The organism is Blautia sp. AM23-13AC, assembly GCF_003435675.1.
Taxonomy (GTDB): Bacteria; Bacillota; Clostridia; order Lachnospirales; family Lachnospiraceae; genus Fusicatenibacter; species Fusicatenibacter saccharivorans.
Genome location: NZ_QTUL01000002.1, coordinates 403,701 through 461,371, shown reverse-complemented (window position 1 = coordinate 461,371; position 57,671 = coordinate 403,701). Strand labels below are relative to the sequence as shown.

The window sequence follows — 57,671 nt, the reverse complement described above, 5'->3', positions numbered from 1 at the left end:
ATTGTATTAGGCCAGAAAGGTTCTATGTAAAAAAAAATGAAAAATGGAGATATATTGTAGTTTTGGGAGTAGTGTGGTAAAATAAAGGTAAATTTTAAGAAAAATTTATGAATGGAAGCGCAAAGAAGTCCTGATGACGGCGAAAAGGAAAAAGGCTTCCTTTGACAGGTGGTCCAAATAATGTTAATTATTTGGACCTTTTTATGTGAACTTCCTGAAATATTAACTCTCGTTTCGACATGTTCTTGCTTTAAGCCAGTTGTAGCATACTTTAAAAGGAATTTTATGAGAGTTAATTTTATAGGAAGTTCACATATATACTACCACAAAAGTAATTATCTTTCACTGACAACTATCCTAACACACAGGGGATTGAAAAAGTCATAAAGTTATGGTATAATCGAAAACAAAAGTTCATGAAAAATGAAAGAAGGAAGTATATGAACAACTCAAAACAAGATATATTGAACAACCTGATAAAAGAACCCTTCATCAATCAGCGTATCCTTGCCGCACAGACCGGCCATTCGCTTGGAATCGTCAATCGTTCGATCAAGGAACTGATTTCAGAAGGTTACCTGGATGAAGAGATCCGTCCGACGGAAAAGACACTGCGTGAGGCAAAAGAGAAAGCGCCGAAAAACGCCATTATCCTTGCCGCCGGATTTGGTATGCGGATGGTTCCGATTAATACAGAGACACCGAAAGGACTTCTGGAAATCAAGGGAGAGCGGCTGATAGAGTGCACAATCCGTCAGCTTCATGAAGTCGGCATTACAGAGATTTACGTCGTTGTCGGATTTATGAAAGAGCAGTATGAATATCTGATCGATGAATACGGCGTAGAATTGATCGTCGCTCCGGACTATGTGTCGAAAAACAATCTGCATTCCCTGAAAACGGCGGCAGCCCATTTATCAAACAGCTACATCATTCCCTGTGATATCTGGTGTGAAAAGAATCCATACAGCAGAAACGAATTATATTCCTGGTACATGGTCAGCGATCTGGTGGATGATGACAGTACCGTCCGCGTAAACCGGAAGCAGGAGCTGGTCGTACAGAAAGAACAGGCAGGCGGAAACGCGATGATCGGCATCTGTTATCTGCTGGAAACAGAAGCGGAGATCGTGCGGGAGCGTCTGGAAGAACTGGGAAGAGATTCCCGATACGACGGAGCGTTCTGGGAGGAAACCTTATACCGGAAAGACAGAATGATTGTGACGGCCCGTGTTGTACATGCTGCCGATGCCGTAGAAATCAATACCTATGAGCAGCTGCGTGAGATTGACAGCGATTCCAGCCAGCTGCAGACGGATGCGATTCAGGTAATCTGTGAAGCACTTGGAGCACAGCAGAACGAAGTGACAAACATTACAGTTCTGAAAAAAGGAATGACAAACCGATCCTTTTTATTCTCCTGTAAAGATAAAAAATACATTATGCGAATTCCGGGAGAGGGAACCGATCAGTTGATCAACCGCAGGCAGGAAGCCGCTGTATATCAGACGATCGCCGGCCGCAGGATCTGTGATGAGATTGCCTATATTAACCCGGAGAACGGCTACAAAATCACAGAATATCTCGAAGGTGCGCGGGTCTGCGATGCAGAAAATGAGGAAGATCTTCAGAAATGCATGAAGAAACTGCGGGAGTTTCACGGGCAGAAATTAAGAGTAGACCATTCCTTCGACCTGTTCGGACAGATGGAATACTATGAAAGCCTCTGGGAAGGAACTCCGTCAGCATATAAAGATTACGAAAAGACGAAAGCGCATGTGCTTCAGTTAAAGGATTACATCGAAGCAAATGCCGGAGAGTGGGTGCTCACTCACATTGATGCTGTGCCGGACAATTTTCTGTTTGTGGAAGAAAACGGAAAAGAGGAGATCCGCCTGATCGACTGGGAATACGCCGGAATGCAGGATCCGCATGTGGATATTGCGATGTTCTGTATCTATTCTCTTTACAAAAAAGAGCAGGTGGACCATCTGATTGATCTTTATTTTGAAGGAAACTGTGACGACAGAACACGCATAAAAATCTACTGCTACATCGCAGTCTGCGGTCTGCTCTGGAGCAACTGGTGCGAATATAAACGGAAATTAGGCGTGGAATTCGGAGAATATTCCCTGCGGCAGTACCGTTACGCAAAAGATTATTACAAAATTGTCCAGCAGGAACTGGGAGAGGAAGGAAAAGAAATATGTACAAAGTAGAGCGCGCCATTATTATGGCGGCAGGCCTCGGAAACCGGATGAAGCCGGTAACGTTAAAAACGCCGAAGCCGCTGGTGCGGGTAAACGGTGTGCGGATGATCGATACCGTCATCGATGGACTGCACAAAAACGGAATCACAGAAATTTACGTGGTAGTCGGTTACCTCAAGGAACAGTTCCAGACACTGGAAGAGGAGTACCCGGGCCTGAAACTGATTGATAATCCATGGTACGATACTTGCAATAACATTGCATCGCTGTATGTGGCGCGGGAACATCTGGAAAATGCCATTATTCTCGACGGCGACCAGATCATCTATCACCCGGAAATTCTGGCACCGGAGTTTGAGCGATCCGGTTACAACAGCGTGTGGACCGATGATGAGACCGACGAGTGGCTGCAGACTGTGGAAAACGGCATTGTAACAGGCTGCAGCAGAACCGGCGGAAAGGGCGGCTGGCAGCTCTACAGCATTTCCCGATGGACAGCAGAAGATGGAAAGCGGTTAAAAGGCCATCTGGAGCAGGAGTTTGAAGTAAAGAAAAACCGTCAGATTTACTGGGACGATGTGGCAATGTTCTGTTACCCGAAAGAGTATCAGCTTGGCATCCGGCCAATGAAGGCAGAGGATATCATAGAAGTAGACAATTTCAGCGAGCTTGTTGCACTCGATGCATCGTATGCGGATTACGCAGAAAGGGAAGAAAATGAACAGTAAGAACCAACAGAAGAAAAAAGAAATCGACTGGATGATTACGCTGGTGCCTCTGGCGCTGATCGTTGCTCTATGTATCGTATTTTTCTTTGCACCGGAGCAGTCGAATCAGGTACTTGGCCAGATTCGATTTCTGTTTGGAGACACCTTTGGAACGTATTACCTGGTCATCGGACTTGGCATTTTCTTTCTGTCTCTGTTTCTGGCAGGCTCCAAATACGGAAATATTGTGCTTGGAAAGCCGGATGAGAAGCCAAAATATTCCTTTTTTGCATGGGGATGCATGATGTTTACCTGTGGTCTGGCAGCAGATATTCTGTTTTATTCGTTCTCTGAGTGGATTTTGTACGCAACAGATCCTCACATCGCAGAACTTGGCAGCATTCAGGACTGGGCAGGCGTATTTCCACTGTTTCACTGGAGCTTTATCCCGTGGGGATTCTATCTGGTACTGGCTGTTGCGTTTGGCTTTATGCTTCATGTAAGAAAACGAAACCGTCAGAAATACAGCGAGGCGTGCCGTCCGATTCTGGGAAAACAGACAGATGGAATTGGCGGCCGTCTGATTGACCTTCTGGCTGTCTTTGCATTGCTGGCCGGAACTGCTACCACTTTTAGTGTGGCAACTCCTCTGATGGCGGAAATCATCGGCGAGCTGTTCCATATGGAAGTCAGCAGAACTGTGATTAATATTATCATTCTTCTGATCACCTGCTGTGTTTATACCTATTCTCTTCTGCATGGATTCAAAGGAATCAGCATTCTGGCCAAGGTGTGCATTTATCTGTTTTTCGGACTCCTTGCCTTCGTCCTGCTGTTTGGGGGAGAGACGCGGTATATTATTGAAACTGGATTTTCTTCTCTTGGAAAAATGATTCAGAACTTTATCGGCTTATCAACGTATACGGACCCGATGCGTACGACAAACTTCCCACAGAACTGGACCATTTATTACTGGGCATACTGGATGGTATGGTGTGTGGCAGCACCGTTCTTCATTGGCAGCATTTCCCGCGGAAGAACAGTGCGCCAGACGATTCTCGGCGGATACGGTTTTGGTGTGGGTTCCACGCTTGTCAGCTTTATTATTCTTGGAAATTATTCGATGGGAAAGCAGATTTCAGGTGCAATTGATTTCATTTCGCAGTATAATGAAAGTGGAGATTTATATCATCTGATCGTGTCGATGATCAAAACCATGCCGTGTGCACCGCTGATTATGGTTGTTGTATTAGTTACGATGGTTGCATTTTATGCGACATCGTTCGACTCGATCGCATTGACGGCATCGTGCTACAGCTACCGGAAACTGGAAGACGGCGAAGAGCCGGCAAAAGGAATTCAGCTGATGTGGTGTATCCTGCTGATCCTGCTTCCGATTGCACTTCTTTTTGCAGAGAGTTCCATGAACAGTCTGCAGTCTGTCAGTATCGTAGCGGCATTTCCGATCGGCATTGTGATCGTGATGATTGCGGTCAGCTTCTTAAAAGATGCAAAACTGTATTTAGAAGAATTGCAGGGAGGAAAAGCGCATGGAGAGGAGAAAAAAGAGAATCGTTAAACTGACAGCATTTTTGTTTCTGCTTGCGGCATCCATTTTTGTGATGCCGCAAAAGGCGTTTGCGGACGAAAATGAGGATGTTACATTGCCGACGGGCGATATTAAACCCATGGAACCACAGCAGGATGAGTCCGGGATTGATACATACGGGGCCGATGAAGGCGATGAGTTCAGCGGAACGGAGTATGAATTGTATACGGTTCTGGAGAATCGTGTGAAAGAAGCGATGCTGGCTGGAAATGAATGGGTATCCATTAAAGATTTAAAAATAAGAAGGGATACCTATGACTTAAGCTTTTATTATGGCTATTCGCCGTATTTTCCGAGTGATACGTATAATAGAATCATTGCCTGGTATGGTGATGCATACTATACAGGTTTGAGAATTACCAATACATTCGGAACACCGGAAGAAACCAAACAGATTTTTAATGCAGTGGATGAGAAACTGGCATCCATCTATAAACTGATGAACAATTCCATGACAGATGAGTAGAAGGCGTTTGTAATTCACGATTATCTGGTATTGCATGCAGAGTATGATCTGAATTATAAGAATTATACCAGTTATGGTGTGCTGATGGACGGAAGAGGTGTGTGTCAGTCGTATGCATTGGCCTATATGTATATTCTGAATCATTTGGGAATCGAAACACATAAAGCAGTGAGAATCCCCCATGGTTGAATGGAAGCGTTCAACCATGGGGGATTTTAATGGATGTTCCTCTTGCAGTCCCCCCCATTTTGTGTTAACATAAAACACGCAAATAACCAACAGCAAGGAGTTCTATTTTACATGAACATTACCTCAAAATACCGTTCTCTCTCCGTCCAGGCGAAGGCGGCGCTTTGGTTTACGATCTGCAGTTTTTTACAGAAAGGCATTTCGTTCATCACAGTTCCGATTTTCACGCGTCTGATGAGCACCGAGGAGTACGGAACCTATACGGTTTATCTGTCCTGGCTGCAGATTTTGACGATTATGACATCGCTGTATTTATTTAATGGTGTTTATGACAATGCGATGGCAAAGTACGAGAAGCAGCGGGATGAATATACATCTGCAATGCAGGGACTGACGCTTGTGATTACGGGTGCGGTTTTTGCATTGTATTGTTTTACATCGGGTTTCTGGGAGAAGATTTTAAATCTGCCGAAATCCATGATTCTGCTGATGTTTCTGGAAGCGCTGCTGAGTCCGGCGCTTTCTTACTGGTCGGGGCGGCAGCGGTTTGAGTATCGGTACCGGATTCTGGTCTGCGTGACGATTCTGCAGGCGCTGATGAACCCGATCGCGAGCCTGGTGCTGATCCGTATCAACGGCGGTACGGCCATGATGCGGATCTTAGGTATCGTCGGGGTGCAGGTCTGCATCTGTGTGCCGATTATTGTGTTCCAGTTTTGCAAAGGAAAAGAGTTCTTTTCGAAGGAATACTGGGGCTACGCACTGCGGATCGGAATTCCGATTGTGCCGCATTATCTGTCCGGTATTATCCTGAATCAGGGCGACCGCATCATGATCGACAAGATGGTCGGAAAGACGGAAGTTGCGCTGTACGGGCTGGCGTACAGCATTGGTATGCTGGTGCAGCTTTTCATCAGCGGTATGAACAGTGCATTGACACCGTGGATGTACAGCAAGATCAAAAAGGGCGACATCCGCTCGATGCGGAAGGTGCTGCAGCTTCTTAGTATTGTAGTGGTCGGCATAGCCGTGGCGCTGATGCTGATCAGTCCGGAGATGGTGCTGATTTTCGGATCGCCGAAGTACCGCGAGGCGGTGTACGTCATTCCGCCGGTGGCAGCGAGTGTGTTCTTTATCTTTATTTATAATATTCTCTCGATGCCGCAGTTCTATTATGAAAAAACACAGTTTCTGATGGCTGCATCCATGGCGGCGGCTGGAGCGAATGTGGTGCTGAACTTTATTTTTATCCGCCTGTTCGGCTATATTGCGGCCGGTTACACGACGCTGGCATGCTATATGCTGTATTCGGTCGGCCATTATATTGTGAGCAAACAGATTCTGGTGAACGAAGGAATCCAGGAAAATCTGATGAATCCAGGATTTCTTCTGGCGTGCTCCGTTTTTCTGATTGGAGCAAGCATCATCTGCAATCTGATTTTCCCGTACAGGATCCTGCGTTACGCGATTCTGCTCGCAAGTGCAGGGCTGGTCTTCTGGAAGAAAGAACTTCTGTTGAAGACGATGGCGGATATCCGGAAAAAATAAAAAAGTGGGGGAGGATTTGAAACGAATGTTCAGAGACTCCCCGTTTTTTCTTGACAGTCACAGAAAAAACGATACAATGAAAGAATGAAGAAAAGTAAGGCATTTTAATTAGAAAAGGAAAAATTACATGAGTACCAGTATTTCAATAAAAGAACTAAAAGAGCTCGATCCGTCAAGCTATCAGATCGTCGATATCCGCGATGCGGTAGAGATCTCCCACGGCGCGATTCCGGGAGCGCTTGTGATGAAGACAGAAGAAATCGAGACAAGTGATGCGATTGACCGGAGCAAAAAGACGATTATCTGCTGCAGCCGCGGCCGGTTCAGTGTCGCAGCGGCGGAAGAATTACAGGAAAAGGGCTGGGACGCTGTGAGCCTGGAGGGCGGTTACATCGCCTGGCTGATGGATATGATGAGCGCGCCGGAGGAGCAGGACAAGGCGGCAGACGTGGAGAAGAGTCTCCGCAAAAAATTCAAAAAGTCGATCTGGTCCAAATTTACGAAAGCGATCAACACATACGAGCTGGTAAAACCGGGCGATAAAATCGCTGTCTGTATTTCCGGCGGAAAAGATTCGATGTTGATGGCGAAATGCTTTCAGGAGTTAAAGCTTCACAATAAATTTGATTTCGAAGTAAAATTCGTTGTCATGGACCCGGGATACAGCCCGGAGAACCGCAAGGTGATCGAGGATAACGCAAAGAGCCTCCATATTCCGATCACGATTTTCGAGACCGATATTTTCGATTCGGTTTACCATGTCGAAAATTCGCCGTGTTACCTCTGCGCGAGAATGCGCCGCGGCCATCTGTACCATTTTGCACAGCAGCTTGGCTGCAACAAGATCGCACTTGGCCATCATTACGATGATGTCATTGAGACAATCCTCATGGGAATGCTCTACGGTGCGCAGGTGCAGACGATGATGCCGAAGCTTCACAGCATCCACTTCGAGGGCATGGAGCTGATCCGCCCGCTGTATCTGGTGCGCGAGGATGATATCAAGGCGTGGAGAGATTATAACGGTCTGCATTTTATCCAGTGTGCCTGCAAGTTTACCGATACCTGCACGACCTGCAATAACGAGGAGAATCGTTCGAAACGCGTGGAGATCAAGGAACTGATCAAAAACCTGAAAAAGGTGAATCCGTTCGTGGAGAGCAATATTTTCCGCAGTGTCGAAAATGTCAACATTGACACCGTGGTCGGCTACAAGCAGCACGGCATCCGCCACAATTTCCTGGAAGGATACGACGACAATCCGGGGTATGTGCCGGAGGCAGAAAAAGCAGCGGCGGAAACGGAGCAGGAAAAAGAAGGAAAGTAATGCACAGAAAAATAGAAGAAACGCCGGGGCGGGAGAAAATGCTGATCCGGCTGAAAGAGCTCCGTCTGGAACGCGGTTACTCGATGACACAGGCGGCGCGGAAGATTTTCAGTCACCCGGACACCTACAACCGGTATGAAAAAGGCATCCGTGAGATTCCGTTGGACTGTCTGATTACGCTGGCAAAGCTGTATGACTGCAGTCTCGATTATCTCGCGGGTGTTTCCGATCAGCCGCGAAAATACGGAAGGTGATGTAAATGGCAATTCCTCTTTATCTGACAACGATTGAACAGGATATTTTTGATACATTCCGGTATCTGCCGCATGCGGTTGCAGTCGGTGTCGGCTTTGTGACGGTTGCGGCGGCGTGGAAAAATCAGCAGATCCAGAAGAAACGGAAACGGCTGGAGCAGTACCGTGCGCTGCACGGCGGGCAGCTTCTGGCGTGGTTTCTGGTAGCCGTCTATTTTGCCATGCTGATTTCGATTACACTGCTTTCGAGAGAACCGGGTTCGAGAACAGGTGTGGATTTGAAGCTATTTGAAACCTGGGGAAACCAGTGTCTGCCGGACCGGTATTTTGTGGAAAATATTCTGCTGTTTCTGCCGTTCGGTGTATTACTGCCGGCGGCGGTGCCGTTTCTTCGGAGATGGTGGTACTGTGTGTATGCCGCATTTGCCACGAGCATGATGTTGGAAACTGTGCAGCTTTTAACAGAGCGCGGCTTCTGCCAGTTAGATGATGTTGTGACGAATACGCTTGGAGCAGCTATCGGGTATCTGGTGTTTGCACTGGTGCGGAAATGTTGGAGAGGGAAGATAGAAGAATAGAAGGAAAACAAGAAGGCTCTGCCCAAATGGACAGAGCCTTTTTTCTTTCCTGTTTTTAGATGGAAGTGCAGGAGAGTTAATCCACCCGTTCTTTCCCCCAGAAAAACAATGCCACGGTTCCCGGTCCTGTGTGGCTGCCGATGGTGGTTCCGATGTTGTTGATCTCGACTTTTCCGTTCAGATTGGGAAAGCGTTCCTCGATAAGATCCGCAACGGCCCGCGCATCTTCGTAGCAGGCGGACTGGGAAATGTAGCATTTGCCGGAGTAGGAGAGGCCGCCCTCGGCGTTTTCTTCCATCTGGTCGACGATTTTTTTGATGACTTTTTTCTTGGTACGGATTTTGAACCGCGGAATCAGCCGGCCTTCGTTGTCCATGTTGAGCAGTGGGCAGATACCGAGGAGGCCGCCGATTGCGCCGGAGGCTTTGGAGATGCGGCCGCCGCGCACGTAGAAGGTGAGGTCCGTGGAGAAGAACCAGTGATGGACTTTGAGGCGGTTTTTCATCGCGAAATCGTAAACCTCTTCCAGCGGTTTTCCTTCATCGCGCAGGTCGGCAAGGCGGTCCATCAGAAGACCGTAGCCGGAGGAAGCGCCGAGGGAATCCACGATGAGGATTTTCCGTTCCGGGTAGCGCTCTTCAAGGTCGGCTTTGGCGATCATCGCGGAATTCAGTACACCGGAAATGCCGGAGGAGAGGCAGACGTGGAGAATATCTTTGCCGTCCTGCAGGAATGTTTCAAAATAGGCTTCAAATTCATCGGCATTCACCTGGGATGTTTTCGTGGAAGCGCCGGCGGCCATGGCGGCATAGAACTGATCGAACGGCATGGACTTGCCGAGATCGTCCGCGTACTCGGTGTCATTTAATTTGTAATGGAAACAGATGTATGAGATTTCCCGTTTGGAGAAATGTTCTTCGGTAAGGTCTGCCGTAGAGCAGCAGCTGATGACATAGGAACTCATAAAATAATCCCTCCTCGTAAAAATGAAAGTAAGAACTCTGGTTTCTGTGCCTATTGTAGCATCCCGAATGGAAAAAGGCAACTGCGGAACGTGATTATATCCGTAATGAAAGGGGAAGCGAAATGGTGTCAAGCCTTGTATTTGCGGTGCGGCCTGTGGTAAAATAGAACTATGAGAATACGAAAATACAAGGAGGTTTTTGCATATGCAGAATTATTCAGGAGAAGAAGGGCTGCAGTATCATCTGCAGATCCGAAAAGGCGATGTGGGACGGTATATGATTCTGCCGGGAGATCCCAAACGGTGTAAAAAAATTGCAGCTTACTTTGAGAACCCGGTGCTCGTCGCAGACAGCCGGGAATTTGTGACTTATACGGGTACTTTGGACGGTGTAAAGGTTTCCGTTACATCTACCGGCATCGGCGGTCCGTCGGCTTCCATCGCGATGGAAGAGCTGATCCAGTGCGGCGCCGATACGTTTATCCGCGTCGGAACATGCGGCGGTATGGCACTCGATGTAGAGGGCGGCGATATCGTGGTGGCAACGGGAGCGATCCGTGCGGAGGGAACGTCAAAGGAATACGCACCGATCGAGTTCCCGGCAGTCGCAGACCTTACCGTGACGAATGCGCTGGTGCAGGCGGCAAAGAATCTTGGGAAAAAATGGCATGCGGGCGTGGTACAGTGCAAGGATTCCTTTTACGGCCAGCACGACCCGGAGCAGATGCCGGTCGGCGATGAGCTGCTGAAAAAATGGGATGCATGGATGAAGCTTGGATGCAAAGCGTCAGAGATGGAATCGGCGGCACTCTTTATCGTGGCAAGCGCCCGCGGCATCCGTGCCGGATCGGATTTTCTTGTGATGGGAAATCAGGAGAGAGTGAAACGCGGCATGGAGAACCACATTACGCACGATACGGAAGGTGCGATTCAGGTAGCCATCGAGGCACTGCGGATTCTGATCCGGGAAGATCAGAAATAAGAAAGAAAAAATAAGGGGATACTGGAAAGGGGATGCTGGATATGAAACAGGAAATCGGTACAGAAATAAAACAGGAGCTGGTAAAACAGGCTCTGGCAGCGCGGAAATTTGCGTATGTGCCGTATTCGAAATTCCGCGTAGGCGCGGCGGTTCTGGCAAAGAATGGAGCGATTTATACAGGATGCAACATTGAAAATGCGGCGTATACACCGACAAACTGCGCGGAGCGCACCGCGGTCTTCAAAGCCGTATCCGAGGGCATAACGGAATTTGACGCGATCGCCGTCTGCGGCGGCCCGGGAGAGGCAGAGCCGGAGGATTTCTGCACACCGTGCGGTGTCTGCCGCCAGGTCCTGCGGGAATTCGTTGATCCGAACGAATTTCTCGTCCTTCTCTGCAAGGGCGACGGTTCCTGGAAAGAAATGACACTCGAGGAGCTGCTGCCAATGGGATTCGGAAAAGAAAATTTATAAACAGAAGCCGGAAAAGAAAAAATCCAGGGCAGGTACGGAAAGTACCGTATGCCCTGGATTTTTTATGTCCAAGATATAAAAATTATTTACTGAAATTTCGGCTCACAGGTCAGATCGCATCCCAGACGCTGGAACATTTTGCGGTCCACATCGGAGAGCATAACGCTGGAGTGCACCTGGCAGCCCTTTAACTGCGGCAGGCAGGAGAGTGCTTTCTGTGCATCCTCGCTCTGTGCAGCGGTAGCGGACAGGGCGATCAGAACTTCGTCAGTATGGAGACGCGGATTTTTGCTTCCGAGATACTTTGTTTTCAGTGTCTGGATCGGAGCGATGGATTCCGGTGAGAGAACGTGTACGTCGTGTTCAATACCGGAAAGGTCTTTTAAAGCATTCAGCAGAAGTGCTGCGCTTGAGCCGAGCAGATCGCTTGTCTTTCCGGTGATGATGCGTCCGTCCAAAAGCTCCATGGCAGCAGCCGGTGCGCCGGTCGCTTCAGCGCGGACAAGAGCCGGGGAAACGGTGGTGCGGTCTGCGGCAACGATGTTCTCCTGTTTCATCAGAAGCTCGATTTTGTAAGCCTCTGTCTCGGAACGGGAACCGTCTGCGATGCCGTCCACAGCGTTATAGTAGCGGCGGATGATCTCCTGGCGGGAAGCCTCGCAGCATGCGGCATCATCGACAATGCAGTTTCCGGCCATGTTGACACCCATGTCGGTCGGGGATTTGTATGGGCTCTCGCCGAAAATCTGCTGGAAAATGGCGCGCAGAACCGGGAAAATCTCAACATCACGGTTATAGTTGACGGTTGTTACATCGTATGCCTCAAGATGGAACGGGTCGATCATGTTGACATCGTTCAGATCGGCGGTAGCAGCCTCATAGGCCAGGTTGACCGGGTGCTTCAGCGGCAGATTCCAGATCGGGAAGGTTTCATATTTGGCATAGCCGGCGTTTACACCGCGTTTGTGCTCGTGGTAAAGCTGGGAAAGACAGGTTGCCATCTTTCCGCTTCCCGGTCCCGGTGCGGTAACGACAACGAGCGGGCGTGTCGTTTCGATGTATTCGTTCTTTCCATATCCCTCATCGCTTACGATCAGCGGTACATTGTGCGGGTAGCCCGGAATTGTGTAGTGAATGTAAACCGGGATGCCGAGCTTTTGCAGTCTCTTTTTAAAGGCATCTGCGCTGTGCTGGCCGGAATACTGGGTAATTACTACGCTTCCGACGTAGAGGCCGCGTCCGCGGAACTCGTCGATCAGACGGAGTACATCACTGTCGTAGGTGATGCCGAGGTCACCGCGGATTTTGTTTTTCTCAATATCGGATGCGGAAATTGCCATAACAATCTCGGCCTGATCGGAAAGCTGCATCAGCATGCGCAGTTTTGCGTCCGGTGCAAAGCCCGGAAGAACGCGGGATGCGTGGAAATCGTCGAACAGCTTTCCACCGAATTCCAAATACAGCTTGTTGTCAAACTGGTTGATGCGGTCGCGGATGTGCTCGGACTGCATTTTCAGGTATTTTTCATTGTCAAATCCAATTTTCATGGTATTTTTCTCCCTTTTTTCCATGGTATTTGTTTGAAAGAAACGGATCATTCCTGCAGGGATGATGCAAAGTTTTCCCCATTGGGTTCTGAAGAGTTACAAACAACTGATTTTATTTTACTATAGAGAAAAGTCACGTGCAAGAAAAAAATGCGGCAGGAATAGAAGCGATTCAGAAAAAGCACTCCTTCGCGCAAGCATGATTCGCGATTTTTCCGGAATTTCGCATGGATCTGAATCGTTACAAAAAAAATCTCCCCAAAAGGAGAGAGGCCGGGACTTGGTTGAAGCCCCGGCGGTATGAAAAAGAAATCTATCTATTAGAAAGGTTGGCGTTGGAGACGTGCTTCCAGAAATGCTTTGCCGTCTCCGGTTTATTTATAGAGAAACAATGGAGGTTGTTTTTTACTTCCTTTGTTGTTGATAAGATTAGTATACGGGAAAATTGTGACCAGAATGTGTACACGGGATAAAGCTTTTCTGAAGAGAACATGAAAACAAAAGGAAGAAAATCTGACGGAATTGTAAAGAAGTAGTCAAAAAGGATTCATGCACCGTGGAAAAGGCGCATAAAATGCAGGAGAAGAAAAAGAGCATTTCCGGCAGGAAAACCGATAAGACCGGAAAACCGGCTATCTGGCAGCTGCGGGGAAGAGGTTTCTATGCCGGAAATGAAAAGGAAGAGAAAAATTTGCAGAGCGTGATTCTGGATATGGTCAACCGTTTTGGCTATCTTGGTATTCTGATTCTGATTGCGGTGGAAAATGTATTTCCACCGATTCCCTCCGAGGTGATTCTGACCTTTGGCGGTTTTCTGACAACGTGTACTCGGCTGCACCCGGCGGGGGTTGTGCTGGCATCTACGGCGGGCTCACTGCTTGGCGCGCTGGTGCTGTACGGAGCCGGAACCCTCGTCAGCCCGGAAGGGCTTGCCGAGCTGCTCGAGAGCCGGCCGATGAAGCTTCTGGGGTTTCGGGCAGAGGATGCCTGGAAGACCATTGCCTGGTTTCAGAAAAAGGGGCAGCGGGCTGTGCTGCTCGGCCGATGCATTCCGATCATCCGAAGTCTCATCTCGGTTCCGGCCGGCATGGCGGGGATGAAGATGCCGGGATTTCTGCTATATACCATAGTCGGGAGTACGGTCTGGAATCTTCTTCTGGTTGGCATCGGTGCAGCGGTCGGCGCTGCATGGGAGCAGGCGGCAGAATATGTGAAGCTATATGCGGATGTGGTTTTCCTTATTTTAATGGTGGGAACCGTATGCTTTCCGGCATTCCATTTATATAGGAAGAAACACCGTCAAAAATAATAGGATGCATGAAATCATGCATGATATGCAAAAAATATGCTTGCAATTTAGCAATAAGTGTGCTAAGATTCATCTCAACAAATAAAAGGGAGTAGCGAAACGCCGCGGGATCTGAAATAAAAACATCCCGTGCGGGTTTGAAACCGTCAGCCGATGTTGAGAAACATCCGTATCAAATGAGAACGCAAGACTTTTATTGTGGCAGATGTCATGATAGGAGTCTTTTTTTATCCTTCGACTCCTGAATACCAAACATGAACTGCCATCCGTTGCCAGCGAAAGAAGCGTGGCGGAGAGAGAGGAATGTATGAGCAGCCAAAGAGTAAAAAAAGAATTGTACGAAACTGCAATGACAGGAGAAAAGGCACTGACCAGCCTGATGTATGTACAGATGACACTGTATGCAGCAAAAAGCCAGAAAACGTATGCCAGGGTGCGAAGCGAGGGGCGTGCAAGGATGCGCCACACGGGGCTTCATATGAATCAGTATTTAAGAGCGGCAGGAAAGGATCTGGAAAGCTTTCGAAACCGTCTGAAAGAGACACATCTGCCGGAAGAGCTTCAGTCAAAGGCAGAAACATTTCTGGTCCAGACGGTACATGCGCTGGATGTGACGGAGAAAAAACAGATGTACCGCAGGGAACTGATCGGGATGGAAGAGAAAGTAAAGGAAACAGCAGAACAGATCGAGGAGCTGCTGAAAAGCATGCGGGAGCTTGGAGTATAAGTCACCGTCTGGCAGGCTCTGCGTGACCCGTAACGTGTAGTATCCGCAGGGGAGTCGGCGAAGGGGAATGCGCATGGTGGACTTTTCAAAAACAAAATGTTAAGATAAAACATATGGTAATGATTCAGAGCCATGCGAAATAGAAGAGAAGATGCAGGAAAGAAAAGGAGTAAGAAACGTGGCAGAAGAAATTGCAATGAAGGTGATCGCCCGAATCCACACGGATTTCCCGGAAAAATTCGGGATTCCGAGGCAGAGCGGACTGATCGAAGAACTAAAGAGTACGATCGTTTTTGAACCGGAGTTCCGCGATGCAAATGCACTGAGGGGGCTGGAAGAATATTCCCATCTCTGGTTGATCTGGGAGTTTTCGGAAGCCGTGCGGGATACCTGGTCTCCGATGGTGCGGCCGCCGCGGCTTGGCGGAAATAAGCGTGTCGGCGTATTTGCTACGCGTTCGCCGTTCCGTCCGAATCCGATCGGTCTTTCTTCGGTAAAGCTGGAATATGTGGAGCAGCATCCGTCGCTTGGTCCGGTATTGCACCTTACGGGAGCAGATCTGATGGACGGCACACCGATTCTGGATATCAAACCGTATCTGCCGCATGTAGACAGTCACGTGGAGGCACTTGGCAGCTTTACGGAAAAGACGAAAGAATACTTTATTCCGGTTGAGATTCCGGACGAGCTGCTGGAAAAGGTTCCGGCAGACCACCGTGCGGCGCTGAAAAAAGTGCTGGAGCAGGATCCGCGTCCATCGTATCAGAACAGCGAAGAACGCGTCTACGGACTTTCCTTTGCGGGAATGGAAATCAAATTCCAGGTAAAGGACGAGGTACTGCATGTTGTGGGAGTAGAAATGTGAGGAAGAAATAAAGATCGGGAGAAAAGACCGAAAGCAAGGATCGAAAGCAAAGATCAAAAGCGAAGATCAAAAGCAAAGATCAAAAGCAAGGATTAAAAGCAAAGATCGAGAGAAGAGACCAAAAGCAAGGATTAAGAGAAAAGATAGGAAGAAAAAATGGAACGAAATGTAGAGATAGATAAAATTTCAGATGGAAAACGATACGGAGCTAATGATCTTGTAAAAGTGGGCTGCGACGACTGCCGCGGATGCTCCGCCTGCTGTCATGGGATGGGAGATTCGATTGTACTCGACCCGATGGATGTCTACCGCCTGGAGAAAAAGCTGGGAAAGACGATGGAAGAGATTTTGCTGGCTGGGAACGTGGCGCTTCGTGTCGTGGACGGTGTTATTCTGCCACATCTGAAGATGACAGAGCAGTCAGACCGGTGCAGCTTTTTAAATGAAGAAGGCCGCTGCAGCATCCACGATGCACGCCCGGGCTTCTGTCGGATGTTTCCGCTGGGTCGGCTGTATGAGGATGGAACATTTTCTTATTTCCTTCAGGTGAACGAATGTCCGAAGGAGAACAAGACAAAGGTCAAGGTCCGCCGCTGGCTCGATACGCCGGAGCTTGGGAAATACGAAGCCTTTACGACAAAATGGCATTATTATCTGAAGGAAAAACAGAATGCGGCGCGCGAAAGCGAGGACGATGCATTCCGGCAGCAGATCAGCATGAACATTCTGAAGCTGTTTTATCTGCTTCCGTATGACGGAAATACAGATTTTTATACACAGTTTGCAGCTCGAATGGAGCTTGCAGCAGACAAGCATTAAGCAAAAACATATATTAACAGGAGAGGCTGTCGCACGAAGCGAAAACACTACAAAATCTATATTTTGTGGAAATTTTTCTTCGTGCGGCAGCCCTCCTGTTTTTTTATATCGTTTCGTAGGAAAACTTTCCTGCTCCGGCGTAGACCAGGAAGGCTTCCCGGGTCTCACGCCTCCGCCGGCGGCTGCAGAAAATGATCTGCCCATTTTTCAGCAGAACTTCGCCAGTTACCTGTACAAGGGAAACGTGGGCAAAGTTGATCAGCAGACCTTTTCCGCCGTGGAAAAAACGATCACTTGGTGTAAGGCAGACCGTCAGGTCGGCAAATGTGCAGCGGGTTGTAAAATCTCCCTGAATGGTGTGGAGAATCAGTCGGTGCTGGCAGGCTTCAACGTAAATCAGGTCGTCGAGCGCCAGCCGGTATTTTTGGGAAACACCCTGTGAGATAATGACTGGAATTTCGAGCAGAACAGAATCGTTCGGATCGAGTGGGAATATTAATTTGGAATACAAGAAAAACACCTCCGGGAAAGTATACCGTTTGCGTCGAAGTGCAGCCGTTCAAGTCGAAGCGGTTGTCCAGCGCAAAGAAACATGATAGGGTACAAAATAAAAGCAGGAGGAGAGCATTACAGCAAACATCATAAAAATACAAAGTGTAGTTTAACACAGTGACAGAATCTCATTCAAGCCGAATTGACGGACTTCTGTTAAAATCGTTCGACAGAAAGTGACACCGTATGGCAGAAAGGGGCGAAAAAAGTAAAAAAAAGGAACGATAGACAGAAAAAGCAGAAGAAAAAAACAGGAAAATCAAAAGAAAATCGAAAGAAAAGGAGGCAGAGAAGATTGACGATGCGAGATTGATTTGGTATAATATTCCAAAAATAATTATTACATATAACATTACCATAAAAGAATAAATATCATATGGAGAGAAATATGAACAGAGAAGTAGAAACAATCAGAGAAAAAGTACATACAACAGCAGATGCAGCATTATTTTTATGCTTTCAGGAAGTGAAGGGAAGCCATTCCAAAGGAGTGATCCGGCTGCCGCTGCTTCATTATGACATTCCGTTTGAGGGATACGGAGAAATGCTGCTTCGGATGAACCGCATTTATGACCTGCTCGGCATGCCGGATGCAGGAAGCTGTATGCGGAGCCTTTCAGAAGGGGAAAAAGAAGAGTGGGAATTTACAGATGAAATGAAGAACAATCAGGATACAACGCTTCCAGCCGGAACCGAGCGTATGGTCAGTATTCAGATTCAGTTCCGACAGCACTGTAGTCTGCAGGGATTTCTGATCTGCGGAAAACAGAAAGCAGGTTTTCGTTCAGCACTTGAAATGCTGTATTTACTGGAAGATTGTCTGCAGGAACAGGATAACTGAATACGGGAGAAAAACGCAACAGAATGAGAGTGGGAGCTATGAAGGAAGAAAAAAAGATCAGAAAGAAAATAAAAATTGAGGATTTGTTGCCAAGAGATCCCATCCGGGTGGATCTCGATGCAATCCTGGGCTATGTGAAGGGAAAAACAATCCTGGTAACAGGCGGAGGCGGTTCGATCGGAAGTGAGATCTGCCGCCAGCTGGCCGGACACGACGTCGGGCATCTGATCATTTTTGACATCTACGAAAACAATGCGTACCAGATTCAGAAATCTCTGGAATGGGAGTTCCCAGATCTCAATTTGACAGTACTGATTGGTTCTGTGCGGGATGAGCGGAGGCTGGAATCAATTTTTTCGAAGTACCGGCCGGACATCGTCTTTCACGCAGCAGCCCACAAGCATGTGCCGCTGATGGAGGACAGCCCGAATGAAGCGATTAAAAACAATGTTATTGGAACCTTAAAAACGGCGCGCACAGCAAGCCATTATCAGGTAAAGAAGTTTATCCTGATATCAACAGACAAGGCAGTCAACCCGACCAACATCATGGGAGCGAGCAAGCGGCTCTGTGAGATGGTGATTCAGCTGATCGGAAGACACAGCACGACAGAGTTTGCGGCAGTGCGCTTTGGAAATGTACTGGGAAGCAACGGAAGTGTCATTCCGCTGTTCCGCCGTCAGATCGAACACGGCGGTCCGGTGACGGTTACGCATCCGGATATCATTCGATATTTTATGACGATTCCGGAGGCAGTCAGCCTTGTACTTGAGGCAGGCGCCTATGCGAAAAACGGTCAGATCTTTGTCCTGAATATGGGAGATCCGGTCAGAATCGCAGACCTGGCCAAAAATATGATCCGCCTTTCCGGATATGAGCCGGAAAAAGAAATCAAGATCAAATACATTGGCCTGCGACCCGGCGAAAAGCTGTATGAGGAACTTCTGATGAATGAAGAGGGCATGCAGACCACAGAAAACAGCCGGATTTTTATCGGCAGACAGATTGCATTTGACGAGAAGGTATTCCGGGAGCAGATAAAGGAACTCGCGAAGGAAGCGGAAAACGAATGTCCGGACATCTGTTATCTGGTAAAGAAAATGGTACCGGAATACCAGTACGAAGGAGAAAAACAGGGATGACGGACCTTCATGTACATATTCTGCCGGGAGTGGACGACGGATCCCCGAATTTGTCCACCTCCCTTGAAATGGCAGAAATGGCGGCACAAAGCGGGGTGCGTATCCTCGCGGTGACGCCGCATGCAAACCAGACGGGAATCGAAGGCGTGGAGGACGGATACGTCAACTACGAATCGGAACAGTTAGAAGAGCAATTTTACCGTCTGGAGAGGGAAATCAACAGAGAACACATTCCCATCAGCCTGGTGCGCGGCATGGAAATCATGAGCATCGGACCGCTGGAGAAAAAAATCAGAGAGAGAAAGCTGATACCGCTCCATGAGAGCCGCTATTATCTGATCGAGGTGCCGTTTGATATGGCGCCGGACGGAATCAGAAAGCGGCTGCTGGAATTTCCGGCGATGGGAAAAATCCCGGTGCTGGCGCATCCGGAGCGGTATTTCTGCGTGCAGGATACACCGGAGCTTCTATACGAATTCCGGGAAATGGGCGCGGTTTTGCAGATCAACAAAGGAAGCGTGTTTGGAAGATTTGGAGAAGAGGCTGAGCGGACAGCAAGGTTTCTACTGGAAAACCGCCTTGCGGGCTGTGTGGCAAGCGATGCCCACGGAGCCGATTACCGGACCACGGACATGCGGCCAGTCCGGCAGTTTCTGGAGGAGCGGTATGGAGAAGCGTATGCACAGCTTTTAGTGAAAGTGAATCCGAGAAGAATCCTGGAGGACCGTCAGATTTTCTATGAACCGTCCCCGGAACGAAAACGGAAAAGACGCTGGTTCCTCTAAAAACAGGAAGAATGGCGTTACAGAAACGAAAGGAGCATCTTTGATATGCACAAAACGAGAGCGGCAGTTCTCATTCTGTTTCTGGCTTCCACACTTGCCTTTGGCGGGTGTCTGGTGCGGCAGCAGACGGGAAAAGACGGAAAAGGGCCGGAAATTACGATGGACAACAGTGAGATTTCTGCCAGCATCCATGCAGAGGAGTCAGAACTTCTGGCCGGAGTAACTGCTTACGATAAAAAAGACGGCGATGTGACGAGTTCTCTTGCTGTGGAACATATTTCGAATTTTGTGGAAAAAGGGCGGCGGAAAATCAGTATCGTCGCCTTTGATTCCGATAACCACGTTACGCATGCGGAGCGGGAACTGGTGTATAACGATTACACCTCACCGGTCTTTTCCCTGGATCGCCCGCTGCGGTTCAGCCTGAATGCAGATGATCTGACAGAGGGACTTTCCGCGGAGGACTGCCTGGACGGAACGATTACCGACCGCATCCGGATTTCTTACGAGGATGAGATCAGCAGTACACCGGGACTGTACCACGTGACATATTCGGTTGCAAACCGCGCCGGAGATGTGACAAGTCTTCCGGTGACAGTAGAACTCTACGATCCGGCAGAGGAGAACGGAAGGCCGCAGATTACCCTGAGCGATTACCTGATTCATCTGGATCTGCAGCAGCCATTTGATCCGCAGGCATATCTGGAAAGCGTGAGTGTGGATCAGATGCTGTATGAAAAGAGAGAAGACGGTGCGCTTCATGCAGCTTCGTATGAAGAAGAGCTTCTGGGAGAAAATCAGTTTTCCATTGACAATCCGGTCGATACCGGCAGTGCGGGTGTTTATGAAGTGACATACACTGCGACAGCGGAGGATGGGCAGACAAGCTCCGTCCGCCTGATCGTCTGTGTAAACGAATAGGGGGGATCCAGATGGGAGAATACGACAGAACAGGAAACGGGCAGAGCAGCAAAACAGACTGGGATCTCCGAAGTATCCTGTGCGACATTGCAAAAAACTGGTGGGTCATCCTTCTGATTGCCTGTTCGGCGGCAATGATAACCTATACTGTGATGGCGACCGTACACAAAGACCGGTATACGGTAAAAACCACATTTGCCGTTATGGGACGCGGGGTGGATGCCAATGCGGCATCGAGCCTGTCGGCCACATATGAGATGGCACAGAAATTTGAAGCAATTCTGGAAAATACGATTTTGAAGAAAAAAGTGATGGAGGAGCTCAGCCTGTCCTCGTTTCCGGCAAAAATGAATGCTTCCATTGTGCCGGAATCCAATCTGATGGAGCTGTCTGTGACCGCAGATTCGCCGGAAATGGCATTTCGGATCTTAAAGTCGGTACTGAACAATTATACGAGCATTTCCGACTATATTATTCCGAATGTAGTGTTGGAGACACTGCAGCAGCCGCAGGTTTCCGGTGTGCCATCGAACCAGATTCCGACCAAAAAGTATGCCGCGACCGCATTTCTTGCGGCAGCCCTTGCTATGGCGGCACTCATCGGACTCTTTTCCTTTCTGCGGGATACCGTCAAAAATGAGGCAGAATTCACCCGCAAAATCGATGCGGACCTGCTGGGCGTTGTGTATCACGAAAAGAAGAAGAAAAACAGCTCCATGCTGATTACCAATCCGGCGCGGAGCTTTCTGTATGTGGAATCCTTAAAGCGTATTGCATCGCGTGTGCGGGGGCGTCTGGACCGAAAAGGCGGAAAAGTGCTGCTGGTGACCAGTGTGGCGGAAAATGAAGGAAAATCGACCCTTGCGGCAAATCTGGCGCTTGCTCTTGCAGAAGAGCAGAACCGTGTACTGCTTTTGGACTGCGATTTCCGACAGCCGGCGTTACATAAAATCTTTGAGATTCCGGAAAAAGACGGAAAGGATTTCGGAAAGGTTGTCCTCGGAAAAGAGTCGGCATCCGGCGTTTTTGAGAAACACAAGGATACCAACGTATATACCGGAATCTGCCGTAATCGTCTGGAAGAGCCGTCGCTTGCAATCGGCGGTGAGATTTTCCACCGGATTCTGGAGACATGCCGGACCAATATGGACTACATTATTCTGGATACGCCGCCGATGGGAATGACGGCGGATGCAGAAGAGCTTGCAGAGTATGCCGATGCGGCAGTTCTTTCCGTGCGGCAGGACGGCGTACTGACGAGGGATATCAACGATGCGATTGATGCATTGAACCAGAAAGAGGAAAAAGTGATCGGCTGTGTATTTGGAAATGTTTACCCGGGATTCGGTGAGCGGATCGGCAACAGCTACGGTTATGGATATGGATACGGCACCTACAGCAGGGCAGAACGATAAGAGGGAGCAAAGAGCATGAGCAGAGAAACGTATGAAACCTATTCGGCGGAACCGGAGAAAATCGATCTGATCGCCTTTCTGGCAGAATATTTCCAGGCATTCCGAAAATTCTTTTTGGGCGTGCTGATTCTTGTGATCCTCATGGGAGGCGGCTCCTTTCTGACGGCAAAGCTGCGGTATCAGCCCATGTATGAGGCATACACCTCATTTGTGGTCGGATCAAACCGCGCGGTCGGCTATTCCTATTATGACAATGTGACGGCGCAGCAGCTTGGAAAAACCTTTCCTTATATCGTAACAAGCGGTGTATTAAAGGATGTTGTAGCACGGGATCTTCAGGTGGGAGCAGTGACATCCCAAATTGAGGCGAGCGTGATGGAAAACACCAACCTGTTCACAATTCGCGTAAAAGATTCTTCACCGGATACGGCATATCGCGTACTTCAGTCCGTCATTACCAATTATCCGGAGGTAGCAGAGTACATAATCGGTGCGACAACGCTGACGGTGGTAGACGACAGCGGCGTACCGGTATCCCCGATCAACAGCCAGGATGCGGTACATGCCGGAATGATCGGAGCAGCGGCGGGACTTGCCGTTGCACTGCTTTTGGTCTTCATCTATGTGAGAACAAGAAAAACAATTCGCCAGGCAGATGACGTGAAAAAGCTGACGAACGCAGCGTTCCTTGGAAATCTGCCGGAGGCGAAAATCAAGAAACGAAGCAACGTAAAAGAACAGACCATCACGATCTGTAACCCCAAAGTGCCGGATTCCTTCAAAGAAGCAATGCAGCTCATCCGGACAAGAACAGAGGACGGGCTTGGAAAAGCCGACTGTCCTGTTTTGCTTGTGACAAGCTCTGTGCCGGGAGAGGGAAAGACAACCGTTGCCGTGAATCTCGCAGAAGCATTCGCAAAGAAGAAGTACCGCGTAGTGCTGCTGGACGGAGATCTGCGAAATCCGTCGGTATTGAAGTGTATCGGACTTTCCGAGCGGAAGGGACGTGGAATCATAGGAGTGCTGAAAGGACAGATCAGCCTGGATGAGGCACTTACCGATTATCGGGATCTGTCGCTGAAAATTCTGCCGGGTGTCGGAAGTACACAAAATCCGGCCGGCCTGCTGCGTTCCGCGCGGATGAAAACGCTGATCGAAGAATTGAAAGAGGATGCGGATCTTCTGATTATTGATACGCCGCCGTGCGGAGTACTGTCGGATGCATCCCTTTTGGGCGGAATCGCAGATTCTGCAGTTCTTGTCGTACACCAGGGAACTACCAAGGACCGTGAAGTACAGCGGGCACTGGAATTCTTCGAGGATTCGCAAATTCCGGTCTGCGGCTATGTACTGAACGGCGTGCCGGAGGGTGCGACAGGCTACGGATACAGCACCTATGGCGGTTATGGCTACGGAAAATATGGTTATGGTTACGGAAAGTACGGCTATGGAAAAGAAAAAGAAGGCCGGAAAAGTAACCAGTCGGTGAAAGAATAGGGGGAAGAAAACATGAGGGAATCTGGAATTTATCAAATGTATCTGAAAAATCTGCTGGACCGGCTGCTTGCACTGGTTGGAACGGCAGCACTGTCGTGGTTGCTGATTTTGCTTGGCATAGCGATCCATCTCGATTCGCCGGGACCGATTTTCTTCCGGCAGAAGCGGGCAGGAAAGAACGGCACGTATTTTTACATATATAAATTCCGCACGATGCGTATCGATACCCCACATGATATGCCGACCCATATGCTGAATAATCCCGATCTTTTCATCACAAGAGTCGGACGGTTTCTCCGGAAAACATCCCTCGATGAGCTGCCACAGCTCTTTAATATCCTGAAGGGCGATATGGCGCTGGTTGGCCCGCGTCCGGCACTCTGGAATCAGTATGACCTCCTTGTGGAGCGTGAGCAGTACGGCGCAAACAGCGTCCGTCCGGGTCTTACCGGATGGGCACAGATCCATGGACGGGATGAGCTGCCGATCCGGCAAAAAGCTGAACTGGATGGATATTATGTGCACCATATCCAGCTCAAAATGGATCTGGAATGTCTCTGGAGAACAGCAGGAGCCGTACTGCGGCAGGATGGAATTCACGAAGGCAGACTGGAAAAACAGCAGATGAAGGGTGCAAAAGAGGTTGTGAAGGTTGGAAAATAGAAGAAGATAAAAAAGATAGAAAAAGACAGAGAAAGATAGAAAAACAGCAAAAGATAGAAAAAGTAGTAAAAGACAGCAAAAGATAGAAAAAATAGCAAAGATAGCAAAAGATAGGAAGAAACGGGCAGGATGTTTTTGGGAAGGAAAGCATGCTGCCTCGTTTTACATAGAAGCTGGAAAATAATGAGAAAAGTAATTGCATATTGATTGAAAGATGATATAATTTATAAAGAAAATAATGAAATTAGTAATGAAACAATGCGGAATATTACACCGAAACAGGAAAGAAAAATGAAAAAACGAATTCTAATTGTAACCAATCATTCGTATATGTTCTGGCAGTTTCGCAAAGAATTGGTGGAAGCCTTGCAGAAAGAGCATGAAGTGATTCTTGCCATGCCATTTGTCGGGCATGAAGAAGATTTTCGGAAAATGGGAATCGAGTGTATTCCCGTATCCATGAACCGACGTGGCGTGAATCCTTTTGCCGAGGCAAAGCTGTTGCGGGACTATAAGCGGCTTCTGCAAAAAATCAGCCCGGACTTTGTGCTTACATATTCCATTAAACCAAATATCTATATGGGTCTGCTCTGCAGTTGCAAAAAGATTCCCTATTATGCCAACGTACAGGGACTTGGAACTGCATTCCAAAAACCAGTACTGGCCGGATTTGTTACGGTACTGTATCGAATCGCTTTCCGAAAAGTAAAATATGTCTTTTTTGAAAATAAAGAAAACGCCCGCGAATTTGGCGAACGAAACATCGTATCGGCAGATCGTCAGGTTGTTCTGCCCGGTGCGGGAATTAACCTGGAAAAATACAAAATGGAACCTTACCCGAATCACAGCCGTGTCCATTTTCTGTATCTCGGACGAATCATGAAAGAAAAAGGAATAGAAGAACTCTTTTATGCCGTTCGGCGGCTGAAAGAAGAAAACGAAGACTTTGTCCTTGATCTGGCCGGATTCTTTGAAGATATCTACAAAAAGCAGGTAGAAGAACTGGAACAGCTTGGAATCGCCCATTTTTACGGCTTTCAGTCAGACCCGCGCCCATTTTATGCAGAAGCAGACTGTGTCGTTCTTCCCAGCTATCATGAAGGCATGAGCAACGTCCTCCTGGAAGCAGCGGCAACCGGCCGCCCTGTTATCACAAGCAATATCCCGGGCTGCCGGGAAAGCGTAGAAAATGGAAAAAGCGGTCTGCTGGTTGAAGTAAAAAACAAAGAGATGCTGTATCAGGCAATGAAAAAGATGCTGCATTGCAGCAGAGAAGAACGGGAAAAAATGGGTAAAGCAGGAAGAGAGAAGATGAAAAGAGAGTTTCGGAAGGAAGCTGTGGTGGAGAGAACGGTGAGAAGTCTGGAGTAAGATGAAAGAGGAAAGAGAAAATTTTAGTAAGACAAAAGGAGAAATGTAAAAGATGTCCATAACGAATTATTGGTTTCAATTAATCTGGCTTTTGACAGTAGGAATGGTTCTGGCAATATCTCTGCCGAAAAAGCAGGAAATCGTTATGGGAAGGATAGAAGAAAGATGGCAGATAGCACCGGCAGTGCTTCTAGTGGTTCCATATATATTGGCGGCAACACTAAGATCCGATAATTTTGGAGATACCTATGCCTACCGAAGTGTCTTTAGAGAAGCACCTAGTAAAATAGCTGCGCTTCCACTCTATCTCGAGGGAATAAAAAAAGATAAAGGTTTTTCGGTCTTAATTGTGATTATAAAAGCTCTTATTGGAAATTCACCTATTCTGTTTTTCATGTTCATAGCTACTGTGCAAATGTTATGTATGGCATTTATTTATCGAAAATATAGTGAAAACTATTGGATGAGTATTTTTGTTTTTGTTGCGGGAACAGACTATATGTCTTGGTGTCATAATGGTATCCGACAGTTTTTGGCAATTGCCATTATCATGGCAGGATTTCCATTACTGCTAAAAAGAAAATATATACCACTGATAGCAATTATTCTATTAGGAGCGACATTTCATGCGTCAGCATTGCTTATGATCCCGATCATTTTTATTGTGCAGGGAAAGGCATGGAATAAAAAGAGTGTGCTGTGCATTTTGGGATGTATTTTAATATTAATATTTGTAAATCAGTTTACAGATGGAATGAACAATATACTATCAAATACACAATATTCTAATATGGTAGCGGATTGGAAAGAGTGGGAAGATAACGGAACTAATCCGATCAGGGTATTTGTCTATTCCATTCCCATGATTTTATCTATTATTGGACGTAAGCAAATCAAAGAAGCAGACAATCCGGTAATTAATATTGTGACAAATTTCTCGATTTTGACCAGTGTAATTGCAATGGTGTCTATGAAAACTTCTGGAATATTTATAGGACGATTGATTTCATATGGATCTATGTATTCTGCATCCATTTTACTACCTTGGGAAATTGAAAATATTTTTACGAGAAATTCAACCATAATCATAAAAAGTGCTACTGTGTTAGGATATATTGGATTCTTTTATTATCAGATGCATTTTACATGGGGGCTTATATGAAAAATCCAGAAATTAGTGTAATTATGGGGATATACAATTGTGCAGATACGTTGTCAGAAGCGATTGAGTCTGTTTTAGGTCAGACGATGAGTGAATGGGAATTGATTATGTGCGACGATGGATCATCCGATGCAACGTCTGAAGTGGCAGAATTCTATATAAAAAAATATCCAGAAAGAATGGTATTGCTGAAAAATAAAGAAAATAGAGGACTTAACTATACCTTAAATCGTTGTTTAAAAATGGCAACAGGAAAGTATATTGCAAGAATGGATGGAGATGATATTTGTTTGCCAGAACGATTTGCGGTTGAGTATGAAATATTAGAAAAAGAAAAAGTAATTTCGATTGTAAGCACAGATATGGGGTATTTTGATGAGACAGGAATATGGGGGAATATAAGTCATCCTGAATATCCCAAGAAAGAGGATTTTTTGCATGGATCTCCGTTTTGTCATGCACCATGTATGGTGAGAAAAGAAGCATATGATGCGGTGAAAGGATATACAGAGAAAAAGCGTTTGTTGCGAGTAGAAGACTATCATTTATGGATAAAAATGTACGAGGTCGGATATAGAGGCAAAAATATTCCCAAACAGCTTTATCTTATGCGAGATGATAAAGCAGCATATAAGAGAAGAAAATTTCGATATAGAGTAAATGAAGCATATGTACGAGGAATGGCAGTGCGAAAACTTGGACTGCCGATAAGCGGATATCTATATGCGATACAACCAATTATTATAGGCATTTTACCTAAGGTGGTATATGACTATTTTCATAAAAGAAAATTGGAAAGTAATTCGAAAAAAAATAATGTGTGCAAAAATAAGTGATAGGAAGGGATGGATACATGATACCGAAGAAAATACATTATTGTTGGTTTGGAAAAGGGAAGAAATCCAAATTAGCTTTAAAGTGCATAAGGAGCTGGCGTCAGTATTGTCCAGAGTATGAAGTTATTGAATGGAATGAGGAAAATTTTGATATAGATATGAATGGGTATACGCGAATGTGTTATGCCGAAAAAAAGTATGCGTATTTAAGCGATTATGTCAGACTTTGGGTAGTGGAAAAGTATGGAGGAATCTATTTTGATACAGATGTAGAAGTAATTAGATCGCTGGAAGAATTGTTAAGAAATGATGCATTTTTTTGCTTTGAAAATAAGCAATATGTAGCTTCGGGATTGGGATTTGGATCTGTTGCACATGGAAAAGTGATTCAAGCGATGTTGAAAGAATATGAGATATTACTGGACGGGAAAAATGGAGTAAGAATGTGTCCGAAATTGAATACACAAGCGTTGGTAGCATTGGGGTTAAAACAGAATGGTAGAAAACAAAATGTGTGTGAAGCGGTAATATATCCTATGGATGTTTTGAATCCATATAACAGCGCTACCGGAAAATTAGAAAAAACAGAAAATACATTTTCCATTCACTGGTATGAGGCAACGTGGATGAGTAAACACTTAAAAATTCGTGGCATGATAACAAGACCAATACACAGAATATTTGGTGTAGATGTCTTTCAGAGGTTCCGCAAATGAAAAAGAAATTGCTAATTGTGTCTCATGCTTTAGAATTAGGTGGAGCAGAAAGAAGTCTTATCGGGTTATTAAATGCATTTGATTTTGAAAAATATGATGTAGATTTATTTTTATTACGGCATGAAGGGGAATTAATGAGAGAAATCCCATCAGCTGTTAATTTATTGCCAGAAATTCGCGCTTATACAGTATTAGCGCGACCGATAAAGCGGACTTTAAAGGAAGGACATTTCATATTAAGTATGGCAAGACTTGCGGGGAAAATGGCAGCGGCAAAATATAATCGAATACATAAATATACAGACAGTGATGTGGCGTTAGAATATAGTCATAAATATACTTGTCCATTTATGCCAAAAATTCAATCCAATGAAGTATATGATTTAGCAATCAGCTTTTTGACACCGCACTATTTTGTTGATAGAAAAGTACATGCAAAAAGAAAAATAGCCTGGATTCATACAGATTATTCTCGTATACAGGTGAATATTGCTTCTGAAACCGCAATGTGGAAGAACTATGATTATATTGCTTCGATTTCTGATGCAGTAACAGAGAATTTTCTTTCGGTTTTTCCTATGTTCAAGGAAAAGATTATTTTGATTGAAAACATCTTGCCGGAAGAATTTGTGAAAAAGCAGGCAAATGAATTTTTAGTGGATAAAGAAATGAATGCAAAAGGGATAAAAATACTATCTATTGGGCGATTCTGTAAGGCTAAGAATTTTGATAATGTACCAGAAATTTGTCAACGGATACGTGAAAGAGGGATGGATATAACATGGTATTTGATTGGTTTTGGCAGAGACGAAGAATTGATTAAAAGAAAAATTGCAGAAGCTAATATGCAGGAATATGTAAAAATTCTTGGAAAAAAAGAGAATCCATATCCATATATTCAGGCATGTGATGTTTATATACAGCCTAGTCGATATGAAGGTAAATGTGTTACGGTTCGTGAGGCTCAGATGTTAGGAAAACCTGTAATTATTACAAATTATGAGACAGCTAAGGAACAATTGGAAAGTGGTGTAGAGGGCATAATTGTACCTATGCAAAATCAGGAGTGTGCGGATCAAATATTTGATTTGCTAAATAATAATTGTCTGTTAGAGCAACTATCATTCAACTGTCAAATGAGAAAGTATTCAAATAAGGAAGAAGTGAAAAAAATATATCGTATATTGGAAAAGAGTAATTGTGTGGGTAAAAGGTAGAAATGGTGCAAAACAATTATAATAATGATGTTGGTTAGATATTATAGCTATCCATAAGTGGGAGTATCTGAGGGTGTTATATTGAGAGCAATAGTATGTTGCGATTTGTACAGGATATTTTATAGATGAAAATAAGGCAATTGATGTTGATAAGGGAGAAATTTCTATGCCTAAAATAAGTGTGATTGTACCAGTGTATAAAGCAGAAAAATTCTTAGCTACTTGCATAGAAAGTATTTTAAATCAAACATATGGCAATTTGGAAATAATATTAGTCGATGATGGATCACCTGATTCATGTGGAAAAATTTGTGAAAAATATGCTTTAAGTGATAGTAGAGTTAAGGTGGTTCATCAGAAAAATGCAGGAGTTGCTGCTGCAAGAAATGTAGGATTAGATTTAGCTGAGGGAGACTATGTAACTTTTGTTGATAGCGATGACTATATTCAACCTCAGATGTATGAAAAAATGATAAGATGTGCGGAACATAATCATTGCGATTTAGTAATGTGTGATTGTATAAAGGTATATTCGGATGGAAGAAAAACTATTTATTCTCACAATATTCGTGGCGGGTTATATGAGGAGAAACAATTGCATCAAGAATATTATCCTCATTTACTAATTACTCGTTCGATAGAATATCCTGCTACAATTTCCAACTGTGTGTGCATGGTAAAAAATATGCGACAAAGAATGCCACGATATGAGATTGGAATTCGATTTTCTGAAGATTGGTTTTGGGGATGTCAATTGATGCTTAGAATACATTCGTTTTATTATATGAAAGGACAAGCCTACTATATGTATAACTGCAGCAATCAAAGTTCAGTAACACATACATTTACGTCTGATAAATGGGACGATTATAAGGCTTTGTATGCACGATTCCAGGAAGAATTTGGTCGAAGCGAAATATATGATTTTAGGGATCAACTTGACAAGGTATTATTATTTTTTATTTATAACGCTATTGGGGATATATTCTGTTCGAGTGTTCTTACTATAGGTGAAAAAAAAAGAATGGTTAATAAAATATTATATGAAGATAGCGTTAGGAATATGTTTAAACAGTTGAAAATTGGCAAATTGTGTGTTCCTAAAAAACAAAAACTATTAACATTTTGTTATTCGCATCCTGTTTTGCTACCGTTGATATCTTTTTATTTTGAAAAGAGGTATAGAGTGTAATGAAAACACAGCTTTCTGTAATAGTACCAGTTTATAACACAGAACGGTTTTTAAGAAGGTGTATTGAAAGTATTTTAAACCAGAATGTGGAAAAATGTGAATTGATTTTAATTAATGATGGAAGTACGGATTCTTCTGGAAAGATCTGTGACGAATATGCAAAAGAAAATCAATGTATAAGCGTAATTCACCGGAAAAATCAAGGGGTTGGAAAAGCTCGAAATAACGGTGTTTTAGCATCAAGTGGGAAATATATTACTTTTGTAGATAGTGATGATTATTTACCAGATGATCCTACTATATACAGTAAAGCAATTTCAATTTTAGAAAACCATGATGTTGATATAGTAACGTGGCTTTGGCAATTTCAGAATGAAGAGGGAAAATTGACAATAGATCCACATAAAATCCCAACATTTTTTTGTGGAAAAAAATCCATGTTAGAATTTGCAAAAGGGTTGTATTATGGTAGCTATGCAAATGGATTGGTTGTTGGAGTTTGTAATAAGCTGTATAAAAGAGATTATATAAAAAACATTCCATTTGAGGGACGGATATATGAGGACGATGATTGGATGAGCCAGGTGCTAGCTAAAACAGGAAAAATTTTTTGTGAAAAGAAATTCTGGTATATATATGTTCAAAATAATACTTCGCTGACGCATCAAAAATTTCAAGAGCAGAATTTGGTAATGTTGGATATTGTGAAAAGACGAATGTGCTTATTTAAACAAGATAGTTTTATTTGTAGGGAATCGATGAAACTATTTCTGAATTTATATATAGAATTTTGGTTTCGTGCAAAGGAATCGAAAATACAGCCCTATCATGACAGTCAAACATATATACAATTTATGCGAACATTGATGAGGGGAAATGGACTTTGTCTTAAAGATTTTATACGTTACAGTATATTTTATGTTTCACCCAATTTATATCAAATATTAATTTTTAAAATGAGAAAAAGAAAACTATGAAAATTAGTGTTGTTATTCCCGTATATAATAAAGAAAAATATATGGATGATTTATTTCAATGCTTGCTTAGCCAAACATTTGAAGAGTTTGAATGTATTTTAATAGATGATGGATCTACGGATGCATCAGGGGAAATTTGTGATAAAGTTGCTTGTATTGATAAAAGATTTGAAGTAATTCATATTCCAAATAGTGGCGTATCTCATGCGAGAAATGTTGGGATTGATGCCTCGTGTGGAGAATATATTACATTTATTGATGCAGATGACCGCATACCAAATAACTATTTGGAAAATTTGTATGAAACTATTATTGAGAACGGTGTAGATCTTTCAATATGCACGATTACAAAAATATGGCACTCAGGAAAAAAAAAGAAAATACAATTACCTGGAAGTGGCACTTTTGATATAAGTGAATTGCTTTTGAATTTTGCGGATTATCAAAAAAAAACAGGTATTTATGGATATTGTTGTGGAAAGATAATCTTAAAAGAATTAGTTGGGAATATCCGATTTGATGAAAGAATTAAATTGGCGGAGGATTTTGATTTTTTTCTGAAATTATATCCTAAAGTGAGCAAAATTTGCTTTAATGATAAAACAGAATATTTTTATCTTCAGGAATCAGAGAATTCATCAGCTATGGTTAAGGATAGTGAAATTGACTATAGAACACAGCTGTTTATTAATATTCGCTATAAACATTTTCTTGAAAAAGAAAATGTTTATAGCGGAAGTAATGAGTTGATTGTTTCACAGTTGCTAAGTAATTATGTGATTTTTTCATTGTTGTATTGCAATATTGAAAAATTGAAAAACTGTTTCGAGGAATTACAATTAATTTGTAAATCTGAGGGAATTAAAGCATGCGGACGGAATTTCTTTGAAAAATGGATTTTGTTATTACTATATGAAAACAAATACTATTTATTGAAGATAAGTTTACAGTTAAGACGTTTAATGAGACATTTAATAAGGCGTTTGCTAAGGAGATGATGAGATGCCATATTTTACGGTATTTACTTCGACATATAATAGAGGATATACACTTTTCAGATTATATGAGTCGTTGAAAAATCAGGGAACGACAGACTTTGAATGGTTGATTGTTAATGATGGATCGACAGACAATACGCATCAATTAGTTGAAGAGTGGATCAGGAAAGAAAAAGAATTTTCAATTAGATATTTGGAAAAAGAAAATGGAGGAAAACCAAGAGCAATCAATTATGGGATTCGGTATGCGAGAGGTAAATTCTTTTTTATGGTTGATTCTGATGATTTTCTATTACCGAATGCGTTATCAAAAATGAAAAATTGGTGCAAAGAGATTGAAAATAATTCAGATTATATTGGTGTTGGAGCAGCCAGGGGATTTCCAGATGGTTCTTATATAAAGGGTGTTTCACCTATTGTAAACGAACAAGGATATGTAGACGCTACGAATCTACAGAGAATACAATTTAATTTGGATGCAGATATGTGTGAGGCATATAAGACAAAAATATTGAAAAAATATCCGATGCCGGAATGGCCGGGCGAAAAATTTGCACCAGAACAAATCGCATTGAATGAAATTGCGTTGGATGGTTATAAATTGCGGTGGCATTCAGATATTATTTATCAGTGTAATTATCTGGATGATGGCCTTACCAAGGGAAGCAAAGTATTAGAAAAAAATAACCCAATGGGTTATGCGATGATGTATTGTCATATGCTGAAATATCCTGAGTGTTCAAAAAAGCAAAAATTTTATGCTGCCTGTCAAGTGGTTGCATTATCAATAGTTGGGGGACATATAGAATATGGTTTTCAAGGACAGAATAAAAGATTGATATTATGCGCACTTATTCCGGGTATTTTTTTAGCAATTCGGCGTAGATATCAATTCAGAAAGGTATCAACATGATTTCAATTATTATACCTATTTTTAACGCAGAAAATTATTTGAAAAGAATGTTAGAAAGCATTTTGGGTCAATCATATCAAAAGTTTGAGTGTATTTTAATTGATGATGGTAGTAGTGATTCATCTTATAGTATATGTAAGGAGTATGAAGAAAAAGATACTCGCATGCGTTGCTTTACGCAGAAAAATCATGGAGTTTCTTACACAAGAAATAAAGGAATAAGTTTGGCAAGAGGAAAATTCATAGCGTTTTTGGACGCTGATGATTTTATTCCACCCAATTATCTGTATGAACTAGTAAAATGTTGCGAAATAGGCGATGTTGCAATATGCGATACAGTGTTTCTTGATGAAAAAGCGGTGAAATTTAGATTTACAGTAGGAAAAACTGTATTAACACGAACCGATGCGATAAATGCTCTTTTGATTCGGAAATCTATTAATTCGGGTCCGGCAGGAAAATTGTACAAAAAAGAATTGATTGCAAATTTAAAATTTCCGTCAATAAAAACATATGAAGATATTCTTTTTACATTGGACGCGTTATTAAATGCAAATAAAATTGTAACGACAGATCGAACACAATATTTTTATGTTGAAAATAATAATGGAGCAATGAGTAAGATGATAAAAAATCCTTCATTGGATATCATTATTGCAACAGAAAGGTTGCTTCAGGTTATCGCACAAAGGAAGGATTTAAAGCCAGAATGTTGTTATGTTACAGTATCCCATTTGTTTCAATATGTAATAGGACTTTTTCAGGAGAATAATTATAGAAATTCAGAATTTGTTGATGGGACAAGAAAATTATTCCGGAAATATATGTGTCTTATTCTTACTTGTAGAGCAATTCCTTGGAAAGAGAAACTTGTGTTTTTTTTATTTGGTCAGGGAATATTTTTGCAAAATGGAAAAAGAATTCATTGGATAAGGAAGGAATGAAAATGGCAAAAATTTATATGTATGCTCATGGCGGGAGTGGAAATCATGGATGCGAAGCAATTGTGCGTTCTACATGTGATATGTTAAACAATCCATTATGGGATGAAATATTGCTCATTTCTTCTAAAACGGAAGAAGATATAAAATATGGGTTAGATAAAATTTGTACAATTAAGAAAGATGTACAGTCATATTCCAAAATAACTTTACCATTTATTCGGGCATATATAGCATTAAAATTAAAAAATGACTATGTGCCGTTAGATAAACTTAACTATAAGAAAACCATTGACATGGTGCATAAAAACGACATTGTATTATCTATAGGCGGTGATAATTATTGTTATGCTGATGTGAATAAATATATTATGCTACATAATATGATGATTTCTAGGGGAGCCAAGACAGTATTATGGGGATGTTCTATCAATCCGGAAGTATTGAGTAATCCGGAAATTGTTAATGATGTGAGACAATATCAGCTTATTACAGCAAGAGAATCTATTACTTATAATGCACTGAAAAAAATAAATCCCAATACCATACTTGTTGCAGATCCTGCATTTGGACTCAAAACAGCATATGCAGAAATTCCATCTAAGTTTATCAATAAAAACATGGTAGGAATTAATTTGAGTCCGATGGTACAAAAAGAAGAAAAGATTTCAGGAATTATAATGAAAAATTATGAGATCTTGATAGAACATATTTTGAAAGAAACAGATATGGCAATTGCATTAATTCCTCATGTAATCTGGGATGACAGTGATGATAGGATACCATTAATGCAGTTGTATGAACGTTATAAAAAAAGTGGAAGAGTTTTAGTAATAGAAGATCAAAATTGTTCAAAACTTAAGTATGCGATTTCAAAATGTAGATTTTTTGTTGGGGCAAGAACGCATTCCACTATTGCGGCATATTCTTCGGGGATACCAACACTGGTTGTAGGATACTCTGTAAAGGCAAGAGGAATTGCTAGGGACTTGTTTGGAGATGAAGAACAGTATAGTTTATCTGTTCAAAGGCTGAAAGAAACAGATGAGTTGCTTAAAAAGTTTAGATGGATATTAGAAAATGAAGAATTAATCAAAAAACAATTAAATAGCAAAATACCAGAAGTTATTAAAAGAGCATTAACTGCAAAAGAATATGTTGAGCGATTACTTTAAAGAGGAGATGGTTCATGTCTAGATTAAAAAATTCTGCTAAGAATATTTTGGGGTCATTTGGGAATAATTTTGTGGCTTCTTTATTAGGCTTGATTTCTAGAACTGTGTTTATCTATACATTGGGAGCGGATTACTTGGGACTATCTGGGCTCTTAAGTAATGTTTTAGGATTTTTGGCGATTGGTGAATTGGGGATTGCAACTGCAATTGGGTTCAGTCTTTATAAGCCCTTAGCTGAGAAAGATTATAAGTCCATCAGTACATTAATGTCCGTCTATAGAAAAGCATATTCGGTTATAGGTGTTATTGTGCTTTTAGCTGGAATTATTCTATTTCAATTCTTAGATTTTTTTGTTCCCGTAGAACAACAGCCAGACGGAACAACCTTTGCTTACTTTGCGTTTTTAATTAATACTGTTATTGGTTATTTTTTATCATATAAGACCACACTGATATCCTCAGATAACCAAGCGTTTAGACTGATTCCAATTAATGTATCAATAAATTGTGTTCAAACACTTTTGCAGATTATTGCATTGTTAATTTGGAAAAGTTATATTGTATATTTAACAATACAGATCGGATGCTCGATCGTTTTGATGGCCGCACAAAATTTATACATAACAAAAAAATATGATAAAGTTACTTTTTATTCAAAGGATAGACTGACAGGTGCTCAAAAACAGGAAATTCAAAAAAATATATCAGGATTGATTGTTGCAAAAATAGGAGACTATTTGGTTAATTCAACGGATAATCTTATTATTACAAAACTTGTAAGCTTAGTAGCCACAGGAATATATTCCAACTATCTTTTGATTCGGAATCTGATCAACGGATACATAAGTGCTTTGTTTGCAGGTGTCACTGCTGGAATAGGAAATATAGTGGCAGTGGAGAATGATGAAAAAAAATTAGATGTATTTAATACAATGTTTTTCATTGCCTTTTTTATTTATAGCATAGAAGCTACATGTTTTATGTGTTTATTTAATCCATTTATTGGTGAAATTTGGATTGGTGAAAAATACTTATTTAGAACAGGAACTGTAGCAATTATTGTAATAAATAATTATCTGACAGGATTACGAATGCCACTCATTACCATGAAGGGAGCAGCGGGGAAATATTTAGAAGATGCTTGGGTTCCATTTGCTTTTGCGATTATTAACTTGGTTGCATCTATCTTATTTGCTAAGCCGTTTGGGGTTTCAGGAGTTTTTCTGGGTACAATTGTTGGCAGTCTACTTACTGCTGATTGGTATAGGCCAATTGTAATCTATAGATCTGTATTTCATTGTCCTGTTAGAGCGTATTATAAACGATATGTATTATATGTTTGCTTAGGGATTATCTATATTGCACTGGCATATTGGACTTGCACCTGGATTTCTAGGGGAAATATCTACTTTAGATTTGTAGAAAAAGCGGTTGTTGCTATTGCTATTCCAAGTGGATTTAATTATATTTTGTTTCACCATACCAATGAATTTAATTCTGTAATGAAGCTTATGAAACGTATTGGAAAAAGACCGTTGGGCAAAATTAAAGACTTTTTAAAACGGAGAAATTATGAATAAAAAAGTTAGCATTATTATTCCATGCTTTAATGGAGAACGTTTTATTGATAGATGTTTACATTCTATTGAAATTCAAAATTATCCACATATTGAAGTGGTTGTGGTAAATGATGGATCGATAGATCAAAGTGAATCCAAGATATTGGAATGGAAAGAAGTACTGGAAAATAAAAAGATTTCATTAATATATATTAAACAAAAAAATCAAGGGATTGGAAGCGCAATAAATACCGGCCTGAAATATATTTCTGGAGAGTATTTATTATTATTGGACATCGATGACGAGTATTTGCAAGGTGCATTGTTAGAGCGAGTACAGTTTTTAGAAAGTCATAGGGAAATGGATGTAGTGCGTTCGAATGGGTGGTATGTAAGAAAAAATGGAAAAAGCCTGTTTATTTATGATGAATGTGAGAAAAATATTCAGGATGTTTTTACGGCATTATTGGAAGGGAAGACAAATAATTGGGCTGGAAGTTATATGGTTAGAGTGTCTTCCTTGTTTAAATTTTATCCTGAAAGAGAAATTTATCAATCAAAATATGGACAAAATTTACAACTGTTATTGCCATTGCTTTACAATAAAAAATGTGGATTTATTGATAAACCACATATGAATTATAACCAGCAAGAAAATTCATTAACCAAAACTAATGTTGAAAAGAGTAAAAAGAAAAAGAGTTTAGATAATGCGAATGGTTTTCGTGATATTAGAGAACATATGGTTCAGATTATTATTCATGATGAAAGGGAACGAGAATATTATCTAGATATTATACAAAATTTTTACTGGAGAAGTGTCATGCAGATTGCAGGGGTGTATAATGATGACATTTTGATGAAAGAAGCTTTTTTGAAATTAAAAATAAATAAAAATGTACAATTGGATGACTATATTATATATTGTCGTTTGACACATCCTGAACTTGTTTTATTATTACGTTTGTTTAGAAAAATAAAATCTAAATTAGGAAATTTGTGAAGGCAGATCATGCAAAGGGCTATGATGATTATATATATGGCCGTGAGACTATGTGATGCTTATGTCAAAAAAAGTGCAAAAGAATTACAGTATGATTACAACAGGCTTTGTTGAACAGGAAGGTGAAGATTATGCCTAAATTCGCAGATAAAAGTCAATGCACAGGTTGCACTGCCTGTGTAAGCATTTGTCCACGGAACTGTATTCAGATGAAAAAAGATAATGCAGGATTTGAGTTTCCGGTAATTATGGAGCGGTCTGCGTGTATTGCTTGTGGGGCTTGTGAAAGAGTATGTCCCGTGTTAATGAAGAAAAAAGATGATGAAAACCTATCAACGTCTGCATATGCGGCATTCTCTAACAATAATGCACTTCGACTGGAGAGTTCCTCCGGTGGAATTTTCTCTGAGTTAGCAGCTACCATTTTACAGCGAGGCGGAGTGATCTATGGTGCAAGCTATGATGACGAAGGCGTAGTCAGACATATTGAGATCAAAGAGCAAACAGAACTCGGCAAACTACAAGGAGCGAAATATTCGCAAAGTATTTTAGGAGACTGCTTTTTAAGCATAAAAAAACAACTGGATTCCGGACGAATAGTGTTGTTTTCAGGTACACCTTGTCAGGTAGCCGGATTGAAAGCTTTTTTAAAACGAGATTATGAGAATTTGGTCTGCATAGATTTTGTATGTCATGGAGTGCCGTCTCCGATGGTATGGGAAAAATATGTAAAGTATCGATCTCTAACGGATAATAGTGATTCATTTCCACAGCATATAAATTTGCGAAATAAGGAAAGTGGTTGGAGTCATTACGCATACTCGGTTGAATTTGCTTATGCAGACAAGAAACGCTATTTATGTAAAAATGGTGATGATCCCTTCATGCAATTATTTGTAAAAGATTATATTTTGCGGGAATCTTGTAGTAGCTGTCATTTTAAAGGATATCATCGTGTTAGTGATATAACATTAGGCGATTTCTGGGGAATATGGAATATTAATCCCAAAATGGACGATAATAAAGGAACATCTCTTATATTAACGCATACTGCAAAAGGCGAAAAAATGATGAACGCAGTTTCTGAAAACATAAAATGTGAACAAGTTTATTTGGAACAGGCGGCAAGAGAAAATCCATCGTTATTGAGATCATCAGTTCATAAACAAAATAGAGATATTGTTTTAAAAACTATTGAAAGCGAAAATTTTCAGGAAATATTGCCATTACTTCAAGTAAAACAACCACAAAGGCGAAGTAAGAAGGAAATAATTAAGCGTGTACTCAAAAAGCTGTGTGGGTTAGGATGAGTCACGATAACGGAGGACATTATCAATGAAATGGCTACGGCAGCACAAATGGACGCTCATTATCAGCGTACTTCTATTCCTCGGAATCACAAACTGCCAAAACCTCGACCAATCAAAACACTCCCTAAGCTACTCTTCCTATCAGATCCCCTCCGACAAAATCGATACCCCAATCCGGATTTTGCAGCTGACGGATCTGCACAACAGCGAGTTTGGAGAAGACAATCAGGAGCTGATTGACCGGATAGCAAGTCAGTCTCCCGATCTGATCCTGCTCACGGGGGATCTGTTAAATTCCGGAGAGCCTGTCGCAGAGATTGCTACCAATTTGATTTCTTCTCTATGCGAGATTGCTCCCGTCTATCTGTCCTTGGGAAATCATGAGATAGAATACCAGGACAATTTTGGCACAGACGTCACACAATTGTATCAGGCCGCCGGTGCAATCGTTCTGGAGCACCAATACCGGGATATCACCGTAAAAGGCCAGTCTCTTCGCATTGGCGGCATTTACGGTTACTGCCTGCCGGACAAATACCTGGAAACGGAGGAAGCTGATCTTAGCGAATGCATGTTTTTATGGGATTTTGAGAATACCGACCGTTACAAGATCCTGCTTAGTCATCTTCCGATTGCCTGGCTGAAAAATGATGCCCTGGAGGAATGGAACATGGACTGCGTGTTTTCTGGTCATCTTCACGGAGGGCAGGTCATTTTGCCTGGAATCGGCGGCGTATATGCGCCGGATATGGGCTGGTTTCCGGGACGGCTGAAGGGTGTTTTTGATTCAAAGGATGGAAAACGGCATCTGGTTTTGTCTGCGGGGCTTGGAAATACGGAGGTGATTCCGCGGTTCAACAATATTCCGGAGATTGTCTGCGTGGATCTTGTACCGGAAGGAGGATGGTGAAAAAACTTGCACATGGATTAGGGCTGCGAATGTTACGGTTCGCTGGGAACCAGTGAACCGTAACTTAATCTGGGCATATTGTTTCACAGGATCGGCTGGCAGCTTGACATGTCGCCGGTCCTGTATTATAATAACGATGTTCACGAAAATGAAAGGATAGATGTACATGAACAAACAAGAATCTGATATTTTGAACGTGATCCTGCAATACCACTGCCGGAACCAGCGTGCGCTGGCGGAGCGGTGTGGGTTTTCACTGGGAATGGTAAACCGTTCGGTGAAAGCGCTGCAGGGGCAGGGTTTTTTAACAACAGATATGGAGCTGACGGAAAAAGCCAGGCTTGAGATGGCAAAGCATCGCCCGAAAAACGCGGTGATTCTGGCTGCCGGATATGGAATGCGGATGGTGCCGATTAATATGGAAACGCCGAAAGGACTTTTGGAAGTAGAGGGGGAACCGCTGATCGAGCGGCTGATCCGTCAGCTTCATGCGGTAAAGGTGAAGGAAATTTATGTTGTCGTTGGTTTTAAAAAGGAACAGTACGATTATCTGGTTGACCAGTATGGCGTGAAGCTGGTTGTCAATATGGAGTATGCAGAGAAAAACAACCTGCATTCCCTGGCAAAGGTATTGCCACAGCTTGGCGAAACGTATCTTATGCCGTGCGACCTCTGGTGCCGGGAAAATCCGTTTTCGGAGTATGAGTGGTATTCCTGGTATCTGGTGAGCGATGCAAAGGATCCCGACAGTACGGTTCGTGTGAGCCGGAAATGGGAGCTTGTGCTCGCGGGCGGGGAAAAAGAAGGAAATCATATGATCGGCATCAGCTATCTAACGGATCCTGTGGCGCAGTCGATGGCGCGGCGAATCGAAACGATGGTACAGGACCGCCGGTATGACCATGTTTTCTGGGAGGATGCCCTTTTTGCGGAAAACGGGATGCCGGTGCAGGCAAAGATTGTCCCGGAAGGAGCTGTGGTGGAGATCAATACCTACGAGCAGCTGCGGGAACTGGATGAGAATTCGGATCAGCTGAAGTCGGATGCGATGGCAGAAATTGAACGGGTGCTTTCGGTTTCCGGTGAGGAGATTACGGGAATTGAGGTCCTGAAAAAGGGAATGACAAACCGTTCGTTTTTATTCCGCTGTCGCGGCGGGCGGTATATTATGAGAATTCCGGGGGAAGGCACGAGTCTTCTGATCAACCGCAGGCAGGAGGCGGCGGTATATCGGACACTGGACGGAAAGGGCATCTGCGATGAAATCGTGTCGATCAATCCGGAAAACGGCTATAAGATTACGAAATACCTGGAGGGTGCGCGTGTCTGCGATCCGGAAAACCCTGAGGATGTGCAGGCCTGTATGAAAAAGCTCCGTTCCTTCCATGAGGAGCATCTGAGCGTGGAGCATACGTTTTCGCTGTTTGACCAGATCGCATACTATGAAAGTCTGTGGGAGGGAGAACCGTCTGTTTATCGGGATTACAGCACGACGAAAGCGCATGTGCTGGAACTTGAGGCTTATCTGGAAGCGCAGCCGAAGGTGTGGACGCTGACGCATATTGATGCGGTGCCGGACAATTTTCTGTTTGTGGAGAAAAACGGCGGAACGGAAATTCGTCTGATTGACTGGGAATATGCGGGCATGCAGGATGCACATGTGGATCTGGCGATGTTCTGCATTTACGCCATGTATGACCGTCCGCAGGTGGATGCGCTGATCGACTGCTATTTTACGGAAGGCTGTCCGCAGGAGGTGCGCACGAAGATTTACGCATACATTGCGGTGTGCGGGCTTTTGTGGAGCAACTGGTGTGAGTACAAGAGCCGGTTAGGCGTGGAGTTTGGCGAGTATTCGCTGAAACAGTACCGATATGCTAAGGATTACTATAAACTTGTTAAGCAGGAGCTTGCCAAAAGCAAAGGTCAGGAAGAATAAGAGGGTGGAAGAATGAAAGCGATGGATGTGGGGCAGAGACCGGAAAGTGAAATTCAGCAGAAAAATCATGTAGAACGTGCAATTATCATGGCGGCGGGAACGGGAACGCGGATGCGGCCGGTAACGCTTACTACGCCGAAACCGCTGATCCGTGTGAAGGGTGTCCGCATGATTGATACGGTGATTCAGGCGCTGCATGAAAATGGAATTTATGAGATTTATGTAGTAGTGGGATATCGGAAAGAGCAGTTTGCGTGCCTTACCGCAGAATATAAAGGTGTGACACTGATCGAAAATCCATACTGGGATTCCTGCAATAATATTGCATCGCTCTATGTGGCGCGGGAACAGTTGGAAAATGCAATGATTCTGGATGGGGATCAGATTATATACAAAAAAGAAATTCTTGCACCGGAATTTACGCATTCTGGCTACAATGCTGTCTGGACGGACGAAAAGACGGATGAATGGCTGATGCAGGTGAAGGATGGAATCGTGTGTTCCTGTAGCCGGACCGGCGGTAAGGGCGGCTGGCAGCTCTTCAGTGTATCACGTTGGAACCGGGAGGACGGAAAGCGGCTGAAACGCCACCTGGAACTGGAATTTGAAAAAAAACAGAACCGTCAGATTTACTGGGACGATGTGGCAATGTTCTGTCATTTTCAAGAGTATGAGCTTGGCATCTACCCGATGCAGAAAGGTGACCTGATCGAAATTGACGATTTTTCGGAGCTTTGTGAACTGGATCCGTCCTATTGCGGATATGAGGCACAGGGGCAGGAAAAATCAGAAGAAAAATAAGCTGGATCGGGCAGTATAGCAGAAAGGAACAGAAAACATGAATACAGTTGATGAAAACAGAGTGGTGAAAAAGAAACAGAGCGGAAAAATACGGAAAAAAGGTCAGATTGACTGGATGATCACGCTGCTGCCGCTGGGACTGATTGCAGCGCTCAGCATTTTGTTTTTCCTCCTGCCGGAACAGTCCAACACAGTTCTTGCGAAGGTACGCTTCTTCTTGGGAGATACCTTTGGAGTCTATTATCTTGCAATTGGCCTTGGCGTTTTTCTGCTCTCTTTGTATCTGGCATTTTCAAAATATGGCGATATTGTGTTAGGAGAGCAGGATGAGAAACCGAAATATTCTTTTTTTGCCTGGGGATCCATGATGTTTACGTGCGGCCTTGCGGCAGACATTCTGTTTTATTCTTTTGCAGAATGGGTGATGTATGCTGCTGATCCGCAGATTGAAAAGATGGGCGGAATCCAGGAGTGGGCGGGCGTGTACCCGCTGTTTCACTGGAGTCTGATTCCGTGGGGCTTTTATCTCGTTCTCGCTGCCGCATTTGGGTTTATGCTGCACGTGCGGAAACGGAACCGGCAGCGGTATTCAGAAGCCTGCCGTCCGATTATGGGAAAACAGACGGACGGCATCGGCGGACGACTGATTGATCTGCTGGCGGTATTTGCACTCCTTGCAGGAACGGCAACGACATTTAGCGTGGCAACGCCGCTGATGGCAAGTGCAATCAATGCATTGTTTCATATCAATCTGGACCGGAACGCAGTGACAATTGTGATTCTGCTGATTACGTGTTTTGTGTACACGTATTCGCTGCTTCACGGCTTCCGCGGAATCGGTTTTCTGGCAAAGCTCTGCATCTATCTGTTTTTCGGGCTACTGGCGTACGTGCTGCTGTTCGGCGGACAGACGCGGTATATTATCGAGACGGGATTTTCATCGCTGGGACGGATGATTCAGTATTTCCCGACGTTGGCGACCGATACCGATCCGCTGCGCGAGACGCATTTTCCGCAGAACTGGACTATTTATTACTGGGCATACTGGATGGTGTGGTGCGTGGCGGCGCCATTTTTTATCGGAAGTATTTCCCGGGGAAGAACGGTGCGGCAGACAATCCTTGGCGGATATGGATTCGGCGTTGGCTCCACGATTTTAAGCTTTATCATCCTGGGAAATGAATCGATGGGGATGCAGATGGCGGGAAAAGCGGATTTTATCGCGCAGTATGCCAAAGACGGTGATCTCTATGGAATGATTATCGCCATGATCCAGAAGATCCCGTGTGCACCGCTGGTTCTTGTCGTTCTGCTGCTCACGATGATTGCCTTTTATGCGACCTCGTTTGATTCGATTGCGCTGACGGTTTCCTGCTACAGCTACCGCCGTCTGGAAGAGGGACAGCAGCCATCGAAAGCGATTCAGCTTATGTGGTGCCTTCTGCTGATTCTGCTTCCGATTGCACTGGTCTTTTCCGAAAGCTCTATGAGCAATCTGCAGTCGGTCAGTATCGTGGCAGCGTTTCCGATCGGAATGGTAATTCTTCTGATTGTGGCGGGATTTCTAAAGGATGCCGGAGCATATCTGAAAGAAATAAAGAAGAAATGATTTTTTATGCAGCATGAAAATAGAGCCGGATTTCTATTTAGCGGAAATCCGGCTGTGTGCATTTCAGACAGTATAGGTCTATACAAACAGTGTACACCCCTGCCGCTTGAACTGTTCGATTTTTTCGTCAATGAGCTCCGGCGTTACACCGAGATGCTTAGAAAGACACTGCTTGCAGAAAAACTGTTCTGCGCCGCGGTTGATAAATTTACGGTGGGCGCCGATCTCGTTATGTGTGAGTTCTTTGCCGCACTGCATACAGCGTGCCATCAGAGTTTTACGACCTTTGCACGGTATACTTTTGATGCAAACGGCTCGAGTTCTGTGACAAGGGATGCATTGTTTGCACACAGGTTCTCGCAGGTCCAGACCTCAGTAAGTTCCAGAGTATGGCCGGTGGAGAACGGAAGGCCGATTTCATCGAGATTCATGGCTGCACGTGATTTTTCATCACTGAGATTGAACATACCGATGGCGAGATCTCCGTCTGCGAGTGCCTTCACATAGATCAGAACCTTGTCATTCCATGCATGGTTTTTCACTTTATACGGCTGACGGCAGAGCGGATCCTGGTTGATGCGGATCATTTCGTCATTCATGAGAATGCGGCGGGTTTCGTCGCTCATCTCGCGGATGTCGCAGCCGATCATCAGCGGGGAGCCAAGGAATGCCCACAGTGCATAGTGTGTCTGATACTGGACATCGCTGCAGCCGGCCAGTCCAACATTTCCTTTTTCATGCATGCCGACGATCAGCATGTCCATATCGTTGAAGCAGCCGACGCCGTTGTACGGATGCAGTTTTTCCTGCTGTGCCACGAGATCTTTGACAGAATCCCAGGTATCAAAGATGTCGCCGGTGGAACGCCACATGGAAGCGCCGGTTTCTTTGATCCACTCATGCGTTTCATCAGCACCCCAGGAGCAGGCAGAGAAGAGAATGTCGCGGCCGCAGTTCTCGAGTGCCAGTCCCATGCGGCGGTACAGATATTTTCCGTGCAGGATCGGGCTGTGGTAGCAGTAGTCGTATTTTAAGAAATCAACATCCCAGGATGCGAAAGTTTCCGCATCGACAAATTCGTGCTCATAGCTGCCAGGGTAGCCGGCACACGTCATGTTTCCGGCGCAGGAATACATACCGAATTTCAGCCCTTTGGAATGAACGTAATCGGCAACGGCTTTCATACCATGCGGAAATTTTTCCGGATCCGGCACAAGACGGCCGTTTTCATCGCGTTCACGTAAGGACCAGCAGTCGTCGATGACAAGATATTCGTATCCTTTATCGCGCAGGCCGCTCTCGGCCATGACATCAGCAGTTTCAAAAATCATTTTTTCATTGATATTTTCTCCGAAGGTGTTCCAGGAATTCCAGCCCATCGGCGGTGTAAGTTTGATCATAGTATTGACCTCCCGTAAGTTTTGATGTACTTTGAGTATAGATGGATTTCCAGAGCAAAACCATGGAATTTTAAGACAAAAGCATGGATTTTTGCTTCATAAAGAATAAAATACGGGAAAAGGAAAGAATATGCTTGTATCAGAAATGAACGGGATCCGGCCTGTCGATGCCGGGCGGCAGGACTGCCATGATCTGCATTCCTGGGGGCCGGGTGTACGGCAGTGCTATATTATACATTATATTATAAGCGGAAAGGGAACGTTTACCTGCGGGAAAAAGACGTACACACTTACCGCCGGACAGAGCTTTTTAATCTGTCCAGAGCAGGTGGTGCAGTACGCGCCGGATGAGAACGAGCCGTGGGAATATGTGTGGGTTGATTTTGTCGGGGAACAATGCCGGCAGATTCTGGCACGGTCGGTACTGAACCCACAGCAGCCGGCGGCGCCGCCTCTCCGTCAGGAAAGGCTTCTGCCATATTTTGAGCGTCTCTGCCAGATGGAACTCTATCGCCGGAACAGCCAGGAGGCCGTCGGAGTGCTGCTTGCGCTTCTGGGCGTGTACCAGGATCTGGCGGAGCCGCAGCGGGAGGAGAGAAAGAAGGAAGATCCGCGGATCATGGAAGCGATGGCTCTGATTGCCGCAGGGTATCACAGGAGTGAGTTCTGCGCGGAGACAATTGCGCGGAAAATGGCGGTCAGCCGCACAACGCTGAACCGTCTGTTTCAGAAGAAAATCGGCTGGTCACCAGGACAGTATCTGCTGGAATATCGGCTGCAGCAGTCAGAAAAGCTGCTGCAGATGGGGATGACGGTCAAACAGACGGCGCTGTCGTGCGGATTTGAAGATCCCTTTTACTATTCCCGTGTGTTCCGGAAACACTATGGAATGCCGCCGTCGGATTACCGGCTGGAGTTTGCAGAAATTCAGTGAACGGCGGGCGTTACCGCTCGTCGGAGAGATAATTCCGCATAGAGCGCAGGGCGGACTTTTCCAGCCGGCTGACCTGCGCCTGCGAGATGCCGATTTCCCGGGCAACCTCCATCTGGGTCTGCCCCTCATAGAAACGCATGCGGATGATCTGGCGTTCGCGCTCATTGAGACGGGCGACCGCGTCCTGCAGGGCGAGGTTCTGCACCCAGTTTTCTTCTTTATTTTTCTTATCACTTAACTGATCCATGACATACAGGGTATCGCCGCCTTCCGTGTAGACGGGCTCATACAGACTCATCGGGCTTTGGATTGCGTCGAGGGCATAGACGATATCCTCTTTTCCAATGCCGATTTCAGCGGCGATTTCCTCGATCGAAGGCTCTTTCTGGTTCTGCTTGAGATAAAGTTCGCGGGCGCAGATGGCGCGGTAGGCAGTATCCCTGAGGGAACGGCTGACGCGGATCGCATTGTTGTCACGCAGATACCGCCGGATTTCACCGATGATCATCGGCACGGCATAGGTGGAGAAACGGACGTTTAAGGTCGTGTCGAAGTTATCAATCGCCTTAATCAGGCCGATACAGCCGATCTGAAAGAGATCGTCGGCGTTTTCACTGCTGTTGGAGAAGCGCTTGATCACGCTTAAGACAAGGCGCAGATTGCCCTGAATGTAGCGTTCGCGGGCAGCAGCATCTCCTTCGCGGGCCTTTTTCAGCAGAGTCTCCTTTTCTTCGGCATTCAGTACGGGAAGGCGTGATGTATTGACTCCGCACAGTTCAACTTTATTGATCGCCATGGTATGCATCCTCCTGAAACATGGAACGTATGGTTACCGTTCGTTACTGTTATACGTTCATGATTGGCAGTTGGCGGGACGAATATACGAGAGCCCGGAAAATTTCATAAAGTTTTAGTCCTTGACAAAGCTTTTGGAAAATGATTTCCTGCTATTGTAGAAACGGCGGAAAGTGTGATAAGATAAGGGAAGTGTACGAAATGCGAGGTCTTGTTTTATGATGAGTGGAAAGGAACGAAGAGAAGAGATTCTTCAAAGAATAACAAACAGTAAGACGCCGGTCTCCGGTGCAGCGCTGGCGAAGAGCTGTGAAGTCAGCCGTCAGGTGATTGTCCAGGACATTGCCCTGATCCGCGCAGCCGGATACGATGTGATTGCGACAAACCGCGGCTACATCTGCAGCAGCCCGGTGAGAGAGAAGCGGGTCTTTGAGGTGAATCACACGGATGAGCAGATGCAGGACGAGCTGAATACAATTGTGGATTTCGGCGGCGTTGTGCTGGATGTGATTGTGCGTCACGAGGTTTACGGAGAACTGCGGGCGGAACTTAATATCAGTTCACGAAATAAGGTGGCACTGTTTATGGAAGAAATCCGGCAGGGAAAATCACGGCCGCTGAAGAATATCACATCAGGGGAACATTTTCATACCGTATCGGCAGACTCGGCGCAGACCCTGGATCTGATTGAAGAGGAACTGCGAAAGAAAGACTACCTGGTGCGGACTGTGAAATAGGGGAAAAAGCCCTTATTTTCACAAAAAACTGTTATTCGAAAAAATTTTAAAATTTTTTCAAAAAGGTGTTGACTTTTCTCTTAGGATAGTGTAATATACATGATGTCAGCGGGAACGAGTGATAAACAAAGAGTTCTAAAGCGACAAAGAAATGTGCGTTTAGCTCAGCTGGATAGAGCGTTTGGCTACGGACCAAAAGGTCGGGGGTTCGAATCCTCTAACGCACGGACGGTAACCGTCCTGGTGAAAACCAGGGCGGTTTTTTCGTATGCAGAATGAAAAATAAAACAAGCGGCCTTTTGGTCAGCAGCCAGACGGCCGCACTTTTTGAAAAAATCATGGGGAAACAACTTGTACGCTCATTGACACAAGTGAGATACATCTCCTATAATAAAGCCAAATTTAAGATCTCGAAAGGGGACAAGTTATGGCTAAGTTAGTAATTGATGCGAACAGAAAGCTTTCAAAAATCAATAAGGAAATCCAGGGACAGTTTTCGGAGCATCTGGGAAGATGTATTTATGAAGGACTCTATGTAGGAGAAAATTCCGATATTCCGAACGTGAACGGAATGCGTACCGATGTTGTTGAAGCACTGAAAAATATCAAAGTTCCGGTATTGCGCTGGCCGGGCGGATGTTTTGCAGATGAATATCACTGGAAAGACGGTATCGGACCGAAAGAAAGCCGCAAAAAAATGATCAACACCAACTGGGGCGGTGTTGTCGAGGACAACAGCTTCGGTACCCACGAGTTTTTTGAACTCTGCCGTCAGATCGGATGTGAAACCTATATCAACGGAAATATGGGAAGCGGTACTGTACAGGAGATGTCGGAGTGGGTTGAATATATGACATTTGACGGGGTATCTCCGATGGCAGACCTTCGTGCGGAAAATGGCCACGAAAAGCCGTGGACCGTCGATTTCTTCGGCATCGGCAATGAGAACTGGGGCTGCGGCGGAAATATGAATCCGGAATTCTACGGAAATATGTACCGCAGATATCAGACCTTTGTGCGTGATTACGATGGAAACAAAAAGATCCGGAAGATTGCCTGCGGCGCCAATTCGGATGATTATGAGTGGACGCAGGAAGTGATGAAAGCATGCTTCCGCAGAATCTCCCCACAGCAGCATGGCATGATGGATGGCCTGTCGCTTCATTACTATACGGTACCGGAAACCTGGGATCACAAGGGAAGTGCAACGGAGTTTGCGGAAAAAGACTGGTATAAGACCATGAAAAAGACGATGTACATGGAAGAGCTGATCCGCCGCCACAGCGCCATTATGGATCAGTATGACCCGGACAAAAAGGTCGGTATGATCGTGGATGAGTGGGGTACCTGGTATGATGTAGAGCCTGGAACAAATCCGGGATTTCTGTATCAGCAGAATACCATGCGTGACGCACTGGTCGCAGGGATCAACCTGAATCTCTTCAACAAACACAGCGACCGTGTCAAGATGGCAAATATCGCACAGATGGTCAATGTTCTGCAGTCGATGATCCTGACAGAGGGTGAAAAAATGGTCAAAACTCCGACGTATCATGTTTTCGATCTGTATCAGGTACATCAGGAAAATGATCTTCTGGCAAGCTCTCTGGAAACGGAGCAGGTTGGTCTGGAAGACGAATACATGGTTCCGAATCTGACGGAATCTGTTTCGGTAGATGCAGACGGTGTACTTCATATCACGATGACGAATGTGGATCTGGAGAAAGCATATCCGGTAGAGGCGGTACTTCTCGGAAAAGAAGCCGGCGAGATCAAAGCCGAGATCGTAACCGGCCATATGCAGGATAAAAACACCTTTGAAGAGCCGGAGACGGTTGGCGTTCAGGGCTTTGACGGTGTGCAGGCAGCAAAAGAGGGAATTTCCTTTACCATTCCGGCGTGCAGTGTGCTTCATATCGCCGTAAAATAGGAAAACCATAAAAACCAGAAGATATCTGGGATGAAAAAAGATTCGGTTCCGGAGGAGTTTGATGGACGGAAATACCAGGATCTGTAAAAAATGCCTGCTTCGTGAGATGGACGAGGCAGGCTTTTTTCAGAATATGTATGATTATATTGCAAGAATTCCGGCGGAAGATAAAACGCCGGAGGAGGAATACGAGCGGCGGCTTTCCATCTGTAAGGAGTGTGAAAAGCTGCTGTCCGGCATGTGCCGCATGTGCGGTTGCTACGTGGAGATGCGGGCAGCGATTGCACTGCGGGACTGCCCGGGGAAAAAGTGGTAGCAAAAGAGAAACCCCGCACAGCGGATCCTGTGAAAACAACGGATCCCTGTGCGGGGTTTTGAGAATCAGCGAAGTCGGTAAGATCAGTTGGGACTTGTTTGCGTCTCCGTTGCGACTTTCGGATCCTTGAAATAGCGGGACAGCTTCGGCACGGAGATGAACAGCGTCAGAAATTCGGCGACCGGAATCGACAGCCACACACCGTTGGTGCCAAGCACGAGCGGCAGAAGCAGCGCGGAGAGAACGATAAAGACGAAGGTTCGCAAAAAAGAAATCAAAGCAGAGGTCTTTCCGTCTGACAGTGCCGTAAAAATGCCGGAGGCGACGATATTCGTACCGCAGAACAGGTAAGCGATGGAGAACAGATATCCGCCGTGGCGTGTCAGTTCAAAGCCGTACGTGCCTTTCTGCATGAAAACGGCGGAAATGACCGGAGAGCCGAAGGCGGCCACAAGTGCGATGATCACAGAGCTTACCACAACGAAGCGGATACTGATGCGGTAAAGCCGGATCAGCCGCTGTTTGTTCCGGCTGCCGTAGTTGAAGCTGAACACAGGTGCAACGCCGATACTGTAGCCGAGGTACAGCGCAACAAAGAGAAACTGTCCGTACAGAATCGCCGTGATGGCGGCAACACCGATTTCGCCCTCAAATTTCAGCATCAGCATGTTGAAAAGGTAAGTGACAACGGCTGCAGAAAGATTGCTGACCATCTCGGAGGAACCGTTGAAGCAGCTTGTGGAGAGCAGGCCTTTGGAAAATTCCGGACGGGTGAAGCGAAGGCCTTTGCGGGCGAAGGTAAAGTATAAAATGCCGGCAACGGCCGGAATGCACTGGCCAAGGCCGGTGGCAAGGGCAGCTCCGGCAACACCAAGATGGAGCGGAACGACAAACAGATAGTCCAGAAGCATGTTGGTAATGCCGGCGGACACCGTAAGGGAAAGTCCGAGTCCCGGGCGTCCTGCCGTTACAAAGAAGGACTGGAACAGCGCCTGGAGAAGACAGACCGGGGCAAAGGAAAGGATCGTCCGCAGATAGGCGGTACCGTAATCCATCAGCACCGGCGTTGCACCGAGCAGACTGCAGATCTGGCGGCAAAACAGGTTGCCGAGCACTGCGCCCAGAATACCGATGATCAGTGTGGTAAGGGTAAGGGCAGAAAAGTTACGGTTGGCTTCCTCCTGTTTTTCCTGTCCGATCTTTGCGGCGACAACGGCGCTGCCTCCGGTACCGAACATGATGCCGACGGCAAGAAGAATGCTGACGGCAGGATAGACGATATTGGCGGCGGAAAGCGCCATGCTGTCCACGTACTGTGCGATGAAAAAGCCATCCACAATACTGTAGAGAGACATAAAGATCATCATGATGATCGATGGAAACGCAAACTTCAGCAGAGAGTGGAAGTTGAAATCCTTGGCGAGTGACTGGCTCATAATCAAAAACCTCCTTTTTATGTGTGAAAAGCCTTTTTCAGACACGCTTTAGATGGGAAAGATTTCTTGTGAAAATTTGAATCGTTTGCTATTATAAAGGATAGGGTAACCCTATAGTCAAGTGCAAAAAAGGTGAAAAACAGGAAAAATTCCGAGAGCACATATTCAGGAAAAGGAGTCAGAAATGGGAAAACAGGAGTATTTAAGCGCGGGGCGATTTGCAGCGCTGGTAGGCACGACAAAGGAAACGCTCTTCCATTATGATGAGATTGGGCTGTTCGTACCAAAAAGAAGAGGGACAAACGGCTACCGGTATTATGCGATGGATCAGATGGAAACGTTTGATGTGATCGGAATGCTGCGGGAGCTGGGCATGCCGCTGGCAGAGATTCGAAATTATCTGGAACAGCGAAGTCCTGAAAAATTCGGAGTACTGCTGGAACAGGAGGAGAAGGTGGTGCGCGAAAAAATGCAGCGGCTCCGCGAGATGCAGCGCTGGATTGGGGAAAAGAAGCGGTTTCTGGCACAGGCATCGGCGGAATGCCGTGAGGCGTTTGAAAAAGATCCCTTCTGTCCTGTAGGGATTCATACCCTGCCATTACAGTATCTTGTCACAAATCACAGCGAATCAGCGGATAATCTGGCAGTCAATCAGAAAATCGGAGAGCTCTATGCTTACTGCGGGCAATACGGAAATCGAAGTTCGTATAATGTGGGGTTTGTTCAGAAACGGGAAACACTGGAAACGGGGAATTTTCTGGATTACCGTGATTTCTATCTGATTTTTGATCGTGTGCCGGCGAAAGTGCGATACACGGTTCGGCCGGAGGGAGAGTATCTTTGCTATTATTATAAAGGACCGTGGCAGGGAATTGAAGCGGCGTACCGGAAGCTGTTCCGATATGCCACGGAACAGAAATTTTTGCTGGATGACCGCTTTTATGAGGAATATATGGTGGACGCGCTGACCAGTCAGGAAATGGAACAGTATATTACGAGAATCGCCGTAAAAATTTTAAGATAGACAGGTAGGAGGGGAAAAAACAAGATTTTCACAAACTTTTTTCATTCTCCTCTTGACCATGACGCAACGTCACCCATTATAGTGAGGGTACAACAAGTTGAATTGACATAAAACTGAGACGATAAACACACCAAAAAGGAGAAAAAGCATGAAAGTATTAGTAACAGGCGGAGCCGGATTTATCGGCGGAAACTTCGTACATCACATGGTAAACAAATACCCGGATTATCAGATCGTAAACCTGGACCTGCTGACCTATGCGGGAAACCTGGAGACTCTGAAACCGGTTGAGGACAAACCGAACTACAAATTTGTAAAAGGTGATATCGCAGACGAAGCTTTCATCATGGATCTGTTTGAAAAAGAGAAATTTGACGTTGTTGTCAACTTCGCAGCAGAGAGCCATGTAGACCGTTCCATCGAGGATCCTGGCATCTTTGTTCAGACCAACGTAATGGGAACCCGTGTACTGCTGGATGCTTCCAGAAAATTCGGCGTAAAGAGATATCATCAGGTATCTACCGATGAAGTTTACGGAGACCTTCCGCTGGATCGCCCGGACCTGTTCTTTACAGAGAATACCCCGATCCACACCTCCAGCCCGTACTCTGCATCCAAAGCAAGCGCAGACCTGTTTGTACTGGCTTACCACAGAACCTTCGGTACCCCGGTTACCGTTTCCAGATGCTCCAACAACTACGGCCCGTATCACTTCCCGGAAAAGCTGATTCCGCTTATGATCAGCCGCGCACTGGCAGACGAAGAGCTTCCGGTATACGGAAACGGTGAGAATGTCAGAGACTGGCTGCACGTATCCGACCATTGTGAAGCAATCGACCTGATTATCCATAAAGGTAAAGTAGGCGAGGTTTACAACATTGGCGGACACAACGAGAGAACAAACCTTCAGGTAGTACAGACCATCCTGAAAGCTCTGGACAAACCGGAATCTCTGATCAAATACGTAAAAGACCGCCCGGGCCATGACAGAAGATATGCAATCGATCCGACCAAGATCGAGACTGAACTTGGATGGAAACCAAAATACAATTTCGATACCGGAATTGCACAGACAATCCAGTGGTATCTGGACAATGAAGACTGGTGGAAACACATCATCAGCGGTGAGTATCAGAACTACTTTGCTGAGATGTACAAAGACCGTCTGTAAGAGAGAAAAGTGAAATGCAAAGGCCGCAAAAAAGCGGCTTTTGCGAAGGAGTGGTGGATATGGATCAATATTATACCACTGGTGAATTTGCCCGGATGGCCCATGTGACCATTCGGACAATTCGCTATTACGACAAAAAAGGGCTGCTGAAGCCAAGCTTTATCAACGAGTCCGGTTATCGGATGTATTCGGATGAGGATTTTCTGAAGCTGCAGAAAATTTTATCGCTGAAATATCTCGGATTTTCCCTGAATGAGATCGGAAATATGACGATTCACGATACGAGTGCGGATATTCTGAAATCATTGAAAATGCAGATCGGACTTGTGCACAAGAAGATGGAAAATCTGGAGCAGATGGAAAAGGCGCTGCAGAATACGACACAGATTCTGGAGGAGACGAACCAGATCGACTGGACCGGCATTCTGAACCTGATTCATCTGACCGATATGGAAAAGATGCTGGTGGAGCAGTACAAAAACGGGGAAAACCTGAATATCCGTATTTCGCTGCACGAGCAGTATTCCCAAAATAAAAAGGGATGGTTCCCGTGGCTTCTGGAACAGATGGATTTTGACGGTGCGCGCCGGATTCTGGAGATTGGCTGCGGAAACGGACAGCTCTGGAAAAAAGCGGAGCCATCCGTGCTGAAAGGAAAGTATATCTGTCTGTCTGACCTGTCAGACGGCATGATCCGGGATGCGGCGGAAAATCTGGGAGAAGAAAAGGCATCCTGTTTTGATTTCCGGACACTGGACTGCCAGAAGCTTCCGTTTCCGGATGCGGAATACGACCGGATTATTGCAAATCATGTTTTGTTCTATGTCCAGAATCTGTCCCGCGGTCTGCAGGAAATCAGCCGTGTGCTTTCAGATGACGGCGTGTTCTACTGCAGTACGTATGGAAAAGGCCATATGAAAGAGATTACCGATCTGGTACAGGAGTTTGATCCGCAGATCAATCTTTCGGAGGTGGCGCTGTATACTATTTTTGGTCTGGATCACGGAGAAAAGCAGTTAAAGCCTTATTTTGGCAGCGTAGAGAAAAGAATCTACGAGGACAGTCTCTGGGTCGACCGGCCGGAGCCGCTTCTGGACTATATCCTTTCCTGCCATGGAAATCAGAATGAGTATCTGTATCCGAGACAGCGGGAATTCAAAGAATTTCTGGAAAAGAAAATTCAGAAATACGGCGGAATTGCGATCACAAAAGAGGCAGGGGTTTTCATCTGCAGAAAATAACGGGAGAGGCCGACATGAAAATGGAGGTCTCTTTTTTATCCCTCATTTTAGGCAAGTTTGACAAAAATGTTAAAAAATAAATACAGAGTATGTTTTTTGTATTGCCAGAGATCACAAAAGGATGTATACTAAAGTAGAATGTCTAAGTATGCGTGACTTGAAGAAAGAACACAAAAAGAGGGATAAGGTATGAAGGAATTATTTGATGTACACTGCCATATGGTCCCGGGGGTAGACGACGGTGCAGCTGACCTGGAAGAGTCGCTGGCGATGCTGAAAATGCAGCACGAGGACGGGGTCAGGAAGATTATCATCACACCGCATTATCGGCGGCGGATGTTTGAAACACCGGCAAAAAAGGTACATGAGCAGTTTCTGAAACTGCAGGAAGCGGCAAAAAAGGAATATCCGGATATGTCGCTTTATCTCGGGTGTGAACTTCACTCGAACATGGATCTTCAGGATATCCTGGAAAAACGGAAATATGTGACCATGGCCGGTTCATCCTATGTTCTGTTGGAATTTTCCGAGGGAGATTCCGCACAGCATATCCGTGAGAGAGTCTACAATGTACTGTCCTGCGGTTACGAACCGATTATCGCGCATGTGGAGCGCTATCAGGCAACGGTAAAGAGCGTCGGATTTTCCAGCGATCTGGTGGATATGGGCGCAAGACTGCAGGTGAATGTGGAAAGTATACTTGGAAAGTATACGTGGGGGGCAAAACGCTACTGCAGAAAACTGATGAAGGAAGATCTGCTCGGTTTTGTCGGCAGCGATTCCCACAACACAAAAACACGTATTCCCAACATAGGAGCAGGCGCTGCCTATGTTTCAAAAAAAATGGGAGAGGCATATGCCGAAAGGATTTTCCACGATAATCCGATGGAAATCTTAAGGGATGCCGGAGAAATCTAAAAAAAGTCAGGAGAAGAAGATGGAAACGAATCAACAGAATCAGGATGAAATTGAAATCGATTTACTGGAACTGCTTCGTGTGCTCTGGAGCAAAATTGGCTATGTGATTTTAGCTGCATTGGCACTTGGCCTTCTGATGGTACTGGTCAGCAAAGTATTTATGAAGCCGCAGTATGAATCGACGACAAAAATGTATGTACTGTCAAAACAGGACAGCAGCAGTACTGTAACAAGTGGAGATCTGCAGGCAAGTTCTCTTTTAACCAAAGACTATGCGGAGCTGATTCAGAGCCGTCAGGTTGTTGAAACCGTTATTGCACAGTTAAATCTGGATCTTACCTATGAGGAGTTTTTGAACAAAATTACTGTTACTACACAGAACGATACGCGTATCCTTTCGATTACAGTAAAAGACGAAGATCCGTATGTAGCAAGCCAGATGGCGGATGCAATCCGTGTAGCAGCATCAGATCATATTCAGAACGTTATGAACACAGAAGCTGTAAATGTGGTAGATGAGGCGAATATTCCAGATGAGCCGGTAAGCCCAAGTATTAAGAAAAACGGGCTGATCGGTGCAATAGCAGGTGCATTTATCGCGATTGTCATCATCATTATTGTTTATCTGACAAATGACACCATCCAGACCTCCGAAGATGTAGAACGTTATCTGGGTGTCAGTACACTCGGCATAATTCCTCTTGCAGAAGGACAGAAAAAGAGCAAGAAGAAAAACAAAAACGGCCGTGG

56 protein-coding genes, 1 tRNA gene and 1 pseudogene (2 of these 58 cut by a window edge) are annotated in these 57,671 nt (G+C 44.7%); 51 read left to right on the top strand and 7 right to left on the bottom strand.

Going from position 1 to position 57,671, the window contains the following annotated elements; translation table 11 throughout:
* From DW642_RS04580 to DW642_RS04540, 10 genes are all read left to right on the top strand, one after another.
* A protein-coding gene (locus DW642_RS04580; protein ID WP_117509402.1) for a sugar transferase crosses the window boundary here: on the top strand, positions 1-30 show its 3' end. Its footprint begins 1,413 nt before the window's first position; only the last 30 of its 1,443 coding nucleotides appear in the window; its start codon lies off the left edge, out of view; its stop codon occupies positions 28-30.
* A 410-nt stretch (positions 31-440) separates the two neighbouring features.
* Positions 441-2,219, top strand: coding sequence for a phosphotransferase (locus DW642_RS04575; protein WP_117509401.1), 1,779 nt, complete (start codon positions 441-443; stop codon positions 2,217-2,219).
* Entirely contained in the window at positions 2,207-2,938 is a 732-nt protein-coding gene (locus DW642_RS04570; RefSeq protein WP_117509400.1) for an NTP transferase domain-containing protein, read from the top strand. The genes DW642_RS04575 and DW642_RS04570 overlap by 13 nt, the downstream gene beginning before the upstream one ends.
* The gene (locus DW642_RS04565; protein ID WP_055227905.1) at positions 2,928-4,496 is read left to right on the top strand and encodes a BCCT family transporter; all 1,569 of its coding nucleotides are present in this window, start codon (positions 2,928-2,930) and stop codon (positions 4,494-4,496) included. The genes DW642_RS04570 and DW642_RS04565 overlap by 11 nt, the downstream gene beginning before the upstream one ends.
* The gene (locus tag DW642_RS04560; RefSeq protein WP_055220421.1) at positions 4,468-4,992 is read left to right on the top strand and encodes a hypothetical protein; all 525 of its coding nucleotides are present in this window, start codon (positions 4,468-4,470) and stop codon (positions 4,990-4,992) included. Before DW642_RS04565 ends, DW642_RS04560 begins: the two co-directional genes overlap by 29 nt.
* Positions 4,993-5,004: 12 nt before the next feature.
* Entirely contained in the window at positions 5,005-5,181 is a 177-nt protein-coding gene (locus DW642_RS16745; protein ID WP_416388105.1) for a transglutaminase domain-containing protein, read from the top strand.
* Positions 5,182-5,292: 111 nt separating this feature from the next.
* Positions 5,293-6,729: a lipopolysaccharide biosynthesis protein gene (locus DW642_RS04555; protein WP_158554972.1), complete on the top strand. Its 1,437-nt coding sequence runs from the start codon at positions 5,293-5,295 to the stop codon at positions 6,727-6,729.
* Between the two features lie 127 nt (positions 6,730-6,856).
* Positions 6,857-8,056, top strand: a complete 1,200-nt coding sequence (locus DW642_RS04550; RefSeq protein ID WP_117509398.1) for an ATP-binding protein — start codon at positions 6,857-6,859, stop codon at positions 8,054-8,056.
* Positions 8,056-8,310, top strand: a complete 255-nt coding sequence (locus DW642_RS04545) for a helix-turn-helix domain-containing protein (protein WP_242991123.1) — start codon at positions 8,056-8,058, stop codon at positions 8,308-8,310. The genes DW642_RS04550 and DW642_RS04545 overlap by 1 nt, the downstream gene beginning before the upstream one ends.
* 5 nt (positions 8,311-8,315) lie before the next feature.
* Entirely contained in the window at positions 8,316-8,888 is a 573-nt protein-coding gene (locus DW642_RS04540) for a VanZ family protein (RefSeq protein WP_117509397.1), read from the top strand.
* Between the two features lie 76 nt (positions 8,889-8,964).
* Here DW642_RS04540 and DW642_RS04535 read toward each other — a convergent pair whose 3' ends face one another.
* Positions 8,965-9,852 carry a DegV family protein gene (locus DW642_RS04535; protein ID WP_117509396.1) on the bottom strand — a complete coding sequence of 296 codons (888 nt, stop codon included), beginning with the start codon at positions 9,850-9,852 and terminating at the stop codon, positions 8,965-8,967.
* 205 nt (positions 9,853-10,057) lie between these two features.
* Here DW642_RS04535 and udp point away from each other — a divergent pair, with 205 nt between their 5' ends.
* Entirely contained in the window at positions 10,058-10,834 is a 777-nt protein-coding gene (udp, locus tag DW642_RS04530; RefSeq protein ID WP_117509395.1) for a uridine phosphorylase, read from the top strand.
* Positions 10,835-10,875: 41 nt separating this feature from the next.
* Positions 10,876-11,307, top strand: coding sequence for a cytidine deaminase (locus tag DW642_RS04525; RefSeq protein ID WP_055266552.1), 432 nt, complete (start codon positions 10,876-10,878; stop codon positions 11,305-11,307).
* An 86-nt stretch (positions 11,308-11,393) separates the two neighbouring features.
* Here DW642_RS04525 and DW642_RS04520 read toward each other — a convergent pair whose 3' ends face one another.
* On the bottom strand, positions 11,394-12,854 hold the full coding sequence (locus DW642_RS04520) for a DUF1846 domain-containing protein (RefSeq protein ID WP_117509441.1): 1,461 nt from the start codon (positions 12,852-12,854) through the stop codon (positions 11,394-11,396).
* Positions 12,855-13,428: 574 nt separating this feature from the next.
* On the opposite strand from DW642_RS04520, the gene DW642_RS04510 reads away from it, so the two are divergent.
* The 4 genes from DW642_RS04510 (at position 13,429) to DW642_RS04495 (ending at position 16,574) form a co-directional block, all read left to right on the top strand.
* Positions 13,429-14,163, top strand: a complete 735-nt coding sequence (locus DW642_RS04510) for a DedA family protein (RefSeq protein ID WP_319638341.1) — start codon at positions 13,429-13,431, stop codon at positions 14,161-14,163.
* Between the two features lie 307 nt (positions 14,164-14,470).
* Positions 14,471-14,890: a hypothetical protein gene (locus DW642_RS04505; RefSeq protein ID WP_117509394.1), complete on the top strand. Its 420-nt coding sequence runs from the start codon at positions 14,471-14,473 to the stop codon at positions 14,888-14,890.
* Between the two features lie 178 nt (positions 14,891-15,068).
* Positions 15,069-15,755, top strand: coding sequence for a tRNA (N6-threonylcarbamoyladenosine(37)-N6)-methyltransferase TrmO (tsaA, locus tag DW642_RS04500; protein WP_117509440.1), 687 nt, complete (start codon positions 15,069-15,071; stop codon positions 15,753-15,755).
* A gap of 156 nt (positions 15,756-15,911) precedes the next feature.
* Complete coding sequence (locus DW642_RS04495; RefSeq protein ID WP_117509393.1) at positions 15,912-16,574, top strand: YkgJ family cysteine cluster protein; 663 nt, start codon at positions 15,912-15,914, stop codon at positions 16,572-16,574.
* A gap of 103 nt (positions 16,575-16,677) precedes the next feature.
* Here DW642_RS04495 and DW642_RS04490 read toward each other — a convergent pair whose 3' ends face one another.
* Positions 16,678-17,085: a LytTR family DNA-binding domain-containing protein gene (locus tag DW642_RS04490; protein WP_158554971.1), complete on the bottom strand. Its 408-nt coding sequence runs from the start codon at positions 17,083-17,085 to the stop codon at positions 16,678-16,680.
* 429 nt (positions 17,086-17,514) lie between these two features.
* Here DW642_RS04490 and DW642_RS04485 point away from each other — a divergent pair, with 429 nt between their 5' ends.
* From DW642_RS04485 to DW642_RS04365, 25 genes and pseudogenes are all read left to right on the top strand, one after another.
* Entirely contained in the window at positions 17,515-17,967 is a 453-nt protein-coding gene (locus DW642_RS04485; protein ID WP_022461015.1) for a hypothetical protein, read from the top strand.
* Between the two features lie 62 nt (positions 17,968-18,029).
* Positions 18,030-19,109 (top strand): annotated as a pseudogene (locus tag DW642_RS04480) (UDP-N-acetylglucosamine 4,6-dehydratase family protein); the annotation flags it as partial.
* Positions 19,106-19,894: a tyrosine-protein phosphatase gene (locus tag DW642_RS04475; protein ID WP_055266469.1), complete on the top strand. Its 789-nt coding sequence runs from the start codon at positions 19,106-19,108 to the stop codon at positions 19,892-19,894. The pseudogene DW642_RS04480 and the gene DW642_RS04475, both read left to right, overlap by 4 nt.
* A 45-nt stretch (positions 19,895-19,939) precedes the next feature.
* A complete protein-coding gene (locus tag DW642_RS04470; RefSeq protein WP_055266467.1) occupies positions 19,940-20,815 on the top strand; it encodes a hypothetical protein in 876 nt (291 codons plus the stop codon).
* Between the two features lie 11 nt (positions 20,816-20,826).
* Positions 20,827-22,230, top strand: a complete 1,404-nt coding sequence (locus DW642_RS04465) for a polysaccharide biosynthesis tyrosine autokinase (RefSeq protein WP_055266465.1) — start codon at positions 20,827-20,829, stop codon at positions 22,228-22,230.
* A gap of 15 nt (positions 22,231-22,245) precedes the next feature.
* Positions 22,246-23,727, top strand: a complete 1,482-nt coding sequence (locus DW642_RS04460) for a polysaccharide biosynthesis tyrosine autokinase (protein ID WP_117509390.1) — start codon at positions 22,246-22,248, stop codon at positions 23,725-23,727.
* A 12-nt stretch (positions 23,728-23,739) separates the two neighbouring features.
* Positions 23,740-24,390: a sugar transferase gene (locus tag DW642_RS04455; protein ID WP_227093694.1), complete on the top strand. Its 651-nt coding sequence runs from the start codon at positions 23,740-23,742 to the stop codon at positions 24,388-24,390.
* Positions 24,391-24,681: 291 nt separating this feature from the next.
* Entirely contained in the window at positions 24,682-25,761 is a 1,080-nt protein-coding gene (locus DW642_RS04450) for a glycosyltransferase family 4 protein (RefSeq protein ID WP_117509438.1), read from the top strand.
* A gap of 52 nt (positions 25,762-25,813) precedes the next feature.
* Positions 25,814-26,923 (top strand): EpsG family protein, encoded by a 1,110-nt coding sequence (locus DW642_RS04445; protein ID WP_117509389.1) that lies wholly within the window; start codon positions 25,814-25,816, stop codon positions 26,921-26,923.
* Complete coding sequence (locus DW642_RS04440) at positions 26,920-27,759, top strand: glycosyltransferase family 2 protein (protein WP_117509388.1); 840 nt, start codon at positions 26,920-26,922, stop codon at positions 27,757-27,759. Before DW642_RS04445 ends, DW642_RS04440 begins: the two co-directional genes overlap by 4 nt.
* A 17-nt stretch (positions 27,760-27,776) precedes the next feature.
* A complete protein-coding gene (locus DW642_RS04435; RefSeq protein WP_117509387.1) occupies positions 27,777-28,475 on the top strand; it encodes a glycosyltransferase family 32 protein in 699 nt (232 codons plus the stop codon).
* Entirely contained in the window at positions 28,472-29,692 is a 1,221-nt protein-coding gene (locus DW642_RS04430; RefSeq protein ID WP_117509386.1) for a glycosyltransferase, read from the top strand. The genes DW642_RS04435 and DW642_RS04430 overlap by 4 nt, the downstream gene beginning before the upstream one ends.
* A gap of 166 nt (positions 29,693-29,858) precedes the next feature.
* Positions 29,859-30,884 carry a glycosyltransferase gene (locus DW642_RS04425; protein WP_117509385.1) on the top strand — a complete coding sequence of 342 codons (1,026 nt, stop codon included), beginning with the start codon at positions 29,859-29,861 and terminating at the stop codon, positions 30,882-30,884.
* Positions 30,884-31,861, top strand: coding sequence for a glycosyltransferase family 2 protein (locus DW642_RS04420; protein WP_117509384.1), 978 nt, complete (start codon positions 30,884-30,886; stop codon positions 31,859-31,861). The genes DW642_RS04425 and DW642_RS04420 overlap by 1 nt, the downstream gene beginning before the upstream one ends.
* Entirely contained in the window at positions 31,858-32,859 is a 1,002-nt protein-coding gene (locus DW642_RS04415; protein ID WP_117509383.1) for a glycosyltransferase family 2 protein, read from the top strand. The genes DW642_RS04420 and DW642_RS04415 overlap by 4 nt, the downstream gene beginning before the upstream one ends.
* Before the next feature lie 4 nt (positions 32,860-32,863).
* A complete protein-coding gene (locus DW642_RS04410; RefSeq protein ID WP_117509382.1) occupies positions 32,864-33,772 on the top strand; it encodes a glycosyltransferase family 2 protein in 909 nt (302 codons plus the stop codon).
* Entirely contained in the window at positions 33,769-34,716 is a 948-nt protein-coding gene (locus tag DW642_RS04405; protein ID WP_117509381.1) for a glycosyltransferase family 2 protein, read from the top strand. The genes DW642_RS04410 and DW642_RS04405 overlap by 4 nt, the downstream gene beginning before the upstream one ends.
* Before the next feature lie 2 nt (positions 34,717-34,718).
* Positions 34,719-35,888: a polysaccharide pyruvyl transferase family protein gene (locus tag DW642_RS04400; protein ID WP_117509380.1), complete on the top strand. Its 1,170-nt coding sequence runs from the start codon at positions 34,719-34,721 to the stop codon at positions 35,886-35,888.
* Positions 35,889-35,902: 14 nt separating this feature from the next.
* Positions 35,903-37,468: a lipopolysaccharide biosynthesis protein gene (locus DW642_RS04395; RefSeq protein ID WP_117509379.1), complete on the top strand. Its 1,566-nt coding sequence runs from the start codon at positions 35,903-35,905 to the stop codon at positions 37,466-37,468.
* Positions 37,461-38,450, top strand: coding sequence for a glycosyltransferase family 2 protein (locus DW642_RS04390; protein ID WP_117509378.1), 990 nt, complete (start codon positions 37,461-37,463; stop codon positions 38,448-38,450). Before DW642_RS04395 ends, DW642_RS04390 begins: the two co-directional genes overlap by 8 nt.
* A 131-nt stretch (positions 38,451-38,581) precedes the next feature.
* The gene (locus tag DW642_RS04385; RefSeq protein WP_117509377.1) at positions 38,582-39,760 is read left to right on the top strand and encodes a Coenzyme F420 hydrogenase/dehydrogenase, beta subunit C-terminal domain; all 1,179 of its coding nucleotides are present in this window, start codon (positions 38,582-38,584) and stop codon (positions 39,758-39,760) included.
* A 25-nt stretch (positions 39,761-39,785) separates the two neighbouring features.
* The gene (locus DW642_RS04380) at positions 39,786-40,670 is read left to right on the top strand and encodes a metallophosphoesterase (protein ID WP_117509376.1); all 885 of its coding nucleotides are present in this window, start codon (positions 39,786-39,788) and stop codon (positions 40,668-40,670) included.
* 166 nt (positions 40,671-40,836) lie between these two features.
* Positions 40,837-42,609 (top strand): NTP transferase domain-containing protein, encoded by a 1,773-nt coding sequence (locus DW642_RS04375; RefSeq protein ID WP_117509375.1) that lies wholly within the window; start codon positions 40,837-40,839, stop codon positions 42,607-42,609.
* A gap of 12 nt (positions 42,610-42,621) precedes the next feature.
* Entirely contained in the window at positions 42,622-43,410 is a 789-nt protein-coding gene (locus DW642_RS04370) for an NTP transferase domain-containing protein (protein ID WP_227093693.1), read from the top strand.
* Between the two features lie 37 nt (positions 43,411-43,447).
* Positions 43,448-45,019, top strand: a complete 1,572-nt coding sequence (locus DW642_RS04365; RefSeq protein ID WP_199596432.1) for a BCCT family transporter — start codon at positions 43,448-43,450, stop codon at positions 45,017-45,019.
* Positions 45,020-45,097: 78 nt separating this feature from the next.
* Here DW642_RS04365 and DW642_RS04360 read toward each other — a convergent pair whose 3' ends face one another.
* Together DW642_RS04360 and DW642_RS04355 are read right to left on the bottom strand one after the other, a co-directional pair.
* A complete protein-coding gene (locus tag DW642_RS04360) occupies positions 45,098-45,289 on the bottom strand; it encodes a hypothetical protein (RefSeq protein WP_055266438.1) in 192 nt (63 codons plus the stop codon).
* Entirely contained in the window at positions 45,289-46,419 is a 1,131-nt protein-coding gene (locus DW642_RS04355) for a glycoside hydrolase family 27 protein (RefSeq protein ID WP_117509374.1), read from the bottom strand. The genes DW642_RS04360 and DW642_RS04355 overlap by 1 nt, the downstream gene beginning before the upstream one ends.
* Before the next feature lie 130 nt (positions 46,420-46,549).
* Here DW642_RS04355 and DW642_RS04350 point away from each other — a divergent pair, with 130 nt between their 5' ends.
* Positions 46,550-47,353, top strand: a complete 804-nt coding sequence (locus DW642_RS04350) for an AraC family transcriptional regulator (RefSeq protein WP_117509373.1) — start codon at positions 46,550-46,552, stop codon at positions 47,351-47,353.
* Positions 47,354-47,363: 10 nt separating this feature from the next.
* Here the strand turns inward: DW642_RS04350 and sigG are convergent, their stop codons facing one another.
* Positions 47,364-48,149 carry an RNA polymerase sporulation sigma factor SigG gene (gene sigG / locus DW642_RS04345; protein ID WP_055220491.1) on the bottom strand — a complete coding sequence of 262 codons (786 nt, stop codon included), beginning with the start codon at positions 48,147-48,149 and terminating at the stop codon, positions 47,364-47,366.
* 220 nt (positions 48,150-48,369) lie between these two features.
* Here sigG and DW642_RS04340 point away from each other — a divergent pair, with 220 nt between their 5' ends.
* The 4 genes from DW642_RS04340 to DW642_RS04325 all read left to right on the top strand — a co-directional run bounded on the left by DW642_RS04340 (position 48,370) and on the right by DW642_RS04325 (position 51,131).
* Positions 48,370-48,885 carry a transcription repressor NadR gene (locus DW642_RS04340; protein ID WP_117509435.1) on the top strand — a complete coding sequence of 172 codons (516 nt, stop codon included), beginning with the start codon at positions 48,370-48,372 and terminating at the stop codon, positions 48,883-48,885.
* Positions 48,886-49,038: 153 nt separating this feature from the next.
* Positions 49,039-49,112 (top strand) — tRNA-Arg (locus DW642_RS04335).
* Positions 49,113-49,312: 200 nt separating this feature from the next.
* Complete coding sequence (locus tag DW642_RS04330; RefSeq protein ID WP_117509372.1) at positions 49,313-50,815, top strand: alpha-N-arabinofuranosidase; 1,503 nt, start codon at positions 49,313-49,315, stop codon at positions 50,813-50,815.
* 61 nt (positions 50,816-50,876) lie between these two features.
* On the top strand, positions 50,877-51,131 hold the full coding sequence (locus DW642_RS04325) for a DUF6171 family protein (protein WP_117509371.1): 255 nt from the start codon (positions 50,877-50,879) through the stop codon (positions 51,129-51,131).
* Between the two features lie 83 nt (positions 51,132-51,214).
* On the opposite strand, the gene DW642_RS04320 is transcribed toward DW642_RS04325, so the two are convergent.
* A complete protein-coding gene (locus DW642_RS04320) occupies positions 51,215-52,567 on the bottom strand; it encodes an MATE family efflux transporter (RefSeq protein WP_117509370.1) in 1,353 nt (450 codons plus the stop codon).
* 184 nt (positions 52,568-52,751) lie between these two features.
* On the opposite strand from DW642_RS04320, the gene DW642_RS04315 reads away from it, so the two are divergent.
* The 5 genes from DW642_RS04315 to DW642_RS04295 form a co-directional block, all read left to right on the top strand.
* Positions 52,752-53,591, top strand: a complete 840-nt coding sequence (locus tag DW642_RS04315) for a MerR family transcriptional regulator (protein WP_055227940.1) — start codon at positions 52,752-52,754, stop codon at positions 53,589-53,591.
* A 148-nt stretch (positions 53,592-53,739) separates the two neighbouring features.
* Positions 53,740-54,762 carry a dTDP-glucose 4,6-dehydratase gene (gene rfbB, locus DW642_RS04310; protein ID WP_022461570.1) on the top strand — a complete coding sequence of 341 codons (1,023 nt, stop codon included), beginning with the start codon at positions 53,740-53,742 and terminating at the stop codon, positions 54,760-54,762.
* Between the two features lie 59 nt (positions 54,763-54,821).
* Positions 54,822-56,003, top strand: a complete 1,182-nt coding sequence (locus tag DW642_RS04305; RefSeq protein ID WP_117509369.1) for a MerR family transcriptional regulator — start codon at positions 54,822-54,824, stop codon at positions 56,001-56,003.
* Between the two features lie 189 nt (positions 56,004-56,192).
* Complete coding sequence (locus tag DW642_RS04300) at positions 56,193-56,921, top strand: CpsB/CapC family capsule biosynthesis tyrosine phosphatase (RefSeq protein WP_055227942.1); 729 nt, start codon at positions 56,193-56,195, stop codon at positions 56,919-56,921.
* 19 nt (positions 56,922-56,940) lie between these two features.
* Positions 56,941-57,671 carry the 5' portion of a YveK family protein gene (locus DW642_RS04295; RefSeq protein ID WP_055228010.1) on the top strand. It continues 13 nt past the right edge of the window, so only the first 731 of its 744 coding nucleotides appear in the window; it begins with the start codon at positions 56,941-56,943; its stop codon lies beyond the right edge, outside the window.

Coding starts and splice junctions, on each gene's coding strand:
- DW642_RS04385 (WP_117509377.1), top strand. CDS start 38,582: ATGCCTAAATTCGCAGATAAAAGTCAATGCACAGGTTGCACTGCCTGT.
- DW642_RS04365 (WP_199596432.1), top strand. CDS start 43,448: ATGAATACAGTTGATGAAAACAGAGTGGTGAAAAAGAAACAGAGCGGA.
- DW642_RS04300 (WP_055227942.1), top strand. CDS start 56,193: ATGAAGGAATTATTTGATGTACACTGCCATATGGTCCCGGGGGTAGAC.
- DW642_RS04375 (WP_117509375.1), top strand. CDS start 40,837: ATGAACAAACAAGAATCTGATATTTTGAACGTGATCCTGCAATACCAC.
- DW642_RS04315 (WP_055227940.1), top strand. CDS start 52,752: ATGGGAAAACAGGAGTATTTAAGCGCGGGGCGATTTGCAGCGCTGGTA.
- DW642_RS04415 (WP_117509383.1), top strand. CDS start 31,858: ATGAAAATTAGTGTTGTTATTCCCGTATATAATAAAGAAAAATATATG.
- DW642_RS04450 (WP_117509438.1), top strand. CDS start 24,682: ATGAAAAAACGAATTCTAATTGTAACCAATCATTCGTATATGTTCTGG.
- DW642_RS04445 (WP_117509389.1), top strand. CDS start 25,814: ATGTCCATAACGAATTATTGGTTTCAATTAATCTGGCTTTTGACAGTA.
- udp (WP_117509395.1), top strand. CDS start 10,058: ATGCAGAATTATTCAGGAGAAGAAGGGCTGCAGTATCATCTGCAGATC.
- DW642_RS04470 (WP_055266467.1), top strand. CDS start 19,940: ATGCACAAAACGAGAGCGGCAGTTCTCATTCTGTTTCTGGCTTCCACA.
- DW642_RS04340 (WP_117509435.1), top strand. CDS start 48,370: ATGAGTGGAAAGGAACGAAGAGAAGAGATTCTTCAAAGAATAACAAAC.
- DW642_RS04545 (WP_242991123.1), top strand. CDS start 8,056: ATGCACAGAAAAATAGAAGAAACGCCGGGGCGGGAGAAAATGCTGATC.
- sigG (WP_055220491.1), bottom strand. CDS start 48,149: ATGGCGATCAATAAAGTTGAACTGTGCGGAGTCAATACATCACGCCTT.
- DW642_RS04395 (WP_117509379.1), top strand. CDS start 35,903: ATGTCTAGATTAAAAAATTCTGCTAAGAATATTTTGGGGTCATTTGGG.
- DW642_RS04570 (WP_117509400.1), top strand. CDS start 2,207: ATGTACAAAGTAGAGCGCGCCATTATTATGGCGGCAGGCCTCGGAAAC.
- DW642_RS04410 (WP_117509382.1), top strand. CDS start 32,864: ATGCCATATTTTACGGTATTTACTTCGACATATAATAGAGGATATACA.
- DW642_RS04535 (WP_117509396.1), bottom strand. CDS start 9,852: ATGAGTTCCTATGTCATCAGCTGCTGCTCTACGGCAGACCTTACCGAA.
- DW642_RS04510 (WP_319638341.1), top strand. CDS start 13,429: ATGCAGGAGAAGAAAAAGAGCATTTCCGGCAGGAAAACCGATAAGACC.
- DW642_RS04540 (WP_117509397.1), top strand. CDS start 8,316: ATGGCAATTCCTCTTTATCTGACAACGATTGAACAGGATATTTTTGAT.
- DW642_RS04495 (WP_117509393.1), top strand. CDS start 15,912: ATGGAACGAAATGTAGAGATAGATAAAATTTCAGATGGAAAACGATAC.
- DW642_RS04550 (WP_117509398.1), top strand. CDS start 6,857: ATGAGTACCAGTATTTCAATAAAAGAACTAAAAGAGCTCGATCCGTCA.
- DW642_RS04460 (WP_117509390.1), top strand. CDS start 22,246: ATGAGCAGAGAAACGTATGAAACCTATTCGGCGGAACCGGAGAAAATC.
- DW642_RS04405 (WP_117509381.1), top strand. CDS start 33,769: ATGATTTCAATTATTATACCTATTTTTAACGCAGAAAATTATTTGAAA.
- DW642_RS04520 (WP_117509441.1), bottom strand. CDS start 12,854: ATGAAAATTGGATTTGACAATGAAAAATACCTGAAAATGCAGTCCGAG.
- DW642_RS04305 (WP_117509369.1), top strand. CDS start 54,822: ATGGATCAATATTATACCACTGGTGAATTTGCCCGGATGGCCCATGTG.
- DW642_RS04475 (WP_055266469.1), top strand. CDS start 19,106: ATGACGGACCTTCATGTACATATTCTGCCGGGAGTGGACGACGGATCC.
- DW642_RS04360 (WP_055266438.1), bottom strand. CDS start 45,289: ATGGCACGCTGTATGCAGTGCGGCAAAGAACTCACACATAACGAGATC.
- DW642_RS04485 (WP_022461015.1), top strand. CDS start 17,515: ATGAACAGAGAAGTAGAAACAATCAGAGAAAAAGTACATACAACAGCA.
- DW642_RS04390 (WP_117509378.1), top strand. CDS start 37,461: ATGAATAAAAAAGTTAGCATTATTATTCCATGCTTTAATGGAGAACGT.
- DW642_RS04350 (WP_117509373.1), top strand. CDS start 46,550: ATGCTTGTATCAGAAATGAACGGGATCCGGCCTGTCGATGCCGGGCGG.
- DW642_RS04400 (WP_117509380.1), top strand. CDS start 34,719: ATGGCAAAAATTTATATGTATGCTCATGGCGGGAGTGGAAATCATGGA.
- DW642_RS04565 (WP_055227905.1), top strand. CDS start 2,928: ATGAACAGTAAGAACCAACAGAAGAAAAAAGAAATCGACTGGATGATT.
- DW642_RS04455 (WP_227093694.1), top strand. CDS start 23,740: ATGAGGGAATCTGGAATTTATCAAATGTATCTGAAAAATCTGCTGGAC.
- DW642_RS04430 (WP_117509386.1), top strand. CDS start 28,472: ATGAAAAAGAAATTGCTAATTGTGTCTCATGCTTTAGAATTAGGTGGA.
- DW642_RS04380 (WP_117509376.1), top strand. CDS start 39,786: ATGAAATGGCTACGGCAGCACAAATGGACGCTCATTATCAGCGTACTT.
- DW642_RS04465 (WP_055266465.1), top strand. CDS start 20,827: ATGGGAGAATACGACAGAACAGGAAACGGGCAGAGCAGCAAAACAGAC.
- DW642_RS04370 (WP_227093693.1), top strand. CDS start 42,622: ATGAAAGCGATGGATGTGGGGCAGAGACCGGAAAGTGAAATTCAGCAG.
- DW642_RS04555 (WP_158554972.1), top strand. CDS start 5,293: ATGAACATTACCTCAAAATACCGTTCTCTCTCCGTCCAGGCGAAGGCG.
- DW642_RS04440 (WP_117509388.1), top strand. CDS start 26,920: ATGAAAAATCCAGAAATTAGTGTAATTATGGGGATATACAATTGTGCA.
- DW642_RS04560 (WP_055220421.1), top strand. CDS start 4,468: ATGGAGAGGAGAAAAAAGAGAATCGTTAAACTGACAGCATTTTTGTTT.
- DW642_RS04420 (WP_117509384.1), top strand. CDS start 30,884: ATGAAAACACAGCTTTCTGTAATAGTACCAGTTTATAACACAGAACGG.
- DW642_RS04425 (WP_117509385.1), top strand. CDS start 29,859: ATGCCTAAAATAAGTGTGATTGTACCAGTGTATAAAGCAGAAAAATTC.
- DW642_RS04325 (WP_117509371.1), top strand. CDS start 50,877: ATGGACGGAAATACCAGGATCTGTAAAAAATGCCTGCTTCGTGAGATG.
- DW642_RS04525 (WP_055266552.1), top strand. CDS start 10,876: ATGAAACAGGAAATCGGTACAGAAATAAAACAGGAGCTGGTAAAACAG.
- DW642_RS04505 (WP_117509394.1), top strand. CDS start 14,471: ATGAGCAGCCAAAGAGTAAAAAAAGAATTGTACGAAACTGCAATGACA.
- rfbB (WP_022461570.1), top strand. CDS start 53,740: ATGAAAGTATTAGTAACAGGCGGAGCCGGATTTATCGGCGGAAACTTC.
- DW642_RS04320 (WP_117509370.1), bottom strand. CDS start 52,567: ATGAGCCAGTCACTCGCCAAGGATTTCAACTTCCACTCTCTGCTGAAG.
- DW642_RS04435 (WP_117509387.1), top strand. CDS start 27,777: ATGATACCGAAGAAAATACATTATTGTTGGTTTGGAAAAGGGAAGAAA.
- DW642_RS04575 (WP_117509401.1), top strand. CDS start 441: ATGAACAACTCAAAACAAGATATATTGAACAACCTGATAAAAGAACCC.
- DW642_RS04330 (WP_117509372.1), top strand. CDS start 49,313: ATGGCTAAGTTAGTAATTGATGCGAACAGAAAGCTTTCAAAAATCAAT.
- DW642_RS04355 (WP_117509374.1), bottom strand. CDS start 46,419: ATGATCAAACTTACACCGCCGATGGGCTGGAATTCCTGGAACACCTTC.